The following is a 57,671-nucleotide window of genomic DNA, read 5'->3' as shown; positions in this document are numbered from 1 at the left end:
CGGCACCTCCGCAGTCAAGACCGTTCTCGTCGACGACGCCCAGCGCGTGATTGCAAGCGCGAGCCGGCCGCTGTCGATCGCCTCGCCGCGGCCGGGTCATTCCGAGCAGGATCCCGCGCAATGGATCGAGGCGACCTTCGCCACGCTGGATGCCCTGAAGGCGAGCCATGCCGGCGCGCTGGCGGCGGTCGAAGGCATCGGGCTGTCCGGCCAGATGCACGGCGCCACGCTGCTCGATGCGAGCCTGAGACCCTTGCGGCCTTGCATCCTCTGGAACGACGGCCGCGCCGCCGCGGAGTGCCGTATCCTGGAGCAGCGCTGGCCCGCCTTGCGCGCGACGACGGGCAACAAGGCGATGCCGGGATTCACCGCGCCAAAGCTGCTCTGGATCGCGACGCACGAGGCTGACATCTTTGCGGCGACCAAGCTCGTGCTGCTGCCAAAGGCCTATCTGCGCCTGGTGCTATCGGGCGAGGCCGTCGAAGACGTCTCGGATGCATCGGGATCGCTGTGGCTCGACGCCGCGCGCCGGGACTGGTCGGACGCCGCACTGGCCGCGACCGGCCTGACGCGCGAGCACATGCCGCGTCTGGTCGAGGGCTGCGCGCCCGCCGCAAGGCTGCGCGGTGAGCTCGTGCGGCGCTGGGGCATGACAAAGCAGCCGGTGATCGCGGGCGGTGCCGGCGACAATCCGGCGGGCGCCGTCGGCATCGGCGCGATCCAGCCGGGAACCGCGTTCGTATCTTTGGGGACGTCGGGTGCGCTGCTTGCACCGACCGCCACGATCGCCGCCAATCCGGACCGCGCGGTGCATACGTTCTGCCATGCCATTCCCGGCATGTGGATTCAGGCCGGCGCGATCCTGTCGGCCGCCTCGTGCCTCGCCTGGGCCGCGCGCCTGTTCGGCGTCGCCGAGGCCGAGTTGCTGGCACCGCTGGGATCGCGCCCGCAGGCTCCGTCGCCGGTGAGCTTCCTGCCTTATCTCGCGGGCGAGCGGACGCCGCACGACGACCCCGTTGTGCGCGGCATGCTCGATGGCTTGAGCCATGGCACCGATCGCACCGCGATCGTGCAGGCGGTGCTCGAAGGCGTTGCCTTCGCGCTGGCCGATTGCCGCGACGCGCTCGCGGATGCGGGCATTGTGATTGCGGAAGCCGACGCCATCGGCGGCGGATCGCGCTCGCCATTCTGGCTCTCGGTTCTCGCAAACGTGCTGAATGTTCCGATCCATCGCTTTGCCGGCGGCGAGACCGGCGCGGCGTTCGGTGCGGCGAGATTGGGGCGACTTGCTGGCACGGGTGAGGCGATCGCCGTCGTGTGCACGCGGCCGCAGCGCATCGAGACGTTCGAACCTGACGCCGGGCTGACGGATGCCTATGCCGAGCGGCTTCCCGCCTGGCGCGAACTGTATCGGCCGCGCCACTAGCTGGCCCAATCTGGTTTGCATACTTCGGTATACTCGCCTTCGGTATTGCCCTGCGTCACCCGCTTTTGTTTAATGACCAAACCGCGCTGCCGAGAACGAGACGCGGGTGGGAAACGCATTGTGCGCGGGAGGCACGATGAACGATCCGATCCTCGAGATGCGCGGGGTCTCAAAATCCTTCTTTGGCATCAAGGCGCTGCGTGCCGTCGATCTCACCGTCTACGCCGGCGAGATTCACGCCTTGATGGGTGAGAACGGCGCCGGCAAGTCGACGTTGATGAAGATCCTGTCCGGCGCTTACAGACCTGATCCCGGCGGCGAGATCCGCATCGAAGGACATCCGGTACGGATCGAAGGCCCGCTCGGCGGCCGCGCGGCGGGCATCTCCATCATCTATCAGGAGCTGTCGCTGGCGCCCAATCTCAGCGTGGCGGAGAATATTTATCTCGGACGGGAGATCTCGCGTTCAGGACTGCTGGCGCGCGGGGAGATGCGCGAGGGCGTCGGTCCCATTTTGAAGCGGCTGGGCGCAGACTTCCTGCCGTCGACGCTGGTGGCGCATCTGTCCATGGGCCAGCGGCAACTGGTCGAGATTGCGCGTGCGCTGCACGCAAGATCGAAAATTCTGATCATGGACGAGCCGACCACCGCGTTGTCGGCCGGCGAGAGTGCGCGGCTGTTCGCGCTGATCCGTCAGCTCAGGGCGGAGGGGCTTGCCATCATCTACATCTCGCATCGCATGGACGAGGTCTACGCGCTCGGCGACCGCGTCACCGTGCTGCGCGACGGCCGGCTGGTCGGCTCGCTCGACAAGCCCGATATCCGTGCCGACACCATCGTGCGGCTGATGGTCGGGCGCGACGTCTCGTCGTTCTACAAGAAGGATCACGATCCCGACGCGGGGCGCGGACATCCCGTGCTCGCCGCGATCGACATGGCCGACGGCCAGCGCGTCAGGGGCTGCTCGCTCACCGTGCATGCGGGCGAAGTGATTGGCATGGCCGGCCTGATCGGCGCCGGCCGCACCGAGCTTGCCCATCTCATCATCGGCGCGCTGCCAAAAACTTCCGGCCGGCTCGAGCTGGAGGGACATCCGGTCGAGATCCGCAACCCCGGTGAGGCGCTCGAGGCCGGCATCGCCTATCTGACCGAGGACCGCAAGGCGCTCGGCCTGTTCCTGGACATGTCGTGTCTGGACAACATCAACCTCGCGGTGCTCGGCCGCGACGCAAAGCTCGGCTGGTTCCTGGATCGCGACAAGGCGCGCGAGCGCGCCGACAGGGCCTTCGCAGGCCTCAGCATCCGCGCCGCCAATGTCGGCGTTCCCGCCGGTGGACTGTCCGGCGGCAATCAGCAGAAGCTGCTCTTGTCGCGGCTTCTCGCCATCGGGCCAAAAGTGCTGATCCTCGACGAGCCGACGCGTGGCGTCGATGTCGGCGCCAAGTCCGAGATCTATTCGATCATCGACAATCTGGCCAAGGCCGGCACCGCCATCCTCGTCATCTCGTCCGACCTGCCCGAGATCATCGGCATTTGCGACCGTGTCGTCGTCATGCGGGCCGGCCACATCGCCGGCGAGGTGAGGCGCGGACCCAATTCGCCGCTGGCACAAGAAGACATCATGGCGCTTGCCACGGGGATGGAGCATCTCGATGCCTGACAACGGTGCTGCGGAGGTTCAGTCCGCCCCGACGACGACCAACGGTGCCGCCGCTGAGACAAAGCGCCAGCGGGTGAGGATGCTGATCAGCGCGCTCGGCATGCTGCCGGTGCTGCTGATCCTCTGCATCGGCTTCCATTTCCTGTCCGAGGGGCGCTTCTTCACCGGACAAAATCTCGGCATCGTGTTGCAGCAGGCCGCAGTGAACACCGTGCTGGCCGCAGGCATGACCTTTGTCATCCTCACCGGCGGCATCGATCTCTCGGTCGGCTCGATCCTGGCGGCCGCCGCGATGGCCGGGCTGACGCTGTCCAAGCTGCCGGAGCTTGGCGTGCTGTGGCTGCCGGCCGCGCTGCTCACCGGCCTTGTCTTCGGTGTCGTCAACGGCGCGCTGATCGCGCTGCTCCGCCTGCCGCCTTTCATCGTCACGCTCGGCTCTCTCACGGCGGTGCGCGGCCTTGCGCGACTGCTCGGGGCCGACACCACCGTGTTCAATCCGTCCATTCCCTATGCCTTCATCGGCAACGGCTCGCTGACGCTCGTTCCCGGCGTCGCGTCGATCCCGTGGCTCTCGGTGATCGCCTTGCTCGTCATCCTGGTCTCGTGGCTGGTGCTGCGGCGGACCGTGCTCGGCGTGCACATCTACGCGGTGGGCGGCAATGAGAGCGCGGCGCGGCTTGCGGGCATCAAGGTCTGGGGCGTGCTGATCTTCGTCTATGGCATCTCCGGGCTTTTCGCCGGGCTCGGCGGCGCCATGCAGGCGGCGCGGCTCTACGCCGCCAACGGCCTGCAGCTCGGCCAGTCCTACGAGCTCGATGCGATCACCGCCGTGATCCTGGGCGGCACCTCGTTCGTCGGCGGCATCGGCTCGATCTGGGGGACGCTGGTCGGCGCGCTGATCATCGCGGTGCTGTCGAACGGCCTCATCCTCGTCGGTGTCTCTGACATCTGGCAATATGTCATCAAGGGCCTGGTGATCATCGGCGCCGTGGCGCTCGATCGCTATCGGCTGCAAGGCTCCGCCAGAACTTGAAAGGCTCCGCCAGAACCTGAAAGGCTCCGCCAGAACTTGAAAGCTTCCGTTGCGGCAACTGGTCTGCCGTGCCGGGAATGAAGACAGACCAGGGAGGGAAGTCCATGTTGAAGACGATCATGCTCGCCGGCGCCGCGACGGCGCTTGTTCTTAGCACCGCGCCGTCCTCGGCCAAGGAGCTCAAGTCGATCGGCGTCTCGCTGGGGTCGATGGGTAACCCGTTCTTTGTCGCGCTGTCGAACGGCGCCGAGTTCGAGGCAAAGAAGGCCAATCCCAACGTGAAGATCACCGCGGTCGGCTTCGAATACGATCTCGGCAAGCAGGTCACCCAGATCGACAATTTCATCGCCGCCGGCGTCGATCTGATCCTGCTCAACCCCGGCGATCCCAAGGCGATCGGGCCGGCGATCAAGAAGGCGCAAGCCGCGGGCATCGTCGTCGTTGCGGTCGACACCGCGGCCGAGGGCGCCGATGCCACCGTGACCACGAACAACGTGCAGGCCGGCGAGATCTCCTGCCAGTACATCGTCGACAAGCTCGGCGGCAAGGGCGACGTCATCATCGAGAACGGGCCGCAGGTCTCCGCCGTGATCGATCGCGTCGTCGGCTGCAAGAACGTGTTTTCGAAGAATCCCGGCATCAAGGTGTTGTCCAGCGACCAGGACGGCAAGGGCTCGCGCGAAGGCGGCCTCACCGTCGCGCAGGGCTATCTGACCCGCTTCCCCAAGATCGATGCCATCTTCGCCATCAACGATCCCCAGGCGATCGGCACCGACCTTGCGGCGCGCCAGCAAAACCGCAGCGGAATCATCATCACGGCGGTCGACGGCGCGCCCGATATCGAGGCCGCGCTGAAGGATCCGCAGTCGCCGCAGATCCAGGCCTCGGCTTCGCAGGACCCGTTTTTCATGGCGCGGCGGGCCGTGCAGGTCGGTGTCGGCATCCTCAACGGCCAGAAGCCGGCCTCGACCGTCGAGCTTCTGCCGTCCAAGCTCGTGACCAGGGACAACGTTGCGCAATACAAGGGCTGGACCTCGGATCGTTCGCAGTAAGCTTCCCTTGCTGAGGCGGCAAACTACGAAATCGCGGGCGGTGTGTTTGATTCACGCCGCCCGTGGCGTCATGGCCGCCGGCTCGCGCTGATCCGCGTCAGCGCGCGGCGGAAGGATTGGTTCGCGCGGACAATACAGTCGACGGAGACTTGCTGGCAAAAGCGGTCGTCTTGGGTTGGACGCGCGAGCCGTCGATCAGCTCGAGCCGGCCGCAGCGGTTCAGGGTGTGGAGCTTCCTGCCGGGCCATGCCGGTCCGGGTTTCAGCCAATGGCGCACGGTCTGCCTGAAGGCCGTCGGCGACAGTTCGACCACTTCCGCCAGCGCGAGTGCCGCGCCGTATCCGTCGGCGCAGTTCTGGACCGGGCGCCACAATTTGTCGTTGATCGTGACGAAATTCCCTGCCGGCCGCGCGCTCGCGCGGTCGATCAGGACCGGATTGCTGGCATGCGGCAGCCAGGGCCCCAGGAGGTGCTCCGCGCAATAGATCGCCAGCGAATCCGAGTAGCCGCCGCTTCCGTCGCGCCAGGCGCCGAACAGATAATGCAGGCCGTTGTGCCGCGTGATCGTCACATCGGCCAGCTCGAGGCCCGACAGCAACGTCGCGTGCCGCTCCCATTTGTCCGGGAAGCGGACGCATTTGTAGAGGGCGACGTCACCGTTGGTCGAGCTCTCGGGGATCATCCACAACGCGCCACCATCTTCGATCAGAAACGGATAGGAGAGGTGCCACGGCTCCTCCAGCACCGGCACGGCCTCGCCGACCGGTCCGTTGTCACGGAACTCGACCGCCGAAATGATGCCTTTTCCGACGCGGTGATCGAGGTCTTCGAAGAAGACGAATGTTCGTCCCTGCCACGTGATCGGAAACGGATCGGCGTAGAAGTGGTTTCCGGGATCTTTCAGAACGTTCCAGCTCGGACCCGATAGATCGCCGGTCTGCCAGACGCCCGCGCCGTCATTGAAGCGCCATCCGATATGCCAATGCGGGGCATAGCAGCAGAGACGATAGATCTCCTTGGCGATCGATACGGCGAGGCCGCGCACGACATAGGCCGTCGGCTGCCGGCTGACGCCCGCTCCAGCGGCGCGCGCCAGCTGCGGCACGATGCGCGGCCTTCCCGACAGGATCGCCGCCACCATGGTCAGGGTTCGCGCCATGACGGTCTCGAGCGCGCCGCTGAGGCCGACGGCAATTTCGCCGGATGGATGGCCGCGATCGACGACCGAGCCGTCGACCTCGTTGACGATCTCGATCACCGGCAGGTCGCCGGCCAGAATGGCGGCGAGCGCGGCATTCTCGCCTGCAACTCCATTGAACAGCGGACGGAGATACAGCCGGGCGGCGCTGCCCGGATCGCGCGCGGTACCGGTGAAATCGACGATGACGTCGGCGGTCTCGGGATGAGCCCGCGTCCGCTCCGGAATGCTGTCGAGCCTGTTGGCGCCGCTGGGCTTGCCCTTGTGCAACACCACACGTTCGAGCTCGAAAAGAGTGTCGAGACCCGCGGGCCGCGGCTCGGCATTTGCCGTCCAGGCGATTTGAACCGGAACATCCCGGCCGTCGATCGACAGCGTCTCGCGGCTCATCCACCGCCGCGCGTATTCTCGTTCACAGCGAAACTCGATGATCATGTCGAGCCGATCTATTCCAACGTCAAATGACCTGGCCGAGAATACGAACGTATTCCTCCACCATGGCATCTACCGAATAGCGCAGCCTCAGGCCTTTGGCGTTTTGTCGCAGCGCCTCGCGCAAATGTTGGTCCGTCAGCAGCCTGGAGACGGCCGCCGAGAGCTTCGGATGATCGGAGGCATCGACGAAGAGCGCAGTCGGCTTGCCTTCGTAGGACAGCACTTCGCGCAGGACGGGAAGATCGGTCACGACGGAGGGAACACCCGCGTTCGCAGCCTCGACCGCGGCCAGGCCGAAAGTTTCAGCCTGTGTCGGGAATACGAACACGTCGAGACAGGCGAGAAAGTCCGCCATCCGGCTGGGGGGAATTTCTCCGAGCAAATGCAGCCTGTCCGAGACCTTCAATTCATCCGCCAGCAGCTTCAGCCGGGCCTCGTCGGCGCCCTGGCCGGCGAGCGCGAGATGCCAGGACGGTTGATCCGGCAACAGACGTATCGCCATGTCGAGCCGCTTGTGCGGATGCAGCCTTGCGGCGCAGCCGAGCAGGACGCGATCGGGCGGCAGATTGAACTTCTGTCGTGCAGCGTCCTTCGACAGGGTGAGGGCCTTGTCGTCGAAGCCGTGCGGCACATGCACCATGCGCGACCGGTAAGCCGCGGGGTAACGCGAATATTCGCGCTCCATGTCCTGCGAATTGAGCGTGATGCGGTCGAAGAAGCCGAGGCTGCCCATGACGATGTCGGCGGTGCGGACCGGCCAGCTCATCGACAGCGCGGATGAAACCTGATTGGCGACGACAGGAGCGCGACTGACGAGGCGCGTGACGCCGCCGCCGATGACGTTGCCGAAATGCTGAAATGTCAGGACGGCGTCGGGCCTGATGGTCCTGATGTGGCGGCTGAGCGTCCACAGCATCCGGAGCAGCGCGAACGGATTGCCCGGCCGGCTCGGCGCGCAATAGAGCGTGTCGGGCGGCTCGTCGAAAGAGTCCGATTTGCGGAAGAAGAACAGATTGGTGACGCGGTAGCCGCGCGCCGTCAGCCCGGCCCCGAGCAGCCTGGAGATTTCCTGCGCGCCGGCGTTCTCGCCCTGGGTTTGGGCGAGCAGCACGTGCGGCTTGGGTCCGCCGCCGTTCGACCGCGCGAGTGCTGCCGCGGTCGTCTCGCCCAAATCCTTGTTCGGCTGATAGTGCAGCACGGCTCCCGACCCGCTAGAGAAACGAAATCTTCACCTTCTTAACTCCGTACCTATCATGTGGGCATCGCGTGGACACCGGCTAGCAACAAACGGAGTTAATGCGAGGCTCGCCCGTCGACATCGTTCTCGCAGCGATTTCGCTGGTTCCCGGATGCTGCGCAGCGAGCGCGTTAACCAATCGATCCTGCGCGCCGCCGACGCGTGAGAAAAGTGCGCAGCGGTTTTCCGATAAGATCATGCTACAACCTAAAGCGCGATGACGACTCATCCTGATCGCATCGCGCTTTAGTCGCTGGAGTCGGCGCCGCGAACGGCATAATTGCCACGTTTCATGGCAGTGAAGCGCAACAGCACGAGAATTGAGGGATCGACCCCTGAGCGCCGGCGGCAGAGCACGTTCAGGGCAATGGTGGCGAGCGCCAGCGACACTGTCGCCGAAATCGCCGCGCCCAGCACGCCGAGCCAGGGAATCAGGACGAGAAATCCCGCGAGCCGCAGCGCGACGTTGGCGGCAACGACGGGAACGTAGATTCGTTCATGGCCGGTCAGCTGCAGGATCGCAGCGGACGGGCCGCCTGCGGCCTGGATGGCCGTTCCGATCGCAAGCACGATCAGGACCGAATGCTGTTCGGTGAAATGGGGTCCGAACAGGTTAAGGAGATAGGGGCCGCCGATCCAGATCGTGGCGAGCCCGGCGGCCACGCAAAGCGCGGTCACTTCCGCCATCAACCGCAAGGTCCGCTCGAACTCCCGATGGTTCTTGCTGAAATACAGCGAGGGAAGCCGTCGCGCGCCGAACGTGTACAGCGCCGCAGACACCATGGCGAAGATGTTGGCGAGGCGCGAGGCGGCAAAGTAGATGCCGGCCGTCGCCGGATCCAGCATCCAGTAGACCAGGATGACGTCGAAATACTGGTTCGCGACCTCGAGGATGGATGCGATCCAGAAGTGCAGGGCGCTCGAGCGCCAGCGCGACGCTTCTGAGCGTGCGGCTGTACCGCGCAAATTCGGCAGCACGCGCGCGATCGAAACGATCTGCGCAACGAGGCCGACCGACATGGCAATTGTCATCACCGCGATCAGCTCGGCGGGATCGAGTTGCCGGTGAGCGAGCAGCATGGCGATCAGGAAGAGGACGACGATGACCCGCCAGAAGAACTCGCGGTTTCCTTCGCCCATCAGAATGCTGACCAGCGAGCGTGCAACCTGGCTGCCGAGCATCACGCCGGCATTCACGGCCGTGTAGGCGGATACCGCGAGTATCAGCACCCACCAGTCGCCTCTCGCGCTCGCCGCGATGGCAATCCCGGCGATCACAATCAGCATGGCGACCGAGGCGATCTTGAAGCTCGACAGCAGGAGGCCTTTGGTGAGATCCGGCCGGTCGCCGACCTGATACTCGTTCAGGAAGCGCACCAGCAGCGATTCCTGGCCGACCAGTCCCACGACGGCGGCGATCTGGGCCACCGAAAGCCAGGTCGCGAAGATGCCGAAGCCATCGGGCGACATGGTTCGTGCCGCCAGCGAAAACAACGCAAACGCAAGTGCGCCGCTGCCAACCTTGAGGAGGATGGTTCCGACGACACCGCGCGTGACGTCACGCCGCAACAACTGGAGGATGGATTCGATCATGGAAGTTTAAGGAGCTGCTTTCTCCCGAAGCGACGTGCTCCGACGCCGACGGCAACCTAGCATGCCGAAAAACCGCGAGTGTTAATGGGTGGCAAGCACGTTCTTGCCGGCGACGTCGTCATCCCGGTGGTTTCGATTGCGTCACTGTGGAACATCGCCGTCCTCATTGTCTCAAATAGAGCAAGCCTTGGCCGGACCGCATGACGGCGCAGCACCATATCGACGGCAGATAACGGCGAGATCACCCGTTGAATGCGGTTGGCTCGCCGGGGATCGGCCGCCGCGCTGCCAGACACCCAAAGTTACGGGAATCCCGAGCAAGAGGCGTGCCGGCCATTGTCGGGACAGCCGGCTCGCCGCTCCGTTAACCTCGATAGCGAGAAATGATCGCGTTTGATCCTGCGATGCGACATCAGGCCAGAGAATTGCACGTGCGACTTTAGTTGACCGTTGGGGAGCCTGGGATCATGACGGCGGACAGAAATGTGACCGAGCCGATCGCCGAAGCCGGCACTTCGAGGACCGTTGCCGACATTGCGATCGTCGGCGGCGGCCTTGCGGGATCGCTTGCGGCGGCCGTGCTGGCGCAGGCAGGGCACCGCATTGCGCTGATCGACAAGCGCGCGGTCTATCCGGACGAATTCCGGGTCGAGAAGATCGGCGGGCATCAATTGGCGATGCTGCGCAAGCTGGGCTTCCTCGACGCGCTCGACAAGGTCGCCTGTCGATATGATCAGGTGCTCAATATCCGGGAAAGCAAGGTGGTCGATGTCAGCGTCGGCCAGGCCTACGGGTTTCCCTACGCCGATCTCGTGGCCATGGCGCGCAGCCAGATGCCCGATCCATCCGGCCTGATCGTCGACGAGGTCACGGCGGTCAGCTGCAGCGACGACGTCCAGCATCTCGAACTGGCCTCCGGACGGCAAGTGACCGCGCGCCTCGTCGTACTGGCCGCAGGCATGGCGGGAGCTCTCGCTTACAAGCTCGGGATCAGGCGGCGCGTGCTGGCCGAGCGCCATTCGGTGTCGTTCGGCTTCACGATTGTACGCCAGGACGGTCGTCCGTTCGATTTCGAGGCGCTGACCTGCTATGGCGAGCGCACGGCGGACGGCATCGACTATCTCAGCCTGTTTCCCGTCCGCGTCGGCATGCGGGCCAATCTCTTCATGTTCCGCGACCCGACCGATCCGATCATGCGCGAGCTGCGTCGCGAGCCGGAGGCGACGTTGTTGCGTCTGCTGCCGGGATTGCGGCCCTATCTCGGCGATTTCCGCGTCGTCGACCGGGTCCAGAACTGGGTGATGGATCTGACCGTCGTCGAGGGACACCTGCAGCCCGGCGTCGTGCTCATCGGCGATGCGTTCCAGACCAATTGTCCCGCCGCCGGCACGGGCGTCGCGCGCTTGCTGGTGGACGTCGATCGTCTTTGCACCGAATATGCGCCGCGATGGCTCATGACCGCCGGCATGGGCCAGGAGAAGATTTCGCAGTTCTATTCCGATCGCGACAAGATCGCGGCGGACCAGCAGTCGCTGAAGATGGCGCGCTTCCGCCAGGCCCTGACGTCCCGCAACGATATCGGCTGGGATGTCCGGCGCCGATTGCACTTCCTGCGGCGCAGCCTGACACACCGTGTCGATCAGATGCATCCGGGCTGGCTCGGACGTGTTCGCGGCGCGCTGCGCGCCTGAGCTCTGGGTTCTTCGCCCGCCGCCGGATCAGCGCGTAGGCGTCGGCGTGCGGGCAGGAGGGAGCCGCAAATCCGCTAGCCGCTTGGCCGCCAGCTTCAGCCAGGGCGCCTGATTCAGCGCGAACAGGGCGACGGCGCCTGCGGGGCTGCCGACCTGCGTGACCGCCCACATCGGCGACGGCTGCCCGCCGAACAATTTCTTGTATGGCTCGTCACCAATGGTGAAATCGAGCATCTGATCGCCGCGCTCGATACAGTCCCGCGCCACCTGCTCGAACATCAGCGCGCCGAGGGACTGGCTCTTGTACCCGTCAATGTCGAAGGCGCTCATGATGACGAGGAAGCTGTCCCGATGGCACAGTCCGAGCACGGCGGCGATCACCTCGCCGTCCATCTTCATGGCGTAGAGGCGTACGAAGCTGCCGAGACCACGAAGGGCCACGTCGGAATAGAAGCCGAAATACTCGGGGCGCTGAAGCAGGTCGCCGTCGCCTTGTGCCTGAAAGCGCGGACCGCGAAACCTCTTCATCACCTCCATCGTCTCGAGCACGGAGGCGCTGTCGTTGCAGCATGAGAAGCTCAGCGCGCCCTTCTTCTGGAGCTGGCGATATTTCTTTGCAAGCTCCTTCTGATAGGAGCGATCGAGCGCACTGGCGCGCCATTGCTCGAACGGTGCGACGAGAACCGTCGCGTAGGCATTGGTGTCCATCGACACGCGGCGCGATGCAGCCAGGAGGTCTTCGATCGGAAGCCGGCTGTCGGGCAGCTTGGTCATTCGCAGCAGCTCGAAAGGGCGAACGAGGCGGCGGATCTGCGCGCATGCCTCCGAGTCGTCGAGCAGTTGCGAAAACACCTCCGGGCTGCAAACCGGTGCCAGGTAGTCGGAGACGCGCAGATCGGCGAACTCGACCGTTCGGATCGGACCGCGCCGGATCCGCAGCAGGGGCAGCACCATCGCAAGCGCTCCCGTCGCGCGGTGGCGGACCACGACGACCAGCGGTGCCGCGCCGGCATGCGAGGCGAGCCTGGCGTAGAGGCTGTGCAGCCAGATCGGATGCTGGAACGCGGTCGCGGCCGAGCGATCAAACAGCCCGGCATATTCCGGGGATAGAAAGTCGAATGACTGCTCGATGCCGATGTCGAACGTGTTGCTAAGCTTGTTCATGCGCAATCAAGGACACCAGGCAGTTCGCGAAGATCGATCGAGCCGTAGCTGCGCTTTATAGCAGGGTCGTTACGGGCGAGACACCGGCGGTGTGCGATTTGCATCAATGCGCTCAACCACGTTCGTATCGTTATCAAAGTCTTAAATCTCGGATCCGTCTGGATGTTGCTGCACGATCGCGGTGGATTTCCAGACCTCGTCATTCGTGTAACATCGCCGGCACAGTCCTGAATGCGCAGACAATGTCCCTCTTCTCACGACGAGAATTGCTCGATGCGGCGGCACGGATCACGGCGCTGGCTGCCTGGCCCGCTGGCGCAGCCGCTGACGATTACCCCTCCCGGCCCATCAGGCTGGTCATTCCCTATACGGCCGGCGCCGCGGGCGATCAGATCGGCCGTCCCTGGGCCGACAGGACTGCCCCGCTGCTGGGGCCGATCTATGTCGAGAATATCGGCGGCGCGGGCGGCGCGATCGGCTCCGCCGCGGTGGCGCAGAGCGCGCCCGACGGCTATTCGCTTCTGCTCGGCAATGGCAGCACCCAAGTGTTGATCCCGCTGTCTTCGGCTCAACCGGCCTACGACGCGGTTCGTGATTTCCGCGCCGTCTACCGCCTGATCACCAGCACGCTTGCATTCGCGGTTCATCCGTCCCTGCCGGTGAAGGATCTGCGGGAGCTGACAGCTTTTGCCAAGGCCAATCCGGACAAGCTCTCCTACGGCACGCCGGGGCTCGGCACCGGCAATCATCTCGTCGGGGAGATGTTCAGACGACAATCCGGCCTCGGAGCGGACTTCATCCATGTCCCCTATCGGGGCATGGGGCCCGCGACAAACGACCTGGTGAGCGGCCAGATTTCTTCGGTGATTGCGGTGGTCTCGAGCCAGATCCTGCAATTGCATCATGCGGGCAAGTTGCGGCTGATCGCCGTGACGAGCGATCGGCGGTTGAGCGGCGCGCCGGACATTCCGACGGTGATTGAGGCCGGCATGCCCGGCCTCGGATACGCCGGCTGGTTCGGCTTGTTCGCTCCAAGAGCGACCCCCGATACGGTCGTGGAGCGGATCGCTGCGGCGACCCGTACCGCGATGGCCGATCCAAAGTTGCAGGAAAGCTATCGTTCGCAAGGTCTGGAGCCGGACGTCGATTCAGGTCCCGACAAGTTTCAGCGCCTGGTCGAGGACGAACTGGCCCGCCTGGCTCCCGTCGTCAAGGCGATCGGGCTGAAGCGCGACTGAGATGAGCTTGCCGACGTCACAATGTGGGCTTTAGAGCGCTCGTTCCGACATGAGCCCGGACCGCGTGGCGCTCGGGATCGATCCAGCCATGTTGGCGCGATGTCAGAGACGCACGCCGGTCGTAGCGAACGCTTGGGCGACGGGCTCCTGGACTCTGTTCAAGACCACCATCCCCGCAATCGCGATCAGTAAGGCCGCGACACAGCCAAGCAAAAAGGCCTTCATTTTCAGACTCTCTCGATTGGAACATCAAGCCATCTATACGATACATCCTTGATGTGACCAGTCGGAAACTAATCCGGGCGATGCCAAAAGTCGGCTATTGCGCTGCACGCTTCGGAACGGAAGGCGGTTTGGCCCATTTCAGTACGGAGATGGGAGGATTCCGCGTGAAATTGCTGACAACGTCCTTGTGCTTCGCAGCACTTTGCCTTTCCGGAAGCGTCTGCGCGCAGCCCGCACAATCCGGCTCATCGGCAGCGCAAACCCCGCCCGAGGACAAGGGCCAGCGACAGCCGCAAGGCTGGACCGGCCCGATCAATACGGGGTCGGGTGGCGCGCCCGCCGAAAGTCCGCAAGGTCAGAGTCCGCCTGGAATGCAGGCTGCGCCAGAGGGATCGTCGAAAACCACGACGGCGCCGGCCAAGTAGGCCGGTTCCGATATTCATCTCTGCCGGCGCTTCTGGCAATCTTGAGAGCGTGAATGTGACCAGGGCCGGCCGGGAATGACCAGATCACCTTTGTGCGCGAAGATGGCCGCCGCGCTGTGGGCCGTCTTTGCCGTCGCATCCGCGCATGCCGACATGGCGGGACACGGTGGCCCCATACGGGCGCTTGCCGTTTCCCCCGACGGCGACGAGCTTCTGTCCGGGAGCTTCGATACGTCGGCCATCCATTGGTCCCTCAGGACGGATAGCGCAGAGCAAGTGCTTCGGTATCATGCCGATGGCGTCAATGCGGTCGTCTTGCTGACGGACCGCCGCATGATAACGGGCGGCGCGGACGCACGGATCGCGGTGTGGACGGCGGGCCGCCCCCAGCCGGACCGCGTGCTGGAGGGACATGTCGCGCCGATCGTGGCGCTTGCCGTATCGCCCGATGGATCGCTTCTCGCATCGGCATCGTGGGATCGGACGGTGCGGCTCTGGTCGCTATCGGACGGCACGTCGCGTGTGCTCGAAGGGCATTCGCAGAACGTCAACGGCGTCGCCTTCACGCCGGACGGCAGGCTTGTCAGCGTCGGCTACGATCTTGCGCTGCGCATCTGGCATTTGCCGGATGGCCAGCCCGAAATCGCGACGTTGCCGGCGCCGCTGAACGCCGTGGCCGTGGCGCCGGATGGTGAGATCGTCACCGCTGCGGTCGATGGCAGGCTGCGCATGCTGACCAGGGAGGGCAAACTCAGCGGCGAGGTCGCGGCAAGTCCCACGCCGGTGGTGGCTTTGGCAATGTCGGCTGACGGCACCTTGATCGCTGCGGCCGGCATCGGCGGCACAGTGGCGATCATCGATCGCAAGTCGCGCAGCCTGTTGCGAACGCTGGTTGGACCTGGTCTGCCGGTATGGTCGGTCGCCTTCCTGCCGGATCGCGAGACGCTGCTGACCGGCGGCGCGGACGGCAAGATCAGACGCTGGAATGCGCGCACCGGCGATCCCATCGGCTCGATCCTGGCAGGATTGCCGCCCGATCCGCTCGCCGCCTATGCCGGCGATCATGGTGCCGACGTGTTCCGGGCGTGCGTTGCCTGTCATACGCTGTCGGAGAAGGAGGTGCAGCGCGCGGGTCCGACGCTTGCAGGATTGTATGGCCGCAAGATCGCATCGTTGCCGGGCTACCGTTTCTCCGATGCCCTGAAGTCGATGGACATCACCTGGACGCCGGAGACGGTTGCGAAGCTGTTCGAAATTGGACCGAACGCCTACACCCCTGGCACCAGGATGCCGGAGCAGCGCATCGGCTCGGCCGAGGATCGCCGCGCGCTCACCGATTTCCTTGGCCGCGTGACGTCGCGCTAAAGCATGATCCGGAAAAGTGCGCAGCGGTTCTCCGAGAAGATCATGCTTAAACAACAACCTAAAGCGCGATGACGATTCATCCCAGTCGCATCGCGCTTTAGGCCGCTCAGATCGAATCCCAATTGTCCATCGGAAGATCCTTCATCTCCGGATGTTGCTTGAGAATCTGAATGACGTCGATGCCGGGGTGCTCCTTGAGCGCCTCCGCGACGCAATGATTGACGTATTTGCGGCGCGACAGCCACGCGATCTTCTTGCCCTTGGCTTCGGCCTTGCAGCCGGCGATCGCCTGCTTCACGGCGACCTTCTGCGCCTTGGTCAGCGGAGGCGCGGCAGCTTCGGCCGCTCCGCCGGCGAGAGCGATGGAGATCATGCACGTCGACAGAGCTGCGATCAAACGAGACATGGTGATGCTTCCCCCCTGGTTTCCTGCCCCTTGAGTCTGGTGGTCTTGTCTAGTCCTTGCCCTCGCGCTGGCGTAGATAGTCGTCGGTCGTCCGCGGCGGTGTCCGTTCCGGAACGCCCTTGAATGGATCGAATTGCTGCTCGCTCGTGACGATGACGCGGCAGTCGGCGCACATCCTGAGCGTCTCGATCCGTTTGTCGCCGGCCGGATACATCCAATGGCGGCCTTCAAGCTTGGCTGCGATGCGGTCGATCGTGCTCTTCACGCCGAACGGCGTGCCGCAACGGACGCAGAGCGCGGGCTCCTCCTCCTTGAGGATCGCGGCGGGCGCGCGGGCCGCGCGGAAATCGATTTGCGGCACAAGGCTGATGACCTTCTCGGGACAGGTGCTCTCGCACAGCCCGCATTGCACGCAGGCATCCTCGATGAACTTCAGCACGGGCCGCTCGGGATCGTCCCGTAGTGCGCCGGTCGGGCAGGCCGAGACGCAGGAGAGGCACAGCGTGCAGCCGCTGGCGTCGACGCGGATCGCGCCGATCGGCGCGCCCTGCGGCAGCGCGATCACGTCGACCGGCTTCGGCGCCAGACGATGCAGCTCGCTCAATCCGAAGCGTAAGAGGTCGCGCCGCTTGCCTACGGTCTTGAAGGTCGCGGGCGTCGCGACGGCCGCGAGCGTGCCGATGTCAGTCAAATGCTCGCCGAGCGCGTCGGGATCGTCCGTTTCGATGGTGGCGAGGCGGCGGCCGGCAAATCCGAGACCGTCGAGGATCGCCTCGGCCATGCCGATCGTCTGCAACAGTCCGGTGACGTCGTGGCGCGGCTTGGCGCGCAGCAGATAGCGCACGGCGGAGACGCCATAGGCGAAGGCACCGACGATCGCCTCCAGCCCGAGCTGCGTGAGCTCGTTCACGGCAAAGGGAAGCACATTCGCCGGCAGGCCGTCGCCGTGACGCGCCAGGGCATCGATCAGCGGCGTGCCGTGCGGGCTGTCGTGAAAGAGCAGCACGGCGTTTGCGCCGCCGGCCTCGCGGTAGGCGAGCAGCATGGCGCGAATTCGCTGCAGCTGCGTATCGGCGGGCGGCAGCGCGTAGGATGCAGCGCCGGTCGGGCAGGCGGCCGCGCATTGGCCGCAGCCCGCGCAGATGTTCGGGTCGATCGCGACATGATCGCCGATGGGCGTGATCGCCCCGGTCGGGCAGAGATCGAGGCACCGGTGACAGCCTGTGCGCTTGGAGCGCGAATGGGCGCAAAGAGCGGGCGTGACATCGACATATTTCGGCTTGTCGAAGCTGCCGACGAGATCGCGGGCGGTCAGCACGGCGCGCAGCACCGCAGCGGGATCCTTCGTGTCGGCGCGAAGATAGCCGTCGCGCAGGTCGTGAGCGGGAAACAGCGGCCTATCGCCGGAAAGATCGAGCACGATGTCGCAGCGCGAGGTGACGCCGCTTCGCGCCGCATCCAGCACGAAGCGATCGCGCGAGGAGGGGCGGGGACGCGCATAGTCGTCGATCGCAAGCTCGAAGGCGCCGAAATGCCCCTTCGCGGAGCGGATCGTCCCCTTCACGATCGGGAAGACCGTCGCCGCCGGCGGCGTTATGTCGTCGAGCTGCTTCAGCATCACCGTGACGTCGAGGTGATCGGCAAGCAGGCGGCCGGCCTCGATCGCGGCCTCATCGCGCCCGTAGATCAGGACCACGCCCTCGCTCGACAAGGTGACGAGAGGATAGTCCGGTGCCTGGACGGAAGTGGACGCGAGCAGGGCGGCCATCTTCGGGCCGGCGCGCGCGCCGTCGCTCGACCAGCCGGCGGTTTCGCGGATATTGACGAAACTGATCGCATCGGGCCGGTCGCCCGCCTCGTCCGAGAACTGCGCCGCCTGCTGCGTGCAGGCGACGGTCAAGGCGCCTTCTGTCGCCGCGATCTTGCGGAAATGATCGAGCTCCGCACCGCAGAGATGGCTGAAGCTCTTGATCTCGCTGCTCGGACATCCGCGCCGGATCGCGGCCGCGTCGAGGCGCATCGTGCCTTCGCACGAGCAGATCAGGATGGTCTTCGCTGGCTGCTCCAGGTTAACCCCTCCGCCATTCGGGCGCCGACGATGGACTCGCGCCGGCCCCTCGCCTCGTATAGACATTATCCATCGGGAAGAAAAGGAAAGCGGAGGACGGTCTGCCGTCGACCCCAGTGAGCCATGTTTCCCTGGCGGAACCGATTCACCTGCCGCCGCCGTTCACGTTGGTGCGGCTGCGCGAGAGTGGCGACGCTTTTGCCCACGCATGCCGCATTGCACCGGAAAGCGGCGCCGGTACGCTCGTCTATGTCGGCCGCTTCGACCTCGCAGAGTTCGCCGTCGTGCTCGAGCCGGCCGAGCCCTTACGCGGGGCGCGGCGTGCGTTCTACGCCGGCATGGTCGCGCTCACCGATGCGCTTCGCGCCTATGCGCCGCCGAGCAAGCCGATCACGATCGGCTGGCCGGATGAGGTCAGGATCGACGGCGGGTTGGTTGGCGGCGGCCGGATGGGATGGCCGTCCGATGCCGACGAGGATGCGCCGCCGCCCTGGCTGGTATTCGCAGCCATGATCCGGACGGTGGCCATGAGCGATGACGATCCCGGCGTTCACCCGCTGGCCTCGGCCCTGGATCAGGAAGGCTTTGGCGAGGTCGGCGCCGTGCAGATCACGGAGAGCTTCGCCCGGCATCTGATGCTGGCGCTGGATCGCTGGCGGGTCGACGGCTTTGACAGCCTCGCGCGCGACTATCTCACCCGGATGCCGCGCGAACGGCAGACGATGCAGCGCATCGACGATCGCGGCGATGTTCTGACACGCCGCATCGGGACGGATCGGGTCGAGCGAAGCGACCTCGTGCAGGCGCTCGCGACGCCGTCCTGGCTCGATCCCTCGCTTGGAGGACCGCGCCTGTGAAGCTCCTGCGTACCATCGCGCTCGATCCCTCCGACACCTTCGTGTTCGACGTGGCCGCGGAGCCGGGCGAATGGGCCGTCTCCGGCGCCTTCCGCTTCTGGGACCGCGACGGCGCCCGGCTCGAAGGCAAGGAGCGCGCGGCGTTTCGGGGCGGCTTCCTCGGGGTGCAATCCTGGGGCTGGTCGACGCTGGCGCAGATCGTGCCAGCCACCGCGGATGACTACCACAGTCTGATCGAGCTCCTGGCCAGGCAGCTGGTCGATCGTTTCGGCGCGCCGGACATGGCTGTCGCGAGGACCGCCGCGGAAGAAGAGGTCGCATTCGCGCAGTCGCTGTGCAGCCATCCGATCAGCTCGCTTATTGCAGTGCACCGTACCTCAAGCGATGGCGAGGTGCGCGAATCCTTCCGCCGGCTGCAGCTCCGCGAAGGGCAGGGCCACAGCAAGGCGATCTCGTTCATGGAAATGGAGGACGACGTCCAGCCCGACGGCGATCTCAAGCTTGCGGATCTGGGCCGGGAGCCGACCGACAGATGAACGATTTCTGGATCGCGTGTGGTCATCACCTGCTCGATCGCGACGAGGGCGGCGGGCTCCGCGTCACCGATGAGTTCCTCAAGGCCTATTTTGCCCGTCCGGAGCTGATGCCCCCGGAGGACGCGTGCCCGGTCGAACGCCGGCTGCACCGCGAACTGCTCGCCGAGCCGCGGCGCATGGTCAGCGCTGACGAGATCGCCGGGATCGTCGATGCCGATGCCCGGGAGAATTGGCGCTTCGTGCTGGCGTTTCGCGATCTCCTGGTGCGGCATCCGACGCTCGAAGCCGCCTATCTGGCATTCGTACGGTCCGGAGCGAACGATCTGCCGCCGCTGTTCGTCAACCAGCTCGTGCACGTCATCCTGCGCAACGCGCTCGATGGCTGCGACGACCCCTTCGTGCTGCGCGCGGCCGAGCTGTTCTTCCGGATCCAGCGCGTCCTGCCGCATGAGCAGGCCCTGTTGCTCGGCGACGAGGAGATCGTCGGCGGCCGGAGCCCGACCCCGGTGCTCTCTCTGATGTCGATGCTGGGGGCGACCATTGATGCGACGGTCGAGGTGTTGAGCGAGGATAATGCCCAGGCCTATTGGCAGCGCAGCGACCAGTTCGACATGGCGCTCGACCTCACGCCCGATGGGCCTGGACCAGCGGCGCTGGCCCTGGCGATGACGCGCTGGGTATCCCATCTGCTCGGTATCGACGTGACGATCGAGCCGCTGCGGGCACTGCAGGATGCTAGGCTGACCTGGTATGTCGGACTCGACGCCGACGCCACCAGGCTTGGCGACCGTCTTTGGCGCGGCGAAGAGCTCGACGAGCGCAGCGCCGACCGCGTGCTTGCGCTGTTCCGGCTGACCTTTGCGGATTCCAGCCAGGCGCTCGACGATGTCGGGGCTGAGCCCGTCTACTTGATCCTGTCGATGATGCCCGATCAGAAGCTTCGGTTGAAGCCGCAGAACCTGCTGACCGGGCTGCCGGTGAAACGTCTGGAGATGGCGACATGAGCCCTGCGGCGTTGCCGACCCTCTCGATTCCCGTCGGCGTCGTGGTCGAGCGGCGCAAGGCTGCCTCGCCCTGGGTCGACTTCGTCTGGCGCGGGATCGCCGTGCTGCCGGACGAGCCGGCCACAACACCCTGGACCGTGCTTCGCGAGCAGGGCGACACGACCCTGTTCTATGCCGGAAGCGCCGCCATCGAGCTTTATCCGTCCGAAACGGCGCGCTATCGCGACAATCTCGCGTCAGGCAATCCAAGCCTATGGACCGTGCTGTCGCCCTCCGAAGGCGCCTGGCCTTATGCGGTTGCGGCGGTGACCGCCGATCCTGCGGAGGGCGAGGGCTTTACCGAAGCTGGCGACAATCTGGTCGAGGCGGTGCCGATGCCGGAGGCCCTGCTTGAGACAATTGAAAAGTTCGTTGCCGAGCATCATGTCGAGCGGGAGTTCGTCAAGCGCAAGCGGCGCCGCGCCGACCCGGAGGCGCTGGCGCGGCGCGAACCTGAAGGCGGACAGGAATGAGCGAGGAGGAGTTCCTTTCGCGGTGGTCCCGCCGCAAGCGCGAATCGCGAGCGGAGCCGGCGAAGCCTGCCGAGGCACAGCCCACGCCGGCGGCCGAGACCCGGAACGCCGAGAGCGAGTTCGATCTCTCCAGCCTGCCGTCGATCGACGACATCAATGCTGCGACCGACATCACCGCCTTCCTGCGCAAGAACATTCCACAGGAGTTGAGCCGTGCGGCTCTTCGCCGCGCCTGGGCGACCGATCCCGCCATTCGCGACTTCGTCGGGCTTGCGGAGAATGCGTGGGACTTCAACGACCCGACTGCGATGCCCGGCTTTGGGCCACTGGATTGCTCCTCGGAGGAGCTGGCTGCGCTTGTCGATCGCGTCGTCGGCGGCGTGCGTGAGGCACTCCAATCCGCTCCCGAGGTCGAGGCAGCGGATTCTTCGCCGCAATTGCATCAAGCCGATGCCGCAGCGACCGCCGATGTCACCGAGCCGTCGGACGCGACCGACCCATTGGCAATCCCTGTTGCAACGCAACCGGCGACGGTTGACCGGTTGGCCGACCTTGCTGAACCGATCAGGACTCGCACGCATGGTGGTGCGTTGCCGCGCTGAGCAACGCGACCAAAGGCTATAGGCTAAGCCTATGAGGAGCGATTGACCGCCCGCGGAACCAGGATTACGCTTGCCTAGTGCTTTGTAACAAAAGCGATAATCAAGCAGACGGGACTTGGATGGGAGGTCCACGTGCGTGATGACGGGCTTGATCGCGCGATCGATGCCGCGGGCGGCATCGCTCAACTTGCGCGCAAAATCGGGATCAGCCAGCCCTCCGTCTCGAACTGGACGCGCGTGCCCGCACAACGGGTGGTTGTAGTCGAATCCGCCACGGGCGTCTCCCGGAATGATCTGCGGCCCGATCTCTACGGCGAACAAGCCGGTTCGGCCGAACTCGTCGATCCCATCGACGCCGCGCGCGCGCAGGAATACGCGTTGCTGGCGACGCTGCTGTCTGCGCCTCCGTCGAAACGTCTGCTCGATCGTCTCGCTGCGCTGACAGGTGACGCAACGCCGCTCGGGCGCGCACACGCGGCGCTGGCCGATGCCGCCGCGAGCGCGGTCGCAGCGCAAGTCGAGCGCGAGTATTTCGATCTGTTCGTCGGGCTGGGCCGCGGCGAATTGTTGCCCTACGCCTCCTATTACCTGACGGGCTTTCTGAACGAACGGCCGTTGTCGCGCCTGCGCGCCGATCTGACGGCGCTCGGCATCGAGCGGCTCGCCAACAATTCCGAACCCGAGGATCACGCCGCCATCCTGTGCGAGGTCATGTCGGGACTTGCCGACGGCAGCTTCGATGCTTCGCCCGAGGCGCAGCGCGCGTTCTTCGAAAAGCACGTGTCACCTTGGATGGGGCGGCTGTTCGCCGACATGGAGAGTGCCGGCAATGTCCGCTTCTATCGGACGGTCGGCGCGCTCGGGCGCACCTTCATCGAGATCGAGACGGAAGCATTCACATTCGCCAACTGATCGACGCGGGTCGGTCCGGGAGAGATGCGATGAGTGACGAGACGAAAGCAAAGGTCGGACGCCGCGACTTCCTTCGCAAGGTTGGCATCGGCACGGTCGGCGCCGGCGCGACGCTTGCGACGCCGCTCGTCGGGTCCGCGCAGGCGGACAGCGAGAACAACGATGAAAAGCGCAAGGCGCGCTACAAGGAATCCGATCACGTGAAGACGTTCTACCGCGTCAACCGTTATCCGGCCTGAGAGGGAGGCTGCCCGTGCTTATCAAGCGAACACACCAGCGTTCCGATCGCCGCGGCTCCGTCGCCGAATCCCTGGCGGGCCAGGGCGGCGGACTTGACCGCCGTACGTTCCTGCGCAGGTCCGGCCTCGCCGGCGGCGCTCTCGCCGCGCTGGGTGCCATGCCTGTCGCCAGCGTGCGGAAGGCGGAAGCGGCCGCTGCCGGCCCGCTCGCGGCTGGCGCCGTGGTCAAGAAGAGCATCTGCACGCACTGCGCGGTAGGCTGCACCGTGACGGCGGAAGTGCTCAATGGAGTCTGGATCGGGCAGGAGCCGAGCTGGGATTCGCCGATCAACCGCGGCTCGCATTGCGCCAAGGGCGCCTCGGTGCGCGAGCTGGTGCACAGCGATCGCCGGCTGCGCTATCCGATGAAGCTCGTCAACGGGCAGTGGACGCGCGTGTCGTGGGACACCGCGGTGAACGAGATCGGCGACAAGCTGCTTCAGGTCCGGGAGAAGTCGGGCAGCGATTCGGTCTACTGGCTCGGCTCGGCCAAGATGACCAACGAAGGCGCCTACCTGTTCCGCAAGCTCGGCGCGTTCTGGGGCACCAACAACACCGACCATCAGGCGCGAATCTGTCATTCCACCACCGTCACCGGCGTCGCCAACACCTGGGGCTACGGCGCGATGACGAACAGCATCAACGACATGCGCAATTCCAAGACGATGCTGTTCATCGGCAGCAACGCGGCGGAAGCGCATCCCGTCAGCATGCAGCATCTGCTGGAATCCAAGGAGCTCAACAAGGCGAACTTCATCGTCTTCGATCCGCGGCTGACCCGCACCGCGGCGCATGCCACTGAATATGTCCGGATCCGTCCGGGCACCGACATTCCTGTCCTCTACGGCATGATGTGGCACATCCTGAAGAACGGCTGGGAGGACAAGGAATTCATCGCCCAGCGCGTCTACGGTTTCGACGACCTGCGCAAGGAAGTCGAGAAGTGGAATCCGCAAGAGGTCGAGCGCGTCACCGGCGTGCCCGCCGCGCAGCTCGAGCGCGTCGCCAAGACGTTCGCGACGGTCAAGCCCGCGACCATCATCTGGTGCATGGGGCAGACGCAGCACACCGTCGGCACGGCCAATGTGCGCGCGAGCTGCATCGCGCTGCTGATGACCGGCAACGTCGGCAAGGCGGGCGCCGGCGCCAACATCCTGCGCGGCCATGACAACGTGCAAGGCGCGACCGACGTCGGCCTCGATATCGTAACTTTGCCGTTCTATTACGGCCTTGCGGAAGGAGCCTGGAAGCACTGGTCTCGGGTTTGGGAGGTCGATTACGAGTACCTGGTCTCCCGCTTCGACGAGAAGAAGCAGATGGAGACCCCAGGCATCCCGCTGACGCGGTGGTTTGACGCCGCGCTGTTGCCGAAGGCCGACGTCGCGCAGAAGGACAACGTCAAGGCCGTCTTCGTGCAAGGCCATGCCAGCAACAGCATCACCCGTATTCCCGAATCGCTGAAGGGCCTGAAGGCGCTGGAGCTGCTGGTGATCGCGGATCCGCACCCGACGACGTGGGCGTCTCTGGCGGTCGAGGCGGGACGCAAGGATGGCGTCTACATTCTGCCCGTCGCCACGCAATTCGAATGCACGGGATCGCGCGTCGCCTCCAACCGCTCGATGCAATGGGGCGAGCAGATCGTCAAGCCGATCTTCGAATCCAAGGACGACCTCGAGATCATCTATCTGCTCGCGAAGAAGTTCGGCTTCGCCGACAAGATGTTCAAGAACATCAAGGTCGAGAACAATCTCCCCGTCGCCGAGGACGTGCTGCGCGAGATCAACCGCGGAAGCTGGTCGACCGGTTATTGCGGCCAGTCGCCGGAGCGCATCAAGGCGCACATGAAGAACCAGCACAAGTTCGACCTGGTGACGATGCGCGCGCCGAAGGACGATCCGGAAGTCGGCGGCGACTATTACGGCCTGCCTTGGCCGTGTTGGGGCTCACCCGAGGTCAAGCATCCCGGCTCGCCGCTGCTCTACAACAACAATCTGCATGTCATGGACGGCGGCGGCGCGTTCCGCCCACGCTTCGGGATCGAGCGCGAGGAAAAGCTGCCGGACGGCACGACGCGGAAGGTGAGCCTGCTCGCCGACAAATCCTTCTCCAAGGGCTCGGAGATCGAGGACGGCTATCCCGAGTTCACGCTGGCGAGCCTGAAGAAGCTTGGTTGGGACACGGATCTGACCGAAGCCGAAATGGCGACGATCCAGAGGGTCAATCCGGCCAATCCGGATGCGGTATCCTGGGCGCTCGACCTTTCCGGCGGCATCCAGCGCGTCGCGCTGAAGCACGGCTGCGTGCCCTTCGGCAACGGCAAGGCGCGCATGAATGCGTTCGGCTTGCCGGACCCGATCCCGGTCCATCGCGAGCCGATCTACACGCCGCGCGTCGACCTCGTCGAGAAATATCCGACGTTGCCCGATGCCAAGCAGTTCCGCCTGCCCAATATCGGCTTCTCCGTGCAGAAGGCGGCGGTGGAGAAGGGGATCGCAAAGCAATTCCCGCTGATCCTCTCCTCGGGACGTCTCGTCGAATACGAAGGCGGCGGCGAGGAGACCCGCACCAATCCATGGCTCGCCGAATTGCAGCAGGACATGTTCATCGAGATCAGCCCGGCCGATGCCGCCGATCGCGGCATCAAGGACGGCGGCTGGGTCTGGGTGAGCGGCGCCGAAAACAATTCGCGCGCCAGGATGAAGGCGCTGGTGACCGAACGCGTCGGCAAGGGCGTCGCCTGGATGCCGTTCCATTTCGGCGGCTGGCTCGGCGGCGCCGACCTGCGCAAGAACTATCCCGCCGGCACCGATCCGATCGTGCTGGGCGAGAGCGCCAACACGATCACGAGCTACGGTTACGATCCTGCAACGGGCATGCAGGAGCCGAAGGTCACGCTTTGTCAGATCGTCGCAGCCTGAGAGGAGCACGCACATGGCTCGGATGAAATTTCTCTGCGACGCTGATCGCTGCATCGAGTGCAACGCCTGCGTCACCGCCTGCAAGAACGAGCACGAGGTGCCGTGGGGCATCAACCGGCGCCGCGTCGTCACCATCAACGACGGCAAGCCGGGCGAGCGATCGATCTCGATGGCCTGCATGCACTGCACGGACGCGCCCTGTGCGGCCGTGTGCCCGGTCAACTGCTTCTACACCACCGCCGACGGCGTCGTGCTGCACTCCAAGGATCTCTGCATCGGCTGCGGCTATTGCTTCTACGCCTGCCCGTTCGGCGCTCCCCAATATCCGAAGGTCGGCAACTTCGGCTCTCGCGGCAAGATGGACAAGTGCACCTATTGCGCCGGCGGTCCGGAGGCCGACGGCAGCAAGGAGGAATACGAGAAATACGGCGCGAACCGGCTGGCCGAAGGCAAGCTGCCGCTGTGTGCCGAAATGTGCTCGACCAAGTCGTTGCTTGCAGGCGACGGCGAGATCATTGCGCAGATCTACAAGGAGCGCGTCATGAAGCGCGGCTATGGCTCGGGCGCCTGGGGCTGGAAGACCGCATATCGCGAGACGATCGAGTCCTGACATGGGCAGTCGCAGGGCGCGCAATACCGGGGAGGACGTCATGGCGTCGTTTGGAAGGTCCGTTCGTCTGGCGCTGGGCGCCTGGGCGCTGCTTCTCTTGGTCATCGCGGTGCCGGCGGGCGCACAACAGGTCAATCCGACCGCAAGCGCGGTCAAGGAGCAGCAGCTTCTGCAGGAGCTCAACCGGATTCAGGGACGCGTCAGCATTCCCGATCAGCGATCCGGCGTTCTCGAGCAGCCGCAGGGGCGTGAGTGGCGGGAATTCCGCAATGTAACGCTGCCCTGGATCGGCGGCATTGCCATCCTCGGTATGATTGCGGCCATCGTGATCTTCTATCTCACCGTCGGCATGGTGCGTCTCGAGGCCGGCCGGTCGGGCCGCACCATCGTGCGCTTCAACGCGTTCGAGCGGTTCGTGCACTGGCTGACGGCAACCTGCTTCATCGTGCTGGCAATTTCGGGGCTCAACATCACGTTTGGCCGGCCGTTGCTGCTGCCGCTGATCGGCTTCGAGGCTTTCTCGGAATGGTCGCAATGGGCGAAGTTCGCCCACAACTATCTCAGCTTCCCGTTCACTCTCGGTGTCATCCTGATCTTCCTGATGTGGATCGGTGGCAATATCCCGAACAAGGTGGATGTCGAATGGGCGAAGCGCGGCGGGGGCCTGATCGGGCATGACCATCCGCCGGCCTATCGCTTCAACGGCGGCCAGAAGATGATTTACTGGATCGTCGTGATCGGCGGCGCGGTGGTCGCGACGAGTGGCTATGCGCTGATGTTCCCGTTCTATGGGACGGGAATCGAGGGCATGCAAATGGCCCAGATCGTCCACTCGATCGTGGCGGTCCTGTTCGTCGCGGCGATGATCGCGCACATCTATATCGGCACCATCGGGATGGAAGGTGCGTTCGAGGCCATGGGCTCGGGCGAGGTCGACGTCAACTGGGCGCGCGAGCACCACAGGCTCTGGCTCGAGGAGCAGAACGCGCGAACGGGACCGAACGACGGACAACCGCAGCCCGCAACCGAGGCGGCGGAGTAGGGCGCGCAGCCTGAAACCGGGCAGCCGGCTATGGGGCCGGCGCTTTGCCAAACAAGACGGAACGGTCCTGGATGTCCTGTTCGGGGAGCCGGGCCGCTTGACCTCTCTGCATGTCTTGAATGGAGGCCATGCCGCTCTGAGCGGAGCCGAACAGGGCGTGCGATTTGAGCATGGTGCTTGCCGCTCCGGCCAGAACCAGGGCTGCGATGAGCGAGAGCATGACGCGTTTCATGCGCATCTCCGTCTGCCATTTCCACCCGGCATGACCAATACATCCGCATTGTCCTTTTCGATGTGAGCCACTTCACAACGATCGGTTCCATGTTCGATGAGGCGGCCAACATGTTCCGCGCAGTGCGTGAGGACTCGAGCTTGCGATGCGGACGAATACCATATCGAAGTTCACCGCAGGCGAGCGCCGAATGCCGTACTTGAGCTCAGCCGCAGAACAGGTCGGTCGAGCCTAAGAGAATCCGTCCTTGACGATCGCGCTCTTTATTCTCTCTGCCGAATTTCAACAGCGCTGATTTGGAATCTTTCAAGGAAGAGCTTTGGATTCTTTCCAGGCCGCAACTCGACGACATCGCAGATGATCGAGACATTCTAAATCGCCATGCACGCATTTGCGTTGCCGTCGCGAGAGCGTCTTTCTAAAGAGGCGATGCAGATTGCTGGCAATCGGATGGGCTGACAAGACAACGGCCATCAATGCGAAGTGCGAGCCTGCAAAGGAATTGAGAGACGGGCCGCGGGGTCGAACTCGGATGCGAAGAGTGAATCTTCGATCCGGGATCGCCGCTGGCTGCGCGTGATCCGCTTCACGGCGAACCACATGCTATTGATAAAGGACTTTCTTGAAATGCGACGTACGGGTGGGGTCGGTACGGTAGCTCGCTTTGCTGCGGCGATGCTGGGTGGTGTGGCGTTGCTCGCGTGGTTCGAATCGCCTGCTCGGTCCCAAACGCCGCAAGGCGGCACCTCGCTTCCACCCGTGACCGTCGATGCGCCGGCGCAACAATCGGCGCGCCGTGCGCAAACAAGGCGAAACGACGCCCGGGTTCGATCGACGCCGCGGCGCGCGCCGCAGGCCGCAGCCGTCGCTGTGCAATCGCAACCGAGTGTCGTCCCCGAATTTGCCGGCGGACAGGTCGCTCAAGGCGCGCGGCTCGGACTGCTCGGAAATACCGGCACGATGAAGTCGCCGTTCAACGTGACGAGCTACACGGACAAGTTCATTCGGGATCAGCAGGCGGCAACGGGTGCGGATGCCTTGATCCTCGATCCGTCGGTCCGAAGCTCGCACCCGACGGGCGGCGTGGTGGACTCCTTCAACATTCGTGGATTTCCGATCAACGAAGGCAACAACGGTGAATTTGCCTTCGAGGGTCTTTACGGAATCGCGCCGACATATCGCATCTTCACAGACTACGTCGAGCGCATCGAGGTGCTCAAAGGTCCCTCAGCCGCGCTCTCCGGCATGGCGCCAAATGGCGGCGTTGGCGGGGTCATCAACGTCGTGCCCAAACGCGCGGAAGAGGACCTGACCCGCCTGACCGCAAGCTACGGCTCGACTGCACGTTTCGGCGGGCACTGGGATGTTGCGCGGCGCTACGGCGAGAGCAAGCAATGGGGCGTACGCGCCAGCGGGAGCGTCCGCGACGGCGACACGCCCATCGATCGCCAATCCGAGACGACAGGTGTCGGATCGCTGGCTCTCGACTATCGGGGCGAACGGTTCAGGTCCTGGCTCTACCTGATCGCGCAGACCGACCGGTTCGATGCGCCGTCACGTCCCTTTCTGATGGCCCCCGGCCTGCAGGTGCCAAAGGCGCCGGACGGACGGCTGAACGTGACCCAGCCCTGGGAATGGTCGCGTATAACCGACCAATCCGCCTTGCTGCGGACCGAGTACGATGTCAGCGATCAGGTCACGCTGTTTGCGGATGTCGGCGGATCCCGCACCAATGTCGAGCGGTTCTTCGGGCTTCCGACGATCGTCAACAGCAGCGGCAACACGACCTCGACACCCCAATTCTTCGGACTTGGCATCGATCGAAGCACCTATGATGGCGGCGTTCGCGCCCGCTTCGACACCGGCTTCGTTCATCACGCCGTGGCCTTCCAGGCGTCGGTTTACCATGACGCGCTGCACCGGCGGCTGACCAACGGCAGCCCGGTCACGTCGAACATCTACAATCCGACCGTCGCGCCGACCCAGTTCGCCAACGAGATCAGCGATCGCCCGCGGCTCTCGGACAGCGAGCTCACGGGGCTCTCCATTGCCGACACCTTGTCGGTGCTCGACGAGCGCGTGCTGCTGACCCTGGGTGTCAGGCGCCAGGGCATCGAGGCGCACAACTACGTCTCCAATGTCGGGACGCTGACGTCGTCCTATGACAGGAGCGCGGTCACCCCGGTGGTCGGCCTCGTCGTCCGGCCCGTGGAGAACATCTCCCTGTACGCGAACTACGTCGAAGGCCTCGCACGAGGCGACGTGGCGCCGCAGCAGCCGGGCGTTTCCAATCCCGGCGAAATTCTCCCGCCTTACGTCGCCAAGCAGTACGAGGCCGGCATCAAGGTGGATTTCGGCCGGATCGCAACCACCTTCAGCGCCTTCGAGATATCGAAGGCGAGCGGCGAGCTGTCCGCCGGGCGCTTCGCGGCGACCGCCGAGCAGCAAGTCCGCGGGCTCGAGTTCAACGTATACGGCGAGCTCATGCCGGATGTTCGCGTCCTCGGAGGCGTTTCGCTGCTGGACGGCACGCTGACGAAGACTGCCGTCGCGGCGAATGTCGGTCACACGCCGATCGGCGTTCCGGACATTCAGGCCAATATCGGCGTGGAGTGGGACCTGCCGTGGATGAGGGAGCTCACGCTGAACGGAGCCGTCATCTACAGCGGCAGGCAGTTCGTCGACACCGCGAACAAGCAGCCGATCCCGGAGTGGACGCGGCTCGATCTCGGCGCCCGCTACACCACGGCGATCAACGGCAGGAAGACGGTCTTCCGCGCAAACATCCAGAACGTGACCGGTGAGAGTTACTGGTCCAGCGTGGCCTCGTTCGGAACGTTCTTCCTGGGAGCGCCACGCACATATCTGCTGTCGATGACCGTGGACATGTGAAACGCCTCCGGCCGCTCGTGAAGACGCGGCCATGGGAGTCGTCGGCAGCGCGTCCGCAGACCGGTCAACCTGGTCGGCAAAGTGGATACTTGCTTGCCAATCGGAGCCTCTCATCCCGCGCCGGCGCGGGACCGCGCCGGATCGAAACTCTCTGTTGAATCAATGAGGTGGCTTTCCTTTCCGGCGCCTTTCAACCTGTGGGGCGAAAGTGGCGCGGCTCTTGCTCTTGCCAGTATGAGGGTTCTTGATAAACGTCATACTGCGGGATGGGGCGGATGGAGCAAGCGGTGAGGCGGACTTTGCGGGCGATCGAATCCGGCACGCTGGTGCTGTTCGGCGGGCTCGTGGCCGCCAACATCGCGGCATGGACCTGGGCCTTCGCCCTGTTCGGCGATCGGCCGACGGTGCTGGCGACTGCGCTGCTGGCCTGGGTGTTCGGTCTGCGCCACGCCGTCGATGCCGATCACATCGCCGCCATCGACAATGTCGTGCGCAAGCTGATGCAGACAGGTGGCGCGCCGCAGAGCGCCGGCCTCTATTTTGCGCTCGGCCATTCCACAATTGTCGTGGTCGCCACCATATTGCTTGCGCTCGGCGTGGTGAGCCTTGGCGGCGACAGCCTGCTCAGGGAGATCGGCGGCCTGATCGGCACATCGGTGTCGGCGTTGTTCCTGCTCGTGATCGCGGCCATCAATCTCGTCATCTTCGCCGGCCTGTGGCGGACGTTTCGCGCTGCACGGGAGCAGGGTGTTCACGACGCCGAAGGGCTCGAGAGGTTGCTCGCAAATCGCGGCGTCTTCGCGCGACTGCTCGGGCCGCTGTTCCGCCTGGTCACAAAACCCTGGCACATGTACCCGCTCGGATTCCTGTTCGGGCTCGGCTTCGACACGGCGACCGAGATCGGCCTGCTCAGCATCTCCGCGACCGAAGCCGCGCGCGGCGCTTCGGTCGCGGACATCCTGGTTTTCCCTGCGCTGTTCGCGTCCGGCATGGCGCTGGTCGACACTGCCGATTCCGCGCTGATGGTGAGCGCCTATCGATGGGCGTTCGTCGATCCCCTGCGGAAGCTCTGGTACAATCTCACGATCACGGGCGCCTCCGTGGCGGTCGCGCTGTTGATCGGCGGCATCGAGGCGCTCGGCTTGGCCGCCGACCGGCTCGGCCTGTCGGGGACTATGTGGACGCTGGTCGACGGCCTCAACGAGTCGCTCGCCAATGTCGGCTTCGCCGTGATCGCGCTGTTTGCGATCGCCTGGCTCTTCTCGGTCGTGCTCTATCGTCGCATCTTCGAGAGCGGCCGGCACCAGGGCGCAACGAAAGCTCTGGAATGCGCCGATGCGACCGAAGCGGCGTGAGCCTGGTCGCGGCGGCGCCCTGACGGCACTCTCGGCCCTGGTGCTGCTTGCGGATGACGGCCGCGCCTTGGCGCAGAGCAGCGGGGCCTCACGCGAACTGCCGCCCATCGAGATTGGTGGTAGCGAAACGCCGGCGCGAAAGAAGCCGGTTGCAACGCGCCGCGCCGGCAAGCCGCCCGCCGCCGGCGACCGCATCCTGGTGTATCCAGCGGCGGCGCAGGCCTCGGATGTTCGCAGCGCTGCTTCGGGTGCAAAGAGCCAGCCCAGCATGGCCAGCGAGATCACCATCCCGGGCGAAGAGCTCAACGCCCGCCCTTTCACGCGGCCGGGCGAAGCGCTCGAAGCGGTGCCGGGTCTCATCGTGACGCAGCATTCCGGCGAGGGCAAAGCCAACCAGTATTTCCTGCGCGGTTACAATCTCGACCATGGGACCGACCTTGCCATCAGCGTCGACGGCGTCCCCGTCAACATGCGCACCCACGCGCACGGCCAGGGCTATGCCGATCTCAACTGGCTGATCCCGGAAACCATCGCGGTGGTGGATGTGCGCAAGGGTCCTTACTTCGCCGACGAAGGCGATTTCGCATCGGCCGGCAGCGTCCATATCGGCCTGATCGACCGCACCAAGGGACTGGCGCAGGTCACCGCCGGCAGCTTCGGCTACCGCCGCCTGCTCGGCATGGACTCCGCCATGGTCGGCGACGGCGCGCTGCTCGTGGCCGGCGAGATCGGCACCTACAACGGTCCGTGGGACAATCCGGACAATGTGCGAAAGCTCAACGGTCTCGTGCGCTACAGCCAGGGCACCGCGACCGACGGCGTGTCCGTCACCGGCATGGCCTACACGAACGCATGGAATTCGACCGATCAGGTGCCGCAGCGCGCGATCAGAGCGGGCTTGCTCGACCGGTTCGGTTCGGAAGACCCGAGCGACGGCGGCAACGCCAACCGTTTTGCATTGTCAGGCCGCATTGCGCGAACCGACGAGGTCGGCTCGTGGCGCGCAAATGCCTATGTGGTGAAGAGCCAGCTCGATCTCTTCAACAACTTCACCTATTTCCTCAGCGATCCCGTGCTGGGCGATCAGTTTCACCAGCACGACGATCGCCTGATGGCCGGCGCCAATGTCTCGCGCACGCTGAACAGTTCGTTTGCCGGCCTGCCGATGCAGACCGTTGTCGGCCTGCAATCGCGCTATGATGCGATCGATCTCGCGCTTACCAATACCGTCCGCCGGGGCTTCCTCTCCAACATCCGCAGCGACAAGGCCGGCGAGGGCAGCGTCGGCCTCTATGCCGAGAACACGGTGCGCTGGACCGACTGGCTCAGAACGACGGTGGGCTGGCGCGGCGACTATTATGCCGCCGACGTCACGTCGCGGTTCAATGCCAACAATTGCGGCCGCGCCGACGCCGCGCTCGGCAGCCCGAAATTCAGGATGGTGCTCGGTCCGTTCAGCCAAACCGAGTTCTTCTTCGGCGCCGGCTACGGCATGCACTCCAACGACGCCCGCGGCGCGACCACGACCGAGGACCCCAGCGATCCCGCGACCAAGCTCACGCCATCGCCGCTCCTGGTGCGGACCAAGGGTGCCGAGGTCGGCGTGCGCAGCAGGGTCGTTCCCGGCCTGGACACCTCGCTCAGCGTCTTCATCCTCGATCAGGATTCCGAAATCCTGTTCTCGGGCGATGCCGGCGACACATCGGCGACCCGCGCCAGCCGTCGCTACGGCTTTGAATGGACCAACCATTATCGGCCGCGATCGTGGATCGACATCGATGCCGATCTCGCCATGACTCATGCGCGCTTCCGCGGCTACGACGGCGCGCAGGCCGAGGTCTATGCCTCGCTCGCCGGCTATCCCGAGGCGCAGCTCGGCAACGCACCCGGCAATTACATTCCGAACGCGCCGGCGATGGTGGCGTCAGCCGGCGTCACGCTGGGCGAGAAGATCGGCTGGTTCGGAGCCTTGCGCTGGCGCTATCTGGCGTCGAGCCCGCTGACGGAGGACAACGCGTTCCGCTCCTCCGCGACCAGCATCTTCAACGGCCGTCTCGGCTATCGCATCGACAATGGTTGGCGCCTCCAGCTTGACGTGCTCAACCTCTTCAACATCAAGGCGAACCAGATCACCTATGCCTATGGCTCGCTGCTCAAGACCGATACGCTCTACAACCTCTGCACATCAGGCACCGCGCCGACTTCAGTCTGTCAGAACGGCGTGATGGACTATGTGCTGCATCCCGTGGAGCCGTTGACGTTCCAGGTTACCATCGCCGGGGCGTTCTAGGTTTGCTCGGGTCGCGCATCCGGGATTGCTGGAACATGGGTGTGTTGTGGTAGTGAACGGCCAGGTTGGCGGCGCGTCGCGGCCTGAGAGTGCAGCAGGGGACCGTCGATGAACCGTGACCTCGATCTCGCCGAGTTTGAATTGCATCCGCAACGCGGTGCGGTGCTGGCCGAGGTGCATGCTCGCCCTTTCACCCGGCTGACGGCGCCGGTCACTGTGCTCCGCTTTGCCTTTCTCGGCCAGGGCGAAGTCGCGGCGGCGGACCGGCAGGCGTTCGTGGCATTCTGCATCTCGCACGGGCAGGCGCCGCCGGACGCCGGGACCAAGCATCACCAGGTGACGATCGATGCCACCCAGCTCCGCTGGGAGCAGCATTCGGAGTTCAGCACCTTCACCTGGATCCTGGGCGGCTCCGAGACGTCCGCTCGCCGGTTCGGCGAGATCGGCGCTGAATCCGCCGCGCTGATCCGGTCGCTGCGGCAGTCCGGCCAATTGCTGGTGGCGGTCAAGCTCGAGGTCGAGCAGACCTCGGCGGCCCTGGAGCGTGCGCAGCAGCTGTTCGAAAGAGGCAGCCTCGCCGTCGCCGCGGTCCGCAGCGGACCCGCGGTCGCCGCATCCGATTTTCGCACCGACGATCAGGGCTTCGTCCGTATCCTCGTCTGCAACGACGGCTTGTCGCCGGGTCGGCTCGGCGCCCTCGTGCAGCGCGTGCTGGAGATCGAGACCTATCGCACGCTGGCGCTGCTCGGTCTGCCCGCTGCGCTCGAGCTTGCGCCCTCCGTCGATCATATCGGCCGACGCCTCGTCGAAGTGCTCGAGGAGATGCAGCGCGCCGAAGACCTCAAGCTCAACAATCATCTCTTGACGGAACTGACCGCATTGGCGGCTTCGCTCGAGAAGGGCGCGGCCGGCAGCCTGTTTCGGTTCGGCGCCAGCCGGGCCTACAACGAGATCGTGCAGGCTCGCCTCGCCGTGATCGAAGGCGGCGAGATCGCGGGCTATCCGACCTGGTCCTCCTTCCTCGCTCGTCGCATGGCACCCGCCATGCGCACCTGTGCGACGTTGGAGGACCGGCAGGCCGACCTGTCGATCAAGCTCGCGCGCGCGGCCGACCTGTTGCGGACACGCGTCGACGTCGAGCTCGAGGAGCAGAACCGCGATCTGCTGCGCTCGATGAACGACCGCACCCGGCTGCAATTGAGGCTGCAGAGCACGGTCGAAGGCTTGTCGGTGGCGGCCATCGGCTACTACGTCGTCAGCCTGTTCGGCTATCTCGCCAAGGGCGCCCATGACGGCGGTCTGCATGTCGAGCCTTCGCTGGCGACCGCCATCTTCGTGCCGATCGCCGTGGCGGTGATCTGGATCGTCACCCGCAATATCCGCAGGCGGCACTTAAAGCATGACGAAATATCCGGCGCTCACGACTGAGGCGCAAACGAGCCTCTTGCGCTTCGTCGACGAGCGGTTGAAGCTGGGGCGAGCTGGAGACATCAGATGAGCCGATCCGATGCAATGACCAACGTGCTCTGGCTGCAGGGCGCCAGTTGCGGCGGCTGCACCATGTCGATCCTCGAAAGCGGCGCCTCGGGCTGGTTCGACGAGCTCCGGCAGTTCGGCGTCAATCTGCTGTGGCATCCGTCCGTCAGCGAGGAGACCGGCGAGGAGGCGGTCGACATCCTGCAGTCCGTGCTCGAGGGCAGGGTGCGGCTTGACCTTCTCCTGCTGGAAGGGTCCGTCGCCCGCGGACCGAACGACACCGGCCGCTTCAACATGCTCGCGGGCACCAACCGTTCCATCTACCGCTGGATGTTGGATCTCGCGCCGCACGCCGGCTATGTGATCGCGGTCGGAAGCTGCGCGGCCTATGGTGGCGTGCCGGCCGCAGGATCGAATCCGACCGATGCCGTCGGCCTGCAGTTCGAGGGAACCGATAGCGGCGGCGCGCTGGGGGCGGCGTTCCGCTCGCGGCTCGGCCTTCCCGTCATCAATGTCGCGGGCTGTGCGCCGCATCCGGGCTGGATGATGGAAACCATTTTGGCACTGACCGCCAGGGATATCGCAGCGAGCGATCTTGACGGATACGGGCGGCCGAAATTCGTCGCCAATCATCTGGCCCATCATGGCTGCTCTCGCAACGAGTTCTACGAGTTCAAGGCAAGTGCCGAGACTATGTCGGAGCGCGGCTGCCTGATGGAGCATCTCGGCTGCAAGGCGACGCAAGCGGTGGGCGATTGCAACCAGCGATCCTGGAACGGCGGCGGTTCCTGCACCAAGGGCGGCTATGCCTGCATCGCCTGCACGTCCCCGGGATTCGAGGGGGCTCAGAACTTCCTGGCGACCGCAAAGCTTGCAGGCATTCCGGTCGGCTTGCCGACCGACATGCCGAAGGCCTGGTTCGTTGCGCTCGCCGCGCTGTCGAAATCCGCGACGCCGCGACGCGTGCGGCTCAACGCAACTGCCGATCATGTCGTCGTGCCGCCGGGCCGCACGACGACCAAGACCAAGCCATGACCCGGATCACGATCGGGCCGTTCAATCGCGTCGAGGGCGATCTCGAAGTCCGTCTCGACGTCGAGAGCGGCCGCGTCATGCGGGCCGAGGTGACGGCGCCGCTCTACCGCGGGTTCGAGCAGATCCTGGAGGGCCGCCCCCCGCTCGACGCGCTGGCGCTGGCGCCGCGGATCTGCGGCATCTGCTCGGTGTCGCAATCGGTCGCCGCAGCCGCGGCCCTGCGCGAGGCCATGGCCATCGAGGCTGCGCCCAATGGACTGCTCGCCACCAACATCGCGCATGCCGCGGAGAACGCGGCCGACCATCTGACCCATTTCTACATCTTCTTCATGCCGGACTTTGCCCGCGAGGCCTATGCCAGCCATGGCTGGCACGCGGCCACGCGCGAGCGCTTTGCCGCGACCCGCGGCAGCGCGGCCCGCGACGCACTGCCGGCGCGGGCGCGGCTGCTCGAGACCATGGGCATCATCGCCGGGAAATGGCCGCACAGCCTCGCATTCCAGCCTGGCGGTACGACACGTGCGATCGATCTCGGCGAGCGCGTCCGGCTCCTGTCGATCACGACGGCGTTCCGGAGCTTCCTCGAGCGCATCGTTTTTGCGGATTCGCTGGAGAATGTGCTCACGATTGCCAGCGCCGACGAGCTCGATCGCTGGCGTGACGGCCGTGGCGGCGACTTTGCCCATTTCCTGCGCCTTGCGGACAGTCTCGCGTTGAGCGCGCTCGGCAGGGGCACGGGCCTGATGATGAGCTACGGCGCCTATCACGGCAGCGACGGCGAGCTGTTTCCGCGCGGCCTGTTCGGCCCGCGCGCCGCGACCGAGCCGCTGCCGTTGACGCAGATCACGGAAGACGTCTCGCATGCCTGGATGCGGGAGTCCTCCGTCGATCCCGCCCATAGCAGCACGGTCCCGGATCCCGACAAGCCGGCCGCCTATAGCTGGTGCAAGGCCCCGCGGCTGTCCGGTCAGTCGATCGAGGTCGGCGCCATCGCGCGCCAGACCGTGGCAGGGCAGGCGCTGATTGCGGATCTCGTATCGGTCAGCGGGACAAATGTACGCAACCGCGTGATCGCGCGGCTGATCGAAACCGCGCGCATCGCGCTTGCCATGGAGCAGTGGACGCGCGCGCTCCGTCTGTCGGAACCGTTCTGCCACAATTCCCGCGACATCCCCAACGGCAGCTATGTCGGACTGGTCGAGGCCGCGCGCGGCAGTCTCGGGCACTGGATGGCGGTACGGGACGGCAGGATCGAACGCTACCAGATCATCGCACCGACGACCTGGAATTTTTCACCCCGCGATTCCTTCGACGTTGGCGGGCCGCTGGAGCAGGCGCTGGTCGGCACCGATGTCGGCGATGCCGGCGCGCGCGCGGTTGCGATCCAGCACATCGTGCGTTCGTTCGATCCCTGCATGGTGTGCACCGCGCACTGACCGGAAACTTCGTTGCCGAGTGCAAATCGAGTTGTTTCCGCTTCTCGGCCTTTGGCGTGCCCGCCCGTCCTCCATCACAGCGATTCAAATACGTAACGTTCTGGAATCTCTCTACATTTGAATCGCTCCAGGCTGTTGGCCTGCTTCTTGCTGTCTTTGGCGTCATCGAAAAGTCAAAGCCGAAGGTGGGAGGATTCATGGGCACGGCGACGGAAACGTTTTACAGCGTGATCAGGCGGCAAGGCATCACGCGTCGGAGCTTTCACAAGTTCTGCAGCCTGACGGCGACGAGCCTCGGGCTCGGGCCGCTGGCGGCGGGCCGCATCGCGAACGCGCTCGAAACCAAGCCGCGCGTACCCGTCATCTGGATGCACGGGCTCGAATGCACCTGCTGCTCGGAGAGCTTCATCCGGTCCGCCCACCCGCTGGTGAAGGATGCGGTGCTGTCGATGATCTCGCTCGACTACGACGATACCATCATGGCGGCGGCGGGCCACCAGGCGGAAGCCATTCTCGACGAGACCCGCGCCAAGCACAAAGGCCAGTACATCCTTGCGGTGGAAGGCAATCCGCCGCTGAACGAAGGCGGCATGTTCTGCATCGACGGCGGCAAGCCGTTCGTCGAGAAGCTGAAGTTGATGGCCGAGGACGCGATGGCGATCATCGCCTGGGGCGCCTGCGCGTCCTGGGGCTGCGTGCAGGCGGCAAAGCCGAATCCCACGCAAGCGACGCCGATCGACAAGGTGATCACCAACAAGCCCATCATCAAGGTGCCGGGATGCCCCCCGATCGCCGAGGTGATGACCGGCGTCGTCACCTTCATCACCACCTTTGGTAAATTGCCCGAGCTCGACCGCCAGGGCCGGCCGAAGATGTTCTACTCGCAGCGCATTCACGACAAATGCTACCGACGCCCGCATTTCGATGCCGGCCAGTTCGTCGAGGAATGGGACGACGAGGCCGCGCGCAAGGGCTACTGCCTCTACAAGATGGGCTGCAAGGGCCCGACCACCTACAACGCCTGCTCGACCGTGCGCTGGAACGGCGGCGTCTCGTTCCCGATCCAGTCCGGTCACGGCTGCATCGGCTGCTCGGAGGACGGCTTCTGGGACAAGGGCTCGTTCTACGACCGTCTCACCACCATCAAGCAGTTCGGCATCGAGAAGAACGCCGATCAGATCGGCATGGCCGCAGCCGGCGCGGTCGGTGCCGCGGTGGCCGCACATGCGGCAGTGACGGCGGTGAAGCGGCTCGCGTCGAAGCGCGAAGACGTCGACCACAACAGCTGAGCAAAGAGACAGATTAGGGTAGGGCAACCATGGGCATCCAGACTCCCAACGGCTTCAATCTCGACAATTCCGGCAAGCGCATCGTCGTCGATCCCGTGACCCGTATCGAAGGTCACATGCGGGTCGAGGTCAACGTCGACGCCGACAACGTCATCCGCAACGCGGTCTCGACCGGCACGATGTGGCGCGGCATCGAGGTGATCCTGAAGAACCGCGACCCGCGCGACGCCTGGGCGTTCACCGAGCGGATCTGCGGCGTCTGCACCGGCACGCATGCGCTGACATCGGTGCGCGCGGTGGAGAACGCGCTCGGAATCACCATTCCGGAGAACGCCAACTCGATCCGCAACCTGATGCAGCTCGCCCTGCAGGTGCACGACCACATCGTTCATTTCTATCACCTTCACGCGCTGGACTGGGTCGATGTCGTCTCCGCGCTCTCAGCCGACCCGCGCGCGACCTCGACGTTGGCGCAGTCCATCTCGAACTGGCCGCTGTCCTCGCCCGGCTACTTCAAGGATCTGCAGACCCGGTTGAAGAAGTTCGTCGAGTCCGGGCAATTGGGACCGTTCAAGAACGGCTACTGGGGAAGCAAGGCCTACAGGCTGCCGCCCGAGGCCAACCTGATGGCGGTGGCGCACTACCTGGAGGCGCTCGATTTCCAGAAGGAGATCGTCAAGATCCACACCGTTTTCGGCGGCAAGAATCCGCACCCGAACTGGCTCGTGGGTGGAGTGCCATGTCCGATCAACGTCGACGGCACCGGCGCCGTCGGCGCCATCAACATGGAACGGTTGAACCTGATCTCCTCGATCATCGATCGCCTGATCGAGTTCAACGAAATGGTCTACCTTCCTGACGTGGCGGCGATCGGCTCGTTCTACAAGGACTGGCTGTATGGCGGCGGCCTTTCGGGCAAGAGCGTGCTCAGCTATGGCGACGTGCCCGAGCATGCCAACGACTATTCCGCCAAGAGCCTGAAGCTGCCGCGCGGCGCCATCATCAACGGCAATCTGTCGGAGGTGTTTCCGGTCGATCTCGCCAATCCAGACGAGATCCAGGAGTTCGTGGTGCACTCCTGGTACAAATATCCTGATGAGACCAAGGGCCTGCATCCCTGGGACGGCGTCACCGAGCCGAACTACGTGCTGGGCGCCAATGCCAAGGGCACCAAGACCGCGATCGAGCAGCTCGACGAGGCCGGCAAATATTCGTGGATCAAGGCGCCGCGCTGGAAGGGACACGCCATGGAGGTCGGCCCCCTGGCGCGCTGGATCGTCGGTTACGCGCAGAACAAGGCCGAGTTCAAGGATCCGGTCGACAAGTTCCTGAAGGATCTGAACCTGCCGACGTCGGCGCTGTTTTCGACGCTCGGCCGCACCGCGGCCCGCGCGCTCGAATCGGTCTGGGCCGGCCGCCAGATGCGCTACTTCCAGGACAAGCTCGTCGCCAACATCAAGGCCGGCGACTCCTCGACCGCCAATGTCGACAAATGGAAGCCGGAGAGCTGGCCGAAGGAGGCCAAGGGCGTCGGTTTCACCGAGGCGCCGCGCGGCGCGCTCGCGCACTGGATCAAGATCAAGGACACCAAGATCGAAAATTACCAGTGCGTGGTGCCGACCACCTGGAACGGCTCGCCGCGCGATCCCAAGGGCAATATCGGCGCCTTCGAGGCGTCGTTGATGAACACGCCGATGGTCAATCCGGAGCAGCCCCTGGAGATCCTGCGCACGATCCACTCCTTCGATCCGTGCCTTGCCTGTTCGACTCACGTCATGAGCCCGGACGGCCAGGAGCTCGCCAAGGTCAAGGTCAGGTAGGAGGAAGCCATGATGGACGCCATTGCTCCCGGCTCGGACGCAAGGCCGGACCTCGCGGCGCTCGCAGCCGATGCTTCCGGAGAACGGGCGGTGGGTCGACCCACCGTCTATGTCTACGAAGCGCCGGTGCGGATCTGCCACTGGGTGAACGCGTTCTCGATTCTCGTGCTGATGGTGACCGGCTACTTGATTGGCGCGCCGCTGCCGACGGTCGCAGGCGAGGCGTCCGACAACTTCGTGATGGGCTACATCCGCTTTGCCCATTTCGCCGCCGGACAAGTGCTCGCGGTCTTCTTCCTCACGCGTATCCTGTGGGCCTTCGTCGGCAATCACCACTCCCGGCAGATTTTCTACATTCCGGTTCATCGCAAGCAGTTCTGGAAGGAAGTGCTGCATGAGATCCGCTGGTACGCGTTTCTCGAGCGGGAGCCGAAGATGTATGTCGGCCACAACCCGTTGGCGCAAACTGCGATGTTCACGGGGTTCACGCTGTTCGTGGCCTTCATGATCGTCACCGGCTTTGCGCTCTATTCGGAAGGCGCGGGGATCGACAGCTGGCAGCACAAGCTGTTCGGCTGGGTGTTCGCGATCTGGCCGAACAGCCAGGACGTTCACACCTGGCACCATCTGGGCATGTGGGCGCTGGTCGTGTTCGTGATGGTGCACATCTACGCGGCGATCCGCGAAGACATCATGTCGCGCCAGAGCATCATCTCCTCGATGATCTCCGGCGAGCGGCAATTCCGCGATTGATAACGGGGAACCTGGCCGATGCCGACATCTTCGCAACGCGACCGCATCCTGGTGCTCGGCATCGGCAACATCCTGTGGGCCGACGAAGGCTTCGGCGTGCGCACGGTGGAGGAGTTCCACCGTCGCTACGCCGTGCCTGACAACGTCACCATCCTCGACGGCGGTACCCAGGGTCTCTACCTCGTGAACTACCTGGAAGAGGCCGACCGCCTGATCGTGTTCGACGCCATCGATTATGGCCTCGCGCCCGGCGAATTGAAGCTGGTGCGCGACGACGAGGTGCCGCGCTTCACCGGCGCCAAGAAAATGAGCCTGCATCAGACCGGTTTCCAGGAAGTGATCAGTGCAGCCGACCTGCTCGGCAGATGCCCGAAGCATCTCGTGCTGATCGGTTGCCAGCCGCTCGATCTCGAAGACTGGGGCGGGCCGCTGACGCCACCGGTGCGCGACCAGATCGCGCCCGCGATTGATCTCGCCTGCCGGATATTGGCCGAGTGGGGCGTCACGGTAAGCCGCCGCGGCGTGCCGTTGGCGGACACCGAGCGGTTGCTCGCCAATGACATCGACCACGCCAATTACGAGATGCGGCCGGCCTGACCGGCTGGCCTTTTGGAGCAAGCGCGATGTGCCTCGGCCTGCCGATGATGATCGTTGAGACTGACGGAACGTCGGCGCTGTGCGAATTTCGGGGCGGGCAGCGGCGCGTCTCCATGCTGCTGCTCTCCAATCCGCCAGTCGGCGCACATGTGCTCGTCTATATCGATACCGCGATCCGGCTTCTGGATGAGGAAGAGGCGCGCCTGATCGGGGCTGCGATCGACGGGCTTGGCGCCGCGCTCGATGGCGAGGATTGCGACCGCTTCTTCGCCGATTTGATCGACCGCGAGCCGCAGCTGCCCGCGCATCTCCGGTCGGAATAAGCGAACCTCCTGCAACTGTGACCGCCGCGCCCGCCGCCGGATCGGCCCCGCCGGGCCGAGGCACTGGCTGGAAGTGGTCTTTCCATCTGCAAAGACAGATTCCATCCAGATTGGAAAGTATCTTATCGTTGATGGATGCGTTGTTCCGAACGTTTGAAAATCAATGATCTAAATCAATGAGATAGCTCTCAAGAACTGCTGGAATGTCCTGGCATGTGCCTTGCTAATCCTGTCCCGAGCAAAATCATAAGCTTGGCAGGGGAGGTCTGATGGAATTCCAGGTGGCGAAGCAGGATCTGACGCGGCACGGCCTGACCGAGGTCAACGCCGCGACGGTCGATCGTTTTCTTGGCGCGGCCGATGAGGCCGGCGCGGTCGCGGTGCTGCTGTCGGCAGGCGATCCCAACCGTTTCCCCGAGGCGATCGACGTCGCCGTGGTGTTGCCGGAGTTGATCACCGCGTTCAACGGCCGGCTGCGCGGCGCGATCATTGCCCGCGGTGACGAGAGCGCGCTCGGCCAGCGCTTTGGCGTGCGGGTGCAGCCGACGCTGATCCTCGTCGCCAAGGGCGAGACCCTGGGTCTGATCGCCAAGATCCAGGACTGGTCGGTCTATATCGACCGCATCACCAAGCTGATCGACCGACCGCGCGGCCAGACCGCTGCGGTCGCCGTCACCATCGTTCCCCAGCATCGCGCGCAAGGTGTCGAGCTATGAAGGTCGGATTCTGGGATGCGCCCGAAGGCGCTGAGCAACCGGTCAGCGTGTTTCCGATCGGCGAGGAAAGTCTCAATGCATCGAAAGGCAGCCTGACGGCGGCCGGAGCGCTGGCAAAGCTTGCCACGCTCGACAGCGTGGAGCTTGCCGAGCGCTGCCCGAACGCGGTCGCGCTGCTCTCGAAGATCGCGCAAGCCATCGCGGGCCAGAAGGCCGATGCCCCCACCCGATTGTTCCGGCTCGCCAACCTCAACGAGCTCGAGAGCAAGCTCATCGCCGACGTGCTCGGCGAAGGCGAGGTCGGCGGGGTCGTCGCGCTGCCGGACGGATCGCTGGCCCAGATCCAGGAATCGGTCCTGGCGGGAATCTGGCGCGTGCGGCTCGAGACCGACGCTGCTTCCGAATATCTCGAACTCGGCGCCATCCCGGAGATCGTCAAGCGAGCCGCCGCCGATCTGACGTCCGCCGATTTCGAGATCGGGCCGGTGCCGGAAGGCGCCATGAACGTGCTGCCGGTGCTCGCCGAGATCCGCGAGCGCGCGCTGGCCTGGCGGCCCGGCATGCGCTCGCAGATCATCAACTTCACCCTGCTGCCGATGAGCCCGGTGGACATGAGCTTCCTGCAGGACACGATCCGCAACGGACCGATCCAGCTCGTGTCGCGCGGCTATGGCACCTGCCGGGTGCTGTCGACGGGCATCCGCAATGTCTGGTCGGTGCAGTTCTTCAACGCCATGGACACCATCATTCTCGATACGCTCGAAGTCGGCGGCGTGCCGACCGTGGCGCTGGCCGCGGACGAGGATTTCGAGGATTCCGCCGAGCGGCTGCAGGAAATCATCGAGGCCTATTTCAAATGAGCGCCTTCGAGAACTTCGGCGTGCGCCAGGACGTCACCGAGGCCACGCGGCTGGAATGCGGCATCTGCTGGACCGTCTATGATCCCGTCGACGGCGACGAGGTGGCCCAGATCGCGCCCGGCACGCCATTCGCGGCGCTGCCGGAGGAATGGCGCTGCCCGAACTGCGACGCTCCGAAATCCAAGTTCATGGCGATCGAAGCATGACGGCGGCCGCGCCAGATCCCGCTGCCGCGGACGCCGTCGCGTGGGGCGAGCTTCTGGCCGCAAGCTATCGGGACATCGGCGATCGCGCGATGCGCGATCTGCCGATCTACAACGAAGCGCTCGGCGTCGAGGCGGTCGGCTTCCGCCGGTTCAATGGCACGATCGTCGGCATCATGGTCACGCCATGGTTCATGAACGTCGTGATGCCGGCGGGCGCCATGCGGGAGACGTCGGGCATGAGCTTGCGAATTCGTTTTCCCGCAGGGGACATCGAGTTCGCCCTCAGCGAAATCGGGCAGATCGGGCCGATCGCGAGCTGCTCGCTGTTCTCGCCGATGTTCCAGTTCGCCGACATGGCTGCCGCGCGGGCAACGGCCGAAGCGGCGCTTGCCGAGCTGATGCTGCCTGATGACAGCGAGGAGGCAGTTCGCCGCCGCGAGCCCGCGACAACCCCGATCGATCGGCGCAACTTCCTGCGCGGCACTTTGACGGAGCGGCGCGGATGAGCCTGGCTTTCCGCAATGAGATCGACATCACGGTGTGGCTTGCCGGCGGCACCATCGCCGACGTCGCGATCCAGCCGCGCAGCCGGCCGCCGCTGACGCGGTTGTTCGCGGGAAAGCCGGCGGCGTCCCTGCTTCCGGTGCTGCCGCGGCTGTTCTCGCTCTGCTCGGTCGCACATCAGGTGGCGTTCCTGTCGGCGGTCGAGGCCGCGCAAGGGCAGCGGGCGACGCCGGCTGCAGCGCGCAGCCGCGTCACGGCGGTCGTTGCCGAGCGGCTGACCGAATTGCTGCGGAGCCTGTTCGTCGGCCGGCTCGCGCTCGACGGCGCCAGCGCTGCCGCCGTGCGCGCCATGATGCAGGCGAGCACGGTCCTCGGCGGCGCCAGCGAAGGCGTGTCGGAGACCTTGCGGCGTGAGGCCGTGGCCCAGATCAAGGCCGCGCTCGCGGGCTTGGGGATTGCCGGCGAAGGCGAGGCTGTTGCGCCGGGCAGCGCGCTCGCTGTCCATGTCGAACGTTGCGAGGGTGAGGAATTGTCGCCGCCATCGGCGGAGCAATCCTTCCTGACGGCGGCCGACGATCTCGACGTCGTTACACGTCTGCTTGCGGACGGGGCCGCCTATTCCGACGCGCCGGAGCTCTGCGGTAAAATTCCGGAAACCGGTGTCTGGGCCCGGTGGGCGCGGCGCGGACCGGTCTTGCCGGCGGCGGGCTCGGCCGCGCGACTCCAGGCGCGCATCGCCGAGGTCGCGCGGCTCTGCGCCTGGCTCGAGCGCGGCGACGAGGAACTCGACGATGGCGTCGTCGCGAGCTATCGGCTCGCTGCGGGCAAGGGGGCTGCGGCGGTCGAATGTGCACGGGGCCGGCTCTACCACGCCGTCGTGCTCGACGAGGCGGACCGCATCGTCAATTTCGAGTTCCTGGCGCCGACCGAGTGGAATTTCCACGCCCGCGGACCGCTGGTCCGGAGCCTCAAGGGAGCGGTGCTGACTGCCGGCCGGCGCGGCCAGGACGCGGTGCGCGCGCTGGTCGGCTCGTTCGATCCTTGCGTCGGTTTCAATCTCGACTTCCGCGAGGTGGGCCATGCATGAGATGGCGCTCTGCGAAGGCATCATCGGCATCGTCGAGGAGGAGGCGCGCAAGCGTTCCTTCGCCAAGGTGAATGTGGTCTGCCTCGAAATCGGTGCACTCAGCCATGTCGCGCCGGAGGCGATGAAATTCTGCTTCGAGGCCGTCGCCGCACAGACCATCGCGCGCGGCGCCAGGCTCGAGATCGTCGAGACCCCGGGAAGGGCCTGGTGCATGGCCTGCTCCAGGAGCGTCGAGATCAAGCAGCGCTACGAGCCGTGCCCCTGCTGTGGCGGCTATCAATTGCAGGTGACGGGCGGGGAAGAGATGCGCGTAAGGGAACTGGAGGTCGACTGATGTGTACGGTCTGCGGCTGCGGCGACGGCAAGGCGTCTATCGAACACGCGCATGATCATCATCATGCTCATGACCATGACCATGGTCACGGCGGGCACCATCATCATCATCACGGTCATGGGCACGGCCACGACCATGTTCACCCTCACCACCCTGACCACGCCAGCGACGAGGCGGGGGTGCTCGATTGCGGCGCCAATCCGGCCGGTCAAGAGATCGCCGGCATGAGCAGCGAGCGCATCATCCAGGTCGAGCGCGACATTCTCGGCAAAAACGACCGGCTCGCCGCCGACAATCGTGCGCGCTTCCATGCCGACGAGGTGCTTGCCTTCAACCTGGTGTCGAGCCCGGGCGCCGGAAAGACCTCGCTGCTGGTTCGCGCGGTCTCGGAATTGAAGGACAGCTTTCCGATCGGGGTGATCGAGGGCGACCAGCAGACCTCCAACGATGCCGAACGCATCCGCGCCACCGGCGTCGCGGCGATCCAGGTCAACACCGGGAAAGGCTGTCACCTCGACGCCGCCATGGTCGGCCAGGCCTATGACCGGCTGCCCTGGCTGAACGGCGGCATCCTCTTCATCGAGAATGTCGGCAACCTCGTGTGCCCCGCGGCGTTCGATCTTGGCGAGGCCTGCAAGATCGTGGTGTTCTCGACCACCGAGGGCGAGGACAAGCCGCTGAAATATCCTGACATGTTCGCGGCGGCGTCCTTGATGCTGATCAACAAGATCGATCTCGCGCCGGTGCTTGATTTCGACCTTGCCAGGACCGTCGAATATGCCCGGCGGGTCAACCCTGGCATCGAGGTGATGACGGTGTCGGCGCGCACGGGCGAGGGGTTTTCGGCGTTCTATGCCTGGATCCGCAAGCGCTGGGCCAAGGCGAAGCGGGCCGAGATGGCCATGCAGGGATGACGATGGACGGTGGGACACGCGCGCCCGAGGTGAGGAGACTGCGTCTGCACGTGCGCGGCGCGGTGCAGGGCGTCGGCTTTCGTCCCTATGTCTACGGCCTCGCCACGCGCTATCGTCTCGGCGGCTTTGTCGCCAACGATCCCCACGGGGTCGTCATCGAGATCGAGGGCGAGCGCGCCGCCGACTTCATCACGGCGCTGCCGCTGGAAAAGCCGCCGCTTGCCCGCATCGACGACATCTCGGTGCATCCGGTCGGGGCGGTGGCGAGCGAGGGGTTCTGTATCCGCGCCAGCGAGCAGGGCAGGGTGTCGACCCGCATCGTCGCCGATGCTGCGACCTGCAAGGAATGCCTGCGCGAGCTGTTCGACCCGAGCAGCGGCTTTCATCGCTATCCCTTCATCAACTGCACCCATTGCGGCCCGCGCTACACCATTGCCGAGCGGCTGCCCTACGACCGTTCGGCCACGGCCATGAAGGGCTTTGCGATGTGCAGAGCCTGTGCGGACGATTATGCCAACCCCGACAGCCGCCGGTTCCATGCCGAGGCGATCGCCTGTCCGGCATGCGGCCCAAGGCTCAGCCACGAGATTGCGGACATTGCCGCCGCGATCGCCGGTGGCAAGATCGTCGCGATCAAGGGGCTCGGCGGCTATCAGCTGCTCTGCGATGCGCGCGACAATGAGGTCGTGCGGCGGTTGCGGCAGCGCAAGCAGCGCGACCAAAAGCCGTTTGCCGTCATGGTCGGTGCGGTGGACGCGGTTGCCGATATCGCCGACGCCGACATTGCCGAGCTTGCGCTGCTGGAAAGCTCGCCGAGGCCCATTGTGCTGCTAAGATCGCGCGATCGGCTCGCGCCGGCCATCGCACCGGAGCTGTCGCGTCTCGGCGTCCTGCTGCCGGTCGCGCCGCTCCATCACCTGATCTTCGCTGCACTGAACGCGGCGCACGCGCGGGCCGGCGCAAGCTGGGCCATCGTCGCCACCAGCGCCAATCCCGGCGGCGAGCCGCTCCTGATCGACAACCGGCAAGCCGAGCGACGCCTTGCCGGCATTGCCGATCTCATCGTCACGCACGACCGCGACATCGTCACCCGTGCCGACGATTCTGTCGTGGAAATGGTCGCGGGCCGAACGCAATTCATCCGCCGCGCCCGCGGCTACGTGCCCGAGCCGGTTCGCCTCGCGCGGTCGGTGCCGCCGATCCTGGCGGTCGGCGGGGCATTGAAAGCGACGGTGACGGTCACGCGCGGCAACGAGGCGTTCGTCTCCCAGCACATCGGCGACCTCGACACTGCGGCAGGCGTCCGCTTCTTCGAGGAGACGGTGGATCATTTGCTTTCGACGCTGGACATCGAGCCGGTCGTCGTTGCCCACGACCTGCACCCGAACATGGCCTCGACGCTCTTCGCCGAGGCCAGCGGCAAGCGGCTGATTGCGGTCCAGCACCACCACGCCCATGCGGCCTCCGTGATGGCCGAACATGGCATCGCAGGACCGGCGCTGGCCCTGGTGCTCGACGGCTTCGGCTACGGCAGCGACGGAGGCAATTGGGGCGGCGAGCTTCTCGCATGCGACGGCGCTACCTTCCGGCGGCTCGGACATCTGGCGCCGATGAAGATGCCGGGCGGCGATCGCGCCGCGCGCGAGCCCTGGCGCATGGGCGCGAGCGTGCTGCATGGCCTGGGACGCGGCGATGCGATCGCGACGCGGTTCAATGCGCAGCCGCAGGCCTCGCGCCTTGGCGCCGTGCTGGACCAGCCCGGCGTGCCGACGACGACTAGCGCCGGCCGGTTGTTCGATGCGGCAGCGGGCCTGTTGGGCATCTGCCCGGTGCAGAGCTACGAGGGCGAAGCCGCGATGAAGCTGGAGGCCCTGGTGCGCACGCCGCGCATCGCGCCAGAGGGCTGGGTGATCGAGCGCGGCGTGCTGTCCTTGGCCCCGCTGTTCGCGCGCCTGGCAACCGGGACCATCGATCCGGCCGAAGGCGCCGAGCTGCTCCACGGCACGCTTGCCGCGGCCTGCGTCGACTGGATCGGCCGCGCGGCGCGCGCGACGGGCATCAGCACCGTGGCCCTGAGCGGCGGATGCTTCCTCAACGCGATCCTGTCGCACGAGATCGAGCGCGGCTGCATCGCAGCCGGCCTCTCCCCGCTGCTGCCGCGCCAGATGCCGCCCAACGACGGCGGCCTCAGCCTGGGCCAGGCCTGGATTGCCGCGCTGGGACTCCTCGAACAGCAAGATCTGGAAGGAACCGCCTGATGTGTCTCGCGATACCCGCGGAGGTCACGAAACTCCTGCCCGACGAGATGGCCATCGTCTCGATCGACGGCGTCAGCAAGGAGATCTCGGTCGCCCTAATCGAGAACCTTGCGGTGGGGGACTACGTGATCATCCATGTCGGCTATGCCCTGACCAAGATCGATCCGGAAGAGGCGCGGCGGACGCTCGAATTGTTGCGCGAGCTGAGCCTCGAGGGACAGGGGGGGGCGCCATGAAATATGCCGACGAGTTTCGCGACAAGGAGATCGCGCTGGGGCTCGCGAAGACAATTCGCGCGGAGACCCATCCGGGGCGGCCGTATCGTTTCATGGAGTTCTGCGGCGGCCACACGCACGCGATCTCGCGCTACGGCCTGGAAGACATGCTGCCGAGCAACGTACGGATGATCCACGGACCCGGTTGTCCGGTCTGCGTGCTGCCGGCCGGGCGCATCGACATGGCGATCCGGCTCGCAGAGCGCAGCGAGGTGATCCTGTGCGTCTATGGCGATCTGATGCGCGTCCCCGGCTCGCAGGGCGCCTCGCTCCTGAAGGCGAAGGCACGGGGCGCCGACGTCCGCATGGTCTATTCCACGATCGACGCCGTCAGGATCGCGCAGGAAAACCCCGAGCGCGAAATCGTGTTCTTCGCCATCGGCTTCGAGACCACCACGCCGCCGACCGCGGTGATGATCCGGCTGGTCGAGAAGAAGCAGCTTTCGAACTTCAGCGTGTTCTGCAATCACGTGCTGACCCCGCCCGCCATGCAGAACATCCTGGAGAGTCCTGATATCCGCAGCATCGGCCGCGTCGAGATCGACGGCTTCGTCGGGCCGGCGCATGTCTCGACCATCATCGGCACGGCGCCTTACGAGTTCTTCGCGGAAGAGTTCGGCAAGCCCGTGGTGATCTCGGGCTTCGAGCCGCTCGACATGATGCAGGCGATCTTGATGCTGGTGCGTCAGGTCAACGAGAACAGGCACGAGGTCGAGAACCAGTATAGCCGCGCGGTCACGCGCGACGGCAATCTGCGCGCCAAGGAGGAGGTCTCCGACATCTTCGAGCTGCGCGACCAGTTCGAATGGCGTGGGCTCGGGCAGGTTCCCTATAGCGGGCTGAAGCTGAAGCGCGCCTACGCGAAGTACGACGCCGAGGTCCGCTTCGGCATGAACGAGCTTTGCGTCGACGACAATCCGGCGTGCGAATGCGGCGCCATCCTGCGCGGCGTGAAGAAGCCGGTCGACTGCAAGCTGTTCGGCACCGTCTGCACCCCGGAGACGCCGATGGGATCCTGCATGGTCTCCTCGGAAGGCGCCTGTGCCGCGCATTGGACCTACGGCCGCTTCCGCGACCACCAGCAGAGGCGGGCGTCATGAAGGCCTATCAGCGCAAGCTCGATATCAGGAACGGCTGCGTCGACCTGTCCCACGGCTCGGGCGGCCGCGCCATGGCGCAGTTGATTTCGGGCCTGTTCCATGAGGCCTTCGGCAATGAATGGCTGGCGCGCGGCAACGACCAATCGGCCTTCGACGTCGGCGCCGGGCGCATGGTGATGACCACCGACGGCTATGTGGTCTCGCCGCTGTTCTTTCCCGGCGGCAATATCGGCTCGCTGGCGGTTCACGGCACGGTCAACGACATCGCCATGGCCGGTGCAAAGCCGCTTTATCTGTCGGCGAGCTTCATCATCGAGGAGGGATTTCGCTTCGCCGACCTCAAGACCATTGCGGACTCGATGGGGGAGGCGGCGCGCACGGCCGGCGTTCACATCATTACCGGCGATACCAAGGTGGTCGAGCGCGGCAAGGCCGACGGCCTGTTCATCTCGACATCAGCGGTCGGGATTGTCCCCGACGGGCTCGATCTGTCGGCCGAGAACGCGCGCGTCGGCGATCGCGTCCTGATCTCGGGCACCTTGGGCGACCACGGCGTGGCGATCATGTCGAAGCGGCAGAATCTCGCCTTCGAGACCGAGATCGTGTCGGATTCGGCGGCACTGAACGATCTCGTCGCCAGGATGGTCGAAGCCGGCGGCGCCGGTATCCGCCTGATGCGGGATCCCACCCGCGGCGGGCTCGCCGCGACGCTGAACGAGATCGCCCAGCAATCGAGGCTCGGCTTTCACCTTCGCGAGGAGGAGATCCCGGTCAAGCCGGGCGTGGCGGCGGCCTGCGAATTGCTCGGGCTCGATCCGCTCCATGTCGCCAACGAGGGCAAGCTGGTCGCGATCGTCGCGCCCGAGATCGCCGGTGCCGTGCTCGCCGCCATGCGGGCACATCCGCTCGGCCGCGATGCCGCCGACATCGGCGAAGCCGTCGCCGACGACCATCATTTCGTGCAGATGGCGACGAGTTTCGGCGGCGGGCGGATCGTCGACTGGTTGTCGGGCGAGCAATTGCCGCGGATTTGTTGAGGGATCCCGATGCGTATCCTGCTGCTATCGCATTCTTTCAACAGCCTGACGCAGCGCCTCCATGTCGAGCTCCGCGAGCGCGGCCATGAGGTCTCGGTCGAGCTCGACATCCACGCCGACGTCACGCGGGAAAGCGTGGCGCTGTGCCGGCCGGACCTGGTGATCGCGCCGTTCCTCAAGCGGGCGATTCCCGAAGATGTCTGGCGCAGCGTGCGCTGCCTGATCGTGCATCCCGGCCCGCCCGGCGACCGCGGCCCGGCCGCGCTCGACTGGGCCATTCTCGACGGAGCGACCGAGTGGGGCGTCACCGTGCTACAGGCGGACGGCGAGTTCGATGCCGGTCCGGTCTGGGCGTTCCGCACGTTCCCGATGCGGCGCGCTGCGAAATCCAGCATCTACCGCAACGAGGTGACCCGATGCGCGGTCGAAGCGGTGCTGGAAGCCGTCGACGCGATCGAAGCGGGACGGCCGACGCCGCAGCCGATGCGTGCGAACGACGCACGCATCCGCGTGCGCGGGCCCTGCCGCCAGTCGGACCGGGCGATCGACTGGCAGCACGACACGACCGAGACCGTGCTGCGCAAGATCAACAGCGCCGACGGCATGCCGGGCCTGGTCGACAGCCTGTTCTTCCAGGACGTGCGGCTGTTCGACGTCCATGAAGCGCAGGATATCTCCGGCATTCCTGGCACGATCGTGGCCCAATGCGATGGCGCTTTGGCCCGTGCGACGGTCGACGGAGCAGTCTGGATCGGCCATGTGCGGCAGCTTGCGCCGAAGAGCCTGAAGCGATCCGCGGCAAAGGTTTTCGCCGGGCAGGCAGCCTGCCTGCCGCGGCGGCCGGATTGCGGCTATGCTCCGATTCAATATCGCGAGCACGGCGAGGTCGGCGAGTTGCTGTTCTCCTTCTACAACGGCGCTATGTCGACGGATGATTGTGAAGCGCTGCTGGATGCCTACCGCGCCGCGCTGGCGCGCCCGACCAAGGTTCTGCTCCTGACCGGTGGTTTCGATTATTGGTCGAACGGCATTCATCTGGCCGAGATCGAGGCCGCCGACAGTGCCGCCGATGAATCCTGGCGCAACATCAACGCCATCGACGATCTGGCGCGCGCGATCATCGAGACCACGGACCGGCTGGTGATATCGGTCATTCGCGGCAATGCGGGGGCGGGGGGCGTGTTCCTGAGCCTGGCGGCCGACGAGGTCTGGGCCAGCGATCAGATCGTGCTCAATCCGCATTACAAGGACATGGGCAATCTGTTCGGCTCCGAATATTGGACCTATCTGTTGCCGCGTCGCGCGGGCGCCGGGAACGCGACCCGGATCACGCAGTGCCGGCTGCCGATGGGCGTCGCCGAGGCGCAGCGCCTCGGGATCGTCGACCGTGTCCTCGCAAGCGACGAGCTGGCACGCGAAAGCCTGGTCAAACTCGCAGCTGCTGCAGGCGCGGATCATGGCTTCGCGGCGCGTCTCACCGACAAGAAAAGGCGCCGCGCGGCGGACGAGGCCGAAAAGCCCCTGCAAGCCTATCGTGACGAGGAACTGCGGCGGATGAGGCTCAATTTCTACGGCTTCGATCCGAGCTACCACGTCGCGCGCTACAACTTCATTCACAAGGTGCCGAAGTCGCGCACGCCCCTGACCATCGCCAATCACCGGGCGCGGCGGACGACCGACCGGCAGCGAGCCGTGGTGGTGCCCTCATGAGCGTTCTGGGAACCATTCTCGTCGTCGACGACGAAGTCCGTTCGCAGGAAGCGCTGCGCCGCGTTCTCAGGGAGGATTTCGAGGTGCTGTGCGCCGGCAATGCGGCCGATGCGGAAAAGCTGCTGGAAGGCGAGATCGTCCACGCCATCCTCTGCGACCAGCGCATGCCGCATGAGTCGGGCGTGAGCTTCCTGAAGCGCGTGCGGGAGCTGTGGCCCGATCCGGTGCGGATGATCATCTCCGGCTATTCCGATTCGGAGGATATCATTGCGGGCCTCAACGAGGCCGGCATCTATCAATACATCACGAAACCCTGGCAGCCGGAGCGGCTGGTCGACATCGTCAAGGAGGCGGTGCAGCTCTATCGCCTGCAGAAGGAGACGGAAACCGCCGGCGTCGACGTCAAGGCGACGCCGGGGCATATCAAGAAGGTCGTCTCGGTCAAGCGCGGGGTCGCCAAGCAGCTCTATGATTTCGACCGCATCGTGCATTCGCCGGAAAGCCCCATGCACAAGGTGATCGAGCTCGGCAGGCGCGCCGCAGACTACGACATCTCCGTGCTGATCACCGGCGAGTCCGGGACCGGCAAGGAGCTGCTTGCACGCGCGATTCACTACGGCTCGGCGCGCGCCAACAAGGCTTTCGTGGTCGAGAATTGCGGCGCGTTGCCGGACGAGCTGCTCGAAAGCGAGCTGTTCGGCTGCAAGAAGGGCGCCTTCACCGGCGCCTATCAGGACAGGATCGGCCTGTTCGAGGTCGCCGACGGCGGCACCATCTTCCTCGACGAGATCGGCGAGACCTCGCCGGCATTCCAGGTCAAGCTGTTGCGCGTTCTACAGGAGAGCGAGATCAGGCCGCTCGGCGCGCAGCGGGTGCGCAAGGTCGACGTCCGTGTCGTGGCGGCGACCAACCGGGATCTCGAAGCCGAGGTCGAGGCCGGCCGCTTCCGGCGCGATCTCTACTATCGCCTGGCGGCGTTTCCCGTCCACATGCCGGCCTTGCGCGAGCGCCCGATGGATGTCTCGTTGATCGCCGAAGGGGTGCTGTCGTCGGTGAAGACCTCCTTCAACCGGCCGGGCCTGCGCTTTGCCGCGTCCGCGCTCGAGGCGTTCGCCAGGTATCATTGGCCGGGCAACGTCCGCGAGCTGCAGAACGAGATCCAGCGCATGGTGGTGCTGGCGGACGCGGACGAATTGCAGGCGCCGCCGTTGCTCGGCCGGCGCAACGGCAAGCCGCCGGCGGCGGCGATCCAGGGCAAATTGAACGGCTCGGCGACCCTCAAGGACAAGGTGGAGGATCTGGAGAAGGCGGTTATCATCAGCACCCTGGAGCGGTACGAAGGCAATATCAGCCGGGTCGCCAACGAGCTCGGGTTGTCGCGTGTCGGGCTCAGGAACAAGCTGTCCAGGTATGATTTGAGGAAGAATGCCTGAGGTGACGCACCCCCCTGGAGCCAGCGAGCCCGAAACGCTGCTCAAACTGATCGCCAAGCGTGGCGCGATGGAGCTCGATCAGGAGCGCGAGGGCGCCTGGATCGAGGTCATCCGCAAGATGGACGAGGTCTATTCCGACCTCCTCCGCTACGAGGTCGATCTCGAGCACAAGAATGCGGAGCTGGAGGAGGCCCAGGCCTTCGTCACCAACGTCATCGAATCCGTCTCCGACATCCTCATCGTCTGCGACGCGAAAGGGCTGGTGCAGCAGGTCAATTCCGCGTTCCAGCACACGCTCGGCTGCAGCGTGACGGACATCGTCGGCAGGAACATCGCCGACGTCATCGATATCAAGGACAGGGCCAAGCTGGTCCCGCTGCTGAAGCCGCGCAGCGCCTCCGATGTCGTCGACGGCGAGCTGCGGTTTTCAGCCGAGGGCGGCAGCTCGGATCTGTTCGCCATCAACGCCTCTCCCCGCCACGATCATCGCGGACGCTTCATCGGCGTGGTGCTGACGGGCCGCCCGATCGGAGAGCTTCGCCGCGCCTATGAGGAGCTGCACAAGGCCCATCACGAGTTGCAGCGTGCCCAGCGGCAATTGGTCGAGCAGGAGAAGATGGCCAGCCTCGGCCGTCTCGTTGCGGGCGTCGCGCACGAGCTGAACAATCCCATCAGCTTCGTCTATGGCAACGTCCATACCCTGATGCGCTATCGCACCGCGATCGCCGCCTATCTCGATGCGGTCCACGGCGAGGCCAAGGAGGACGACCTCGCGGCCAAGCGGCGGAGCCTGCGCATCGATGAGATCCTGGAGGATTTCGGTCCGCTGATCGAGGGCACGCTGGAAGGCGCGGTGCGCATCAGCGAAATCGTGAAGAATCTGCGCCGGTTGTCCTTCAGCAAGCTCGGCGAGGTCGAGCGCGTCAACATCGAGCGGCTCATCAACACCGCGGTGTTGTGGGCCGTGCGCACCAAGCAGGTGCGCATCGACTTACAGTTGGAGATCGAGCCGGAGCTCTGGGTCTGCGGCAACGAGGGGCAATTGCACCAGGTGATCGTCAATCTCGTGGAGAATGCGATCGACGCGATGCGCGGCACGGAAGCGCCGCGGCTGGTGGTATCGGCGGTACGCAAGGGCAACGAAATCCTGTTCCGGATCTCGGACAACGGACCGGGAATCGACAAGGATCACATCAGCCACATCTTCGAGCCGTTCTTCACGACAAAGCGGGTCGGCGAGGGCACGGGACTTGGCCTCTGGATCAGCTACGGCATCGTGCGCGAGCATGGTGGCGAGCTGGTCGCAGGCTATGGGCCCGAAGGCGGCGCAACATTCTCGTTCGTGTTGCCGGCGGCCTGAGCGGCCGGCGCTGAGCCCGCACACATCCCGACCTCGTTGCTCTTGCGAACGATCTCAGCATCCCGACGCATGTCCGTGGATGCAGCGGCATCGGCAGTGAGCTCCCTCCCCCGCTTGCGGGGCGCGACGAGCTTCGCTCGCGCTGAGAGGGCTGGGGAGAGGATGTTTCCGCGCAGGGATTATTGCGAATAATTGAGGACGTCCCTGCGCGGCGAGAACCCTCACCCGCCCGCGCTCTGCGAGCGCGTCGGCCTCTCCCACAAGCGGGAGAGGCGGAGCAAGCCTGCAGACAGTCCCCGTGTCGGACGTTCCCGAGATCGGGGAGATCGTGACCTTGCTGTGTCGCCCCCTGTCAATCCATCCGTGCAAAAATATTCCACTTTACCGAAATTCGGTTTTGGCGTATGTGTCGCCCATCCCGGCTCATCCAGGAGGGGCGATCTTGTGGTCGTCACGTTCGCGAGCCGGGCTTGCGGTGGACGCGGCAGCGTCGGTACGAGAGGTGCGGGCAGGGCGGGGTGTCCCCGTGAGCCCGTGGCCGCGTGCAGACGAACGGCGCTGCTAGGTTTCGTCTCGCCTGTAAGTTTCCGGCTCCGTCGACAGGGCTGGAAAAACTGCGGCGACATGGCGGGCCGTGCGTACGGCAAAACCGTGTGGTCCTGGCCGTCGTTGCTACGGTCAAGCCGGATCGAAGATGCGCGCGAGCCCAACCGGGTGGACGGCATCGCCAATTCGAACGGCGAGGGAGGCCAGAAGGAAAGTTCGGCTCCCGGGAGAGCACGGCATAAGCCGTCCGACCACCGCGCAGGGAAGGCCGAGTGATTGGCCACACCTGTATGCTGCTGTGCGGTTCTTCCTGCGTGTGCATTTTCGCGCAGCGGACCGCGGGTGC

Annotated in this window: 49 protein-coding genes (1 of these 49 running past the window's edge); 42 read left to right on the top strand and 7 right to left on the bottom strand. The window is 65.2% G+C overall.

The window, feature by feature from the left end:
• The 4 genes from xylB to E4K64_RS13830 all read left to right on the top strand — a co-directional run.
• Positions 1–1,426, top strand: the 3' portion of a protein-coding gene (gene xylB, locus E4K64_RS13845; protein ID WP_135164013.1) for a xylulokinase. It extends 20 nt beyond the left edge of the window; only the last 1,426 of its 1,446 coding nucleotides appear in the window; its start codon lies beyond the left edge, outside the window; its stop codon occupies positions 1,424–1,426.
• Positions 1,427–1,562: 136 nt separating this feature from the next.
• Positions 1,563–3,086, top strand: coding sequence for a sugar ABC transporter ATP-binding protein (locus tag E4K64_RS13840; protein ID WP_135164012.1), 1,524 nt, complete (start codon positions 1,563–1,565; stop codon positions 3,084–3,086).
• The gene (locus E4K64_RS13835; RefSeq protein ID WP_126255948.1) at positions 3,079–4,119 is read left to right on the top strand and encodes an ABC transporter permease subunit; all 1,041 of its coding nucleotides are present in this window, start codon (positions 3,079–3,081) and stop codon (positions 4,117–4,119) included. The genes E4K64_RS13840 and E4K64_RS13835 overlap by 8 nt, the downstream gene beginning before the upstream one ends.
• Before the next feature lie 104 nt (positions 4,120–4,223).
• Positions 4,224–5,171 (top strand): ABC transporter substrate-binding protein, encoded by a 948-nt coding sequence (locus E4K64_RS13830; protein WP_135164011.1) that lies wholly within the window; start codon positions 4,224–4,226, stop codon positions 5,169–5,171.
• A 97-nt stretch (positions 5,172–5,268) separates the two neighbouring features.
• Here the strand turns inward: E4K64_RS13830 and E4K64_RS13825 are convergent, their stop codons facing one another.
• The 3 genes from E4K64_RS13825 to E4K64_RS13815 all read right to left on the bottom strand — a co-directional run bounded on the left by E4K64_RS13825 (position 5,269) and on the right by E4K64_RS13815 (position 9,634).
• The gene (locus E4K64_RS13825) at positions 5,269–6,804 is read right to left on the bottom strand and encodes a glucosamine inositolphosphorylceramide transferase family protein (RefSeq protein ID WP_135164010.1); all 1,536 of its coding nucleotides are present in this window, start codon (positions 6,802–6,804) and stop codon (positions 5,269–5,271) included.
• 22 nt (positions 6,805–6,826) lie between these two features.
• Positions 6,827–8,002 carry a glycosyltransferase family 4 protein gene (locus E4K64_RS13820; RefSeq protein WP_135164009.1) on the bottom strand — a complete coding sequence of 392 codons (1,176 nt, stop codon included), beginning with the start codon at positions 8,000–8,002 and terminating at the stop codon, positions 6,827–6,829.
• 285 nt (positions 8,003–8,287) lie between these two features.
• Positions 8,288–9,634 carry a lipopolysaccharide biosynthesis protein gene (locus E4K64_RS13815; protein ID WP_135164008.1) on the bottom strand — a complete coding sequence of 449 codons (1,347 nt, stop codon included), beginning with the start codon at positions 9,632–9,634 and terminating at the stop codon, positions 8,288–8,290.
• A gap of 467 nt (positions 9,635–10,101) precedes the next feature.
• On the opposite strand from E4K64_RS13815, the gene E4K64_RS13810 reads away from it, so the two are divergent.
• Complete coding sequence (locus tag E4K64_RS13810; protein WP_135164007.1) at positions 10,102–11,325, top strand: FAD-dependent monooxygenase; 1,224 nt, start codon at positions 10,102–10,104, stop codon at positions 11,323–11,325.
• Positions 11,326–11,352: 27 nt separating this feature from the next.
• Here E4K64_RS13810 and E4K64_RS13805 read toward each other — a convergent pair whose 3' ends face one another.
• Positions 11,353–12,489: a GNAT family N-acetyltransferase gene (locus E4K64_RS13805; RefSeq protein ID WP_135164006.1), complete on the bottom strand. Its 1,137-nt coding sequence runs from the start codon at positions 12,487–12,489 to the stop codon at positions 11,353–11,355.
• Between the two features lie 242 nt (positions 12,490–12,731).
• Between E4K64_RS13805 and E4K64_RS13800 the strand changes: the two genes are divergently transcribed.
• Complete coding sequence (locus E4K64_RS13800; protein ID WP_135164005.1) at positions 12,732–13,727, top strand: Bug family tripartite tricarboxylate transporter substrate binding protein; 996 nt, start codon at positions 12,732–12,734, stop codon at positions 13,725–13,727.
• 725 nt (positions 13,728–14,452) lie between these two features.
• Positions 14,453–15,742, top strand: coding sequence for a c-type cytochrome (locus E4K64_RS13795; protein WP_235884668.1), 1,290 nt, complete (start codon positions 14,453–14,455; stop codon positions 15,740–15,742).
• A gap of 106 nt (positions 15,743–15,848) precedes the next feature.
• Here the strand turns inward: E4K64_RS13795 and E4K64_RS13790 are convergent, their stop codons facing one another.
• Positions 15,849–16,148, bottom strand: a complete 300-nt coding sequence (locus E4K64_RS13790) for a hypothetical protein (RefSeq protein ID WP_235884667.1) — start codon at positions 16,146–16,148, stop codon at positions 15,849–15,851.
• Between the two features lie 49 nt (positions 16,149–16,197).
• Complete coding sequence (locus tag E4K64_RS13785) at positions 16,198–18,168, bottom strand: 4Fe-4S binding protein (protein WP_135164004.1); 1,971 nt, start codon at positions 18,166–18,168, stop codon at positions 16,198–16,200.
• A gap of 164 nt (positions 18,169–18,332) precedes the next feature.
• Here E4K64_RS13785 and E4K64_RS13780 point away from each other — a divergent pair, with 164 nt between their 5' ends.
• The 10 genes from E4K64_RS13780 to E4K64_RS13730 all read left to right on the top strand — a co-directional run bounded on the left by E4K64_RS13780 (position 18,333) and on the right by E4K64_RS13730 (position 27,487).
• Entirely contained in the window at positions 18,333–19,073 is a 741-nt protein-coding gene (locus tag E4K64_RS13780; RefSeq protein WP_235884666.1) for a biotin/lipoate--protein ligase family protein, read from the top strand.
• A complete protein-coding gene (locus E4K64_RS13775) occupies positions 19,070–19,609 on the top strand; it encodes a DUF6505 family protein (RefSeq protein WP_135164003.1) in 540 nt (179 codons plus the stop codon). Before E4K64_RS13780 ends, E4K64_RS13775 begins: the two co-directional genes overlap by 4 nt.
• The gene (locus E4K64_RS13770) at positions 19,606–20,613 is read left to right on the top strand and encodes a DUF6352 family protein (RefSeq protein ID WP_135164002.1); all 1,008 of its coding nucleotides are present in this window, start codon (positions 19,606–19,608) and stop codon (positions 20,611–20,613) included. Before E4K64_RS13775 ends, E4K64_RS13770 begins: the two co-directional genes overlap by 4 nt.
• Positions 20,610–21,125: a DUF3305 domain-containing protein gene (locus E4K64_RS13765; protein ID WP_135164001.1), complete on the top strand. Its 516-nt coding sequence runs from the start codon at positions 20,610–20,612 to the stop codon at positions 21,123–21,125. Before E4K64_RS13770 ends, E4K64_RS13765 begins: the two co-directional genes overlap by 4 nt.
• Positions 21,122–21,727: a DUF3306 domain-containing protein gene (locus E4K64_RS13760; protein ID WP_135164000.1), complete on the top strand. Its 606-nt coding sequence runs from the start codon at positions 21,122–21,124 to the stop codon at positions 21,725–21,727. Before E4K64_RS13765 ends, E4K64_RS13760 begins: the two co-directional genes overlap by 4 nt.
• Positions 21,728–21,859: 132 nt before the next feature.
• Complete coding sequence (locus E4K64_RS13755) at positions 21,860–22,639, top strand: molecular chaperone TorD family protein (protein WP_135163999.1); 780 nt, start codon at positions 21,860–21,862, stop codon at positions 22,637–22,639.
• 29 nt (positions 22,640–22,668) lie between these two features.
• Complete coding sequence (locus E4K64_RS13750; RefSeq protein WP_008553089.1) at positions 22,669–22,878, top strand: twin-arginine translocation signal domain-containing protein; 210 nt, start codon at positions 22,669–22,671, stop codon at positions 22,876–22,878.
• Positions 22,879–22,892: 14 nt separating this feature from the next.
• Positions 22,893–25,835 (top strand): formate dehydrogenase subunit alpha, encoded by a 2,943-nt coding sequence (locus E4K64_RS40290; protein ID WP_167771990.1) that lies wholly within the window; start codon positions 22,893–22,895, stop codon positions 25,833–25,835.
• 13 nt (positions 25,836–25,848) lie between these two features.
• Positions 25,849–26,445, top strand: coding sequence for a formate dehydrogenase FDH3 subunit beta (gene fdh3B, locus E4K64_RS13735; protein ID WP_007592757.1), 597 nt, complete (start codon positions 25,849–25,851; stop codon positions 26,443–26,445).
• 40 nt (positions 26,446–26,485) lie between these two features.
• A complete protein-coding gene (locus E4K64_RS13730) occupies positions 26,486–27,487 on the top strand; it encodes a formate dehydrogenase subunit gamma (protein WP_135163998.1) in 1,002 nt (333 codons plus the stop codon).
• Positions 27,488–27,515: 28 nt separating this feature from the next.
• On the opposite strand, the gene E4K64_RS13725 is transcribed toward E4K64_RS13730, so the two are convergent.
• Complete coding sequence (locus E4K64_RS13725) at positions 27,516–27,719, bottom strand: hypothetical protein (RefSeq protein ID WP_235884665.1); 204 nt, start codon at positions 27,717–27,719, stop codon at positions 27,516–27,518.
• A gap of 600 nt (positions 27,720–28,319) precedes the next feature.
• Here E4K64_RS13725 and E4K64_RS13720 point away from each other — a divergent pair.
• From E4K64_RS13720 to E4K64_RS13600, 25 genes are all read left to right on the top strand, one after another.
• Positions 28,320–30,611: a TonB-dependent receptor gene (locus E4K64_RS13720; RefSeq protein WP_209311961.1), complete on the top strand. Its 2,292-nt coding sequence runs from the start codon at positions 28,320–28,322 to the stop codon at positions 30,609–30,611.
• 275 nt (positions 30,612–30,886) lie between these two features.
• The gene (locus tag E4K64_RS13715) at positions 30,887–31,966 is read left to right on the top strand and encodes a HoxN/HupN/NixA family nickel/cobalt transporter (protein ID WP_135163997.1); all 1,080 of its coding nucleotides are present in this window, start codon (positions 30,887–30,889) and stop codon (positions 31,964–31,966) included.
• Positions 31,947–34,256: a TonB-dependent receptor gene (locus tag E4K64_RS13710; RefSeq protein ID WP_135163996.1), complete on the top strand. Its 2,310-nt coding sequence runs from the start codon at positions 31,947–31,949 to the stop codon at positions 34,254–34,256. Before E4K64_RS13715 ends, E4K64_RS13710 begins: the two co-directional genes overlap by 20 nt.
• 108 nt (positions 34,257–34,364) lie before the next feature.
• Positions 34,365–35,684, top strand: coding sequence for a DUF3422 domain-containing protein (locus tag E4K64_RS13705; RefSeq protein WP_135163995.1), 1,320 nt, complete (start codon positions 34,365–34,367; stop codon positions 35,682–35,684).
• Positions 35,685–35,750: 66 nt separating this feature from the next.
• Positions 35,751–36,767 carry an NADH-quinone oxidoreductase subunit B family protein gene (locus tag E4K64_RS13700; protein ID WP_135163994.1) on the top strand — a complete coding sequence of 339 codons (1,017 nt, stop codon included), beginning with the start codon at positions 35,751–35,753 and terminating at the stop codon, positions 36,765–36,767.
• Positions 36,764–38,203 (top strand): nickel-dependent hydrogenase large subunit, encoded by a 1,440-nt coding sequence (locus E4K64_RS13695; RefSeq protein WP_135163993.1) that lies wholly within the window; start codon positions 36,764–36,766, stop codon positions 38,201–38,203. The genes E4K64_RS13700 and E4K64_RS13695 overlap by 4 nt, the downstream gene beginning before the upstream one ends.
• A gap of 197 nt (positions 38,204–38,400) precedes the next feature.
• On the top strand, positions 38,401–39,492 hold the full coding sequence (locus E4K64_RS13690; RefSeq protein WP_135163992.1) for a hydrogenase small subunit: 1,092 nt from the start codon (positions 38,401–38,403) through the stop codon (positions 39,490–39,492).
• A gap of 29 nt (positions 39,493–39,521) precedes the next feature.
• Positions 39,522–41,312: a nickel-dependent hydrogenase large subunit gene (locus E4K64_RS13685; RefSeq protein WP_135163991.1), complete on the top strand. Its 1,791-nt coding sequence runs from the start codon at positions 39,522–39,524 to the stop codon at positions 41,310–41,312.
• Between the two features lie 9 nt (positions 41,313–41,321).
• Positions 41,322–42,065, top strand: a complete 744-nt coding sequence (cybH, locus tag E4K64_RS13680; RefSeq protein ID WP_135163990.1) for a Ni/Fe-hydrogenase, b-type cytochrome subunit — start codon at positions 41,322–41,324, stop codon at positions 42,063–42,065.
• Between the two features lie 18 nt (positions 42,066–42,083).
• On the top strand, positions 42,084–42,662 hold the full coding sequence (locus tag E4K64_RS13675; RefSeq protein ID WP_135163989.1) for a HyaD/HybD family hydrogenase maturation endopeptidase: 579 nt from the start codon (positions 42,084–42,086) through the stop codon (positions 42,660–42,662).
• Between the two features lie 26 nt (positions 42,663–42,688).
• A complete protein-coding gene (locus E4K64_RS13670) occupies positions 42,689–42,985 on the top strand; it encodes a HypC/HybG/HupF family hydrogenase formation chaperone (RefSeq protein ID WP_135163988.1) in 297 nt (98 codons plus the stop codon).
• 269 nt (positions 42,986–43,254) lie between these two features.
• Positions 43,255–43,701 (top strand): thioredoxin domain-containing protein, encoded by a 447-nt coding sequence (locus E4K64_RS13665; protein ID WP_126255920.1) that lies wholly within the window; start codon positions 43,255–43,257, stop codon positions 43,699–43,701.
• The gene (locus E4K64_RS13660) at positions 43,698–44,561 is read left to right on the top strand and encodes a hydrogenase expression/formation protein (protein WP_135163987.1); all 864 of its coding nucleotides are present in this window, start codon (positions 43,698–43,700) and stop codon (positions 44,559–44,561) included. Before E4K64_RS13665 ends, E4K64_RS13660 begins: the two co-directional genes overlap by 4 nt.
• Entirely contained in the window at positions 44,558–44,767 is a 210-nt protein-coding gene (locus tag E4K64_RS13655; RefSeq protein ID WP_028135612.1) for a rubredoxin, read from the top strand. The genes E4K64_RS13660 and E4K64_RS13655 overlap by 4 nt, the downstream gene beginning before the upstream one ends.
• A complete protein-coding gene (gene hybE, locus E4K64_RS13650) occupies positions 44,764–45,273 on the top strand; it encodes a [NiFe]-hydrogenase assembly chaperone HybE (protein ID WP_135163986.1) in 510 nt (169 codons plus the stop codon). The genes E4K64_RS13655 and hybE overlap by 4 nt, the downstream gene beginning before the upstream one ends.
• On the top strand, positions 45,270–46,358 hold the full coding sequence (locus E4K64_RS13645; RefSeq protein WP_135163985.1) for a nickel-dependent hydrogenase large subunit: 1,089 nt from the start codon (positions 45,270–45,272) through the stop codon (positions 46,356–46,358). The genes hybE and E4K64_RS13645 overlap by 4 nt, the downstream gene beginning before the upstream one ends.
• Positions 46,351–46,692, top strand: coding sequence for a hydrogenase maturation nickel metallochaperone HypA (gene hypA / locus E4K64_RS13640; RefSeq protein ID WP_135163984.1), 342 nt, complete (start codon positions 46,351–46,353; stop codon positions 46,690–46,692). Before E4K64_RS13645 ends, hypA begins: the two co-directional genes overlap by 8 nt.
• Positions 46,692–47,606: a hydrogenase nickel incorporation protein HypB gene (gene hypB / locus E4K64_RS13635; RefSeq protein ID WP_135163983.1), complete on the top strand. Its 915-nt coding sequence runs from the start codon at positions 46,692–46,694 to the stop codon at positions 47,604–47,606. Before hypA ends, hypB begins: the two co-directional genes overlap by 1 nt.
• Entirely contained in the window at positions 47,603–49,864 is a 2,262-nt protein-coding gene (gene hypF, locus E4K64_RS13630) for a carbamoyltransferase HypF (RefSeq protein ID WP_135163982.1), read from the top strand. The genes hypB and hypF overlap by 4 nt, the downstream gene beginning before the upstream one ends.
• On the top strand, positions 49,864–50,100 hold the full coding sequence (locus E4K64_RS13625) for a HypC/HybG/HupF family hydrogenase formation chaperone (RefSeq protein ID WP_135163981.1): 237 nt from the start codon (positions 49,864–49,866) through the stop codon (positions 50,098–50,100). The genes hypF and E4K64_RS13625 overlap by 1 nt, the downstream gene beginning before the upstream one ends.
• A complete protein-coding gene (gene hypD / locus E4K64_RS13620) occupies positions 50,097–51,239 on the top strand; it encodes a hydrogenase formation protein HypD (protein ID WP_135163980.1) in 1,143 nt (380 codons plus the stop codon). Before E4K64_RS13625 ends, hypD begins: the two co-directional genes overlap by 4 nt.
• Complete coding sequence (gene hypE / locus E4K64_RS13615; protein WP_135163979.1) at positions 51,236–52,276, top strand: hydrogenase expression/formation protein HypE; 1,041 nt, start codon at positions 51,236–51,238, stop codon at positions 52,274–52,276. The genes hypD and hypE overlap by 4 nt, the downstream gene beginning before the upstream one ends.
• Before the next feature lie 9 nt (positions 52,277–52,285).
• Positions 52,286–53,986 (top strand): hydrogenase maturation protein, encoded by a 1,701-nt coding sequence (locus E4K64_RS13610; RefSeq protein WP_135163978.1) that lies wholly within the window; start codon positions 52,286–52,288, stop codon positions 53,984–53,986.
• Positions 53,983–55,419 carry a sigma-54-dependent transcriptional regulator gene (locus tag E4K64_RS13605; protein ID WP_028135622.1) on the top strand — a complete coding sequence of 479 codons (1,437 nt, stop codon included), beginning with the start codon at positions 53,983–53,985 and terminating at the stop codon, positions 55,417–55,419. Before E4K64_RS13610 ends, E4K64_RS13605 begins: the two co-directional genes overlap by 4 nt.
• On the top strand, positions 55,412–56,779 hold the full coding sequence (locus E4K64_RS13600; protein WP_135163977.1) for a sensor histidine kinase: 1,368 nt from the start codon (positions 55,412–55,414) through the stop codon (positions 56,777–56,779). Before E4K64_RS13605 ends, E4K64_RS13600 begins: the two co-directional genes overlap by 8 nt.
• The last annotated feature ends 892 nt before the right edge of the window (positions 56,780–57,671 follow it).

The organism is Bradyrhizobium frederickii (genome assembly GCF_004570865.1).
Lineage (GTDB): Bacteria > Pseudomonadota > Alphaproteobacteria > Rhizobiales > Xanthobacteraceae > Bradyrhizobium > Bradyrhizobium frederickii.
Note: the sequence above shows the minus strand (reverse complement) of the source record. Positions and strands in the feature narration are given on the sequence as shown.

Coding starts and splice junctions, on each gene's coding strand:
- hypA (WP_135163984.1), top strand. CDS start 46,351: ATGCATGAGATGGCGCTCTGCGAAGGCATCATCGGCATCGTCGAGGAG.
- E4K64_RS13675 (WP_135163989.1), top strand. CDS start 42,084: ATGCCGACATCTTCGCAACGCGACCGCATCCTGGTGCTCGGCATCGGC.
- E4K64_RS13840 (WP_135164012.1), top strand. CDS start 1,563: ATGAACGATCCGATCCTCGAGATGCGCGGGGTCTCAAAATCCTTCTTT.
- E4K64_RS13700 (WP_135163994.1), top strand. CDS start 35,751: ATGAGCCGATCCGATGCAATGACCAACGTGCTCTGGCTGCAGGGCGCC.
- hypF (WP_135163982.1), top strand. CDS start 47,603: ATGACGATGGACGGTGGGACACGCGCGCCCGAGGTGAGGAGACTGCGT.
- E4K64_RS13660 (WP_135163987.1), top strand. CDS start 43,698: ATGAAGGTCGGATTCTGGGATGCGCCCGAAGGCGCTGAGCAACCGGTC.
- E4K64_RS13625 (WP_135163981.1), top strand. CDS start 49,864: ATGTGTCTCGCGATACCCGCGGAGGTCACGAAACTCCTGCCCGACGAG.
- E4K64_RS13785 (WP_135164004.1), bottom strand. CDS start 18,168: ATGCGCCTCGACGCGGCCGCGATCCGGCGCGGATGTCCGAGCAGCGAG.
- hybE (WP_135163986.1), top strand. CDS start 44,764: ATGACGGCGGCCGCGCCAGATCCCGCTGCCGCGGACGCCGTCGCGTGG.
- E4K64_RS13715 (WP_135163997.1), top strand. CDS start 30,887: ATGGAGCAAGCGGTGAGGCGGACTTTGCGGGCGATCGAATCCGGCACG.
- E4K64_RS13645 (WP_135163985.1), top strand. CDS start 45,270: ATGAGCCTGGCTTTCCGCAATGAGATCGACATCACGGTGTGGCTTGCC.
- E4K64_RS13605 (WP_028135622.1), top strand. CDS start 53,983: ATGAGCGTTCTGGGAACCATTCTCGTCGTCGACGACGAAGTCCGTTCG.
- E4K64_RS13795 (WP_235884668.1), top strand. CDS start 14,453: ATGACCAGATCACCTTTGTGCGCGAAGATGGCCGCCGCGCTGTGGGCC.
- E4K64_RS13815 (WP_135164008.1), bottom strand. CDS start 9,634: ATGATCGAATCCATCCTCCAGTTGTTGCGGCGTGACGTCACGCGCGGT.
- E4K64_RS13800 (WP_135164005.1), top strand. CDS start 12,732: ATGTCCCTCTTCTCACGACGAGAATTGCTCGATGCGGCGGCACGGATC.
- E4K64_RS13710 (WP_135163996.1), top strand. CDS start 31,947: ATGCGACCGAAGCGGCGTGAGCCTGGTCGCGGCGGCGCCCTGACGGCA.
- hypE (WP_135163979.1), top strand. CDS start 51,236: ATGAAGGCCTATCAGCGCAAGCTCGATATCAGGAACGGCTGCGTCGAC.
- E4K64_RS13665 (WP_126255920.1), top strand. CDS start 43,255: ATGGAATTCCAGGTGGCGAAGCAGGATCTGACGCGGCACGGCCTGACC.
- E4K64_RS13610 (WP_135163978.1), top strand. CDS start 52,286: ATGCGTATCCTGCTGCTATCGCATTCTTTCAACAGCCTGACGCAGCGC.
- E4K64_RS13655 (WP_028135612.1), top strand. CDS start 44,558: ATGAGCGCCTTCGAGAACTTCGGCGTGCGCCAGGACGTCACCGAGGCC.
- E4K64_RS13765 (WP_135164001.1), top strand. CDS start 20,610: ATGAGCCCTGCGGCGTTGCCGACCCTCTCGATTCCCGTCGGCGTCGTG.
- E4K64_RS13670 (WP_135163988.1), top strand. CDS start 42,689: ATGTGCCTCGGCCTGCCGATGATGATCGTTGAGACTGACGGAACGTCG.
- E4K64_RS13790 (WP_235884667.1), bottom strand. CDS start 16,148: ATGTCTCGTTTGATCGCAGCTCTGTCGACGTGCATGATCTCCATCGCT.
- E4K64_RS13685 (WP_135163991.1), top strand. CDS start 39,522: ATGGGCATCCAGACTCCCAACGGCTTCAATCTCGACAATTCCGGCAAG.
- E4K64_RS13750 (WP_008553089.1), top strand. CDS start 22,669: ATGAGTGACGAGACGAAAGCAAAGGTCGGACGCCGCGACTTCCTTCGC.
- E4K64_RS13835 (WP_126255948.1), top strand. CDS start 3,079: ATGCCTGACAACGGTGCTGCGGAGGTTCAGTCCGCCCCGACGACGACC.
- E4K64_RS13690 (WP_135163992.1), top strand. CDS start 38,401: ATGGGCACGGCGACGGAAACGTTTTACAGCGTGATCAGGCGGCAAGGC.
- hypD (WP_135163980.1), top strand. CDS start 50,097: ATGAAATATGCCGACGAGTTTCGCGACAAGGAGATCGCGCTGGGGCTC.
- cybH (WP_135163990.1), top strand. CDS start 41,322: ATGATGGACGCCATTGCTCCCGGCTCGGACGCAAGGCCGGACCTCGCG.
- E4K64_RS13705 (WP_135163995.1), top strand. CDS start 34,365: ATGAACCGTGACCTCGATCTCGCCGAGTTTGAATTGCATCCGCAACGC.
- E4K64_RS13770 (WP_135164002.1), top strand. CDS start 19,606: ATGAACGATTTCTGGATCGCGTGTGGTCATCACCTGCTCGATCGCGAC.
- E4K64_RS13805 (WP_135164006.1), bottom strand. CDS start 12,489: ATGAACAAGCTTAGCAACACGTTCGACATCGGCATCGAGCAGTCATTC.
- E4K64_RS13720 (WP_209311961.1), top strand. CDS start 28,320: ATGCTATTGATAAAGGACTTTCTTGAAATGCGACGTACGGGTGGGGTC.
- E4K64_RS13600 (WP_135163977.1), top strand. CDS start 55,412: ATGCCTGAGGTGACGCACCCCCCTGGAGCCAGCGAGCCCGAAACGCTG.
- E4K64_RS13825 (WP_135164010.1), bottom strand. CDS start 6,804: ATGATCATCGAGTTTCGCTGTGAACGAGAATACGCGCGGCGGTGGATG.
- hypB (WP_135163983.1), top strand. CDS start 46,692: ATGTGTACGGTCTGCGGCTGCGGCGACGGCAAGGCGTCTATCGAACAC.
- E4K64_RS13830 (WP_135164011.1), top strand. CDS start 4,224: ATGTTGAAGACGATCATGCTCGCCGGCGCCGCGACGGCGCTTGTTCTT.
- E4K64_RS13760 (WP_135164000.1), top strand. CDS start 21,122: ATGAGCGAGGAGGAGTTCCTTTCGCGGTGGTCCCGCCGCAAGCGCGAA.
- E4K64_RS13810 (WP_135164007.1), top strand. CDS start 10,102: ATGACGGCGGACAGAAATGTGACCGAGCCGATCGCCGAAGCCGGCACT.
- E4K64_RS13695 (WP_135163993.1), top strand. CDS start 36,764: ATGACCCGGATCACGATCGGGCCGTTCAATCGCGTCGAGGGCGATCTC.
- E4K64_RS13730 (WP_135163998.1), top strand. CDS start 26,486: ATGGCGTCGTTTGGAAGGTCCGTTCGTCTGGCGCTGGGCGCCTGGGCG.
- fdh3B (WP_007592757.1), top strand. CDS start 25,849: ATGGCTCGGATGAAATTTCTCTGCGACGCTGATCGCTGCATCGAGTGC.
- E4K64_RS13725 (WP_235884665.1), bottom strand. CDS start 27,719: ATGAAACGCGTCATGCTCTCGCTCATCGCAGCCCTGGTTCTGGCCGGA.